The organism is Micromonospora sp. NPDC005173 (genome assembly GCF_040608515.1).
GTDB lineage: Bacteria > Actinomycetota > Actinomycetes > Mycobacteriales > Micromonosporaceae > Micromonospora.
The window spans coordinates 1-55,179 of the sequence record NZ_JBEXIK010000016.1 but is presented as its reverse complement, the minus strand read 5'-3'; the positions used below and the strand labels follow the sequence as shown (position 1 = coordinate 55,179).

Annotated in this window: 56 protein-coding genes and 1 pseudogene (1 of these 57 only partly in view); 29 read left to right on the top strand and 28 right to left on the bottom strand. The window is 71.8% G+C overall.

From position 1 onward, the window contains the following. From ABZV00_RS19415 to ABZV00_RS19385, 7 genes are all read right to left on the bottom strand, one after another. Nucleotides 1-946: the 5' portion of an ABC transporter ATP-binding protein gene (locus ABZV00_RS19415; RefSeq protein ID WP_355608023.1), read on the bottom strand. The gene continues 935 nt to the left of window position 1, outside the view; the window shows 946 of its 1,881 coding nt (coding positions 1-946); the start codon lies at nt 944-946; its stop codon lies off the left edge, out of view. Beyond that, nucleotides 943-2,799 carry an ABC transporter ATP-binding protein gene (locus ABZV00_RS19410; RefSeq protein ID WP_355608020.1) on the bottom strand — a complete coding sequence of 619 codons (1,857 nt, stop codon included), beginning with the start codon at nt 2,797-2,799 and terminating at the stop codon, nt 943-945. The genes ABZV00_RS19415 and ABZV00_RS19410 overlap by 4 nt, the downstream gene beginning before the upstream one ends. A 37-nt stretch (nt 2,800-2,836) precedes the next feature. Then, nucleotides 2,837-3,346: a methylated-DNA--[protein]-cysteine S-methyltransferase gene (locus tag ABZV00_RS19405; protein ID WP_355608017.1), complete on the bottom strand. Its 510-nt coding sequence runs from the start codon at nt 3,344-3,346 to the stop codon at nt 2,837-2,839. Then, a complete protein-coding gene (locus ABZV00_RS19400) occupies nt 3,343-4,854 on the bottom strand; it encodes an AlkA N-terminal domain-containing protein (RefSeq protein ID WP_355608014.1) in 1,512 nt (503 codons plus the stop codon). The genes ABZV00_RS19405 and ABZV00_RS19400 overlap by 4 nt, the downstream gene beginning before the upstream one ends. A gap of 115 nt (nt 4,855-4,969) precedes the next feature. Beyond that, nucleotides 4,970-6,376, bottom strand: coding sequence for an FAD-binding oxidoreductase (locus ABZV00_RS19395; RefSeq protein ID WP_355608012.1), 1,407 nt, complete (start codon nt 6,374-6,376; stop codon nt 4,970-4,972). A gap of 263 nt (nt 6,377-6,639) precedes the next feature. Next, on the bottom strand, nt 6,640-7,137 hold the full coding sequence (locus ABZV00_RS19390) for a hypothetical protein (RefSeq protein WP_355608009.1): 498 nt from the start codon (nt 7,135-7,137) through the stop codon (nt 6,640-6,642). Next, nucleotides 7,134-7,643: a SigE family RNA polymerase sigma factor gene (locus ABZV00_RS19385; RefSeq protein ID WP_328420211.1), complete on the bottom strand. Its 510-nt coding sequence runs from the start codon at nt 7,641-7,643 to the stop codon at nt 7,134-7,136. The genes ABZV00_RS19390 and ABZV00_RS19385 overlap by 4 nt, the downstream gene beginning before the upstream one ends. Before the next feature lie 138 nt (nt 7,644-7,781). Here ABZV00_RS19385 and ABZV00_RS19380 point away from each other — a divergent pair. The 3 genes and pseudogenes from ABZV00_RS19380 to ychF all read left to right on the top strand — a co-directional run. After that, nucleotides 7,782-8,213: pseudogene (locus ABZV00_RS19380) on the top strand (hypothetical protein); the annotation flags it as partial. Nucleotides 8,214-8,510: 297 nt separating this feature from the next. Further along, nucleotides 8,511-9,245, top strand: coding sequence for a peptidase E (locus ABZV00_RS19375; protein WP_355608006.1), 735 nt, complete (start codon nt 8,511-8,513; stop codon nt 9,243-9,245). A gap of 93 nt (nt 9,246-9,338) precedes the next feature. Then, a complete protein-coding gene (ychF, locus tag ABZV00_RS19370; RefSeq protein WP_328420207.1) occupies nt 9,339-10,424 on the top strand; it encodes a redox-regulated ATPase YchF in 1,086 nt (361 codons plus the stop codon). A gap of 20 nt (nt 10,425-10,444) precedes the next feature. Here the strand turns inward: ychF and ABZV00_RS19365 are convergent, their stop codons facing one another. Further along, nucleotides 10,445-10,732, bottom strand: a complete 288-nt coding sequence (locus tag ABZV00_RS19365) for a hypothetical protein (RefSeq protein WP_355608003.1) — start codon at nt 10,730-10,732, stop codon at nt 10,445-10,447. Between ABZV00_RS19365 and ABZV00_RS19360 the strand changes: the two genes are divergently transcribed. After that, complete coding sequence (locus ABZV00_RS19360) at nt 10,719-11,186, top strand: hypothetical protein (RefSeq protein ID WP_355608000.1); 468 nt, start codon at nt 10,719-10,721, stop codon at nt 11,184-11,186. The genes ABZV00_RS19365 and ABZV00_RS19360 overlap by 14 nt on opposite strands. 261 nt (nt 11,187-11,447) lie before the next feature. Here the strand turns inward: ABZV00_RS19360 and ABZV00_RS19355 are convergent, their stop codons facing one another. After that, a complete protein-coding gene (locus ABZV00_RS19355) occupies nt 11,448-12,380 on the bottom strand; it encodes an MBL fold metallo-hydrolase (protein WP_355607997.1) in 933 nt (310 codons plus the stop codon). Between the two features lie 189 nt (nt 12,381-12,569). On the opposite strand from ABZV00_RS19355, the gene ABZV00_RS19350 reads away from it, so the two are divergent. Beyond that, entirely contained in the window at nt 12,570-14,219 is a 1,650-nt protein-coding gene (locus ABZV00_RS19350; RefSeq protein WP_355607994.1) for an FAD-binding dehydrogenase, read from the top strand. Between the two features lie 85 nt (nt 14,220-14,304). On the opposite strand, the gene ABZV00_RS19345 is transcribed toward ABZV00_RS19350, so the two are convergent. Beyond that, entirely contained in the window at nt 14,305-14,640 is a 336-nt protein-coding gene (locus ABZV00_RS19345; RefSeq protein ID WP_355607993.1) for a YnfA family protein, read from the bottom strand. Nucleotides 14,641-14,712: 72 nt separating this feature from the next. Between ABZV00_RS19345 and ABZV00_RS19340 the strand changes: the two genes are divergently transcribed. After that, a complete protein-coding gene (locus ABZV00_RS19340) occupies nt 14,713-15,720 on the top strand; it encodes a hypothetical protein (RefSeq protein ID WP_355607990.1) in 1,008 nt (335 codons plus the stop codon). Between the two features lie 152 nt (nt 15,721-15,872). On the opposite strand, the gene ABZV00_RS19335 is transcribed toward ABZV00_RS19340, so the two are convergent. From ABZV00_RS19335 to ABZV00_RS19325, 3 genes are all read right to left on the bottom strand, one after another. Then, nucleotides 15,873-16,124 carry a hypothetical protein gene (locus ABZV00_RS19335; RefSeq protein WP_355607987.1) on the bottom strand — a complete coding sequence of 84 codons (252 nt, stop codon included), beginning with the start codon at nt 16,122-16,124 and terminating at the stop codon, nt 15,873-15,875. Nucleotides 16,125-16,248: 124 nt separating this feature from the next. Beyond that, the gene (locus ABZV00_RS19330) at nt 16,249-16,716 is read right to left on the bottom strand and encodes a hypothetical protein (RefSeq protein WP_355607984.1); all 468 of its coding nucleotides are present in this window, start codon (nt 16,714-16,716) and stop codon (nt 16,249-16,251) included. Nucleotides 16,717-17,018: 302 nt separating this feature from the next. Then, a complete protein-coding gene (locus ABZV00_RS19325) occupies nt 17,019-17,339 on the bottom strand; it encodes a VOC family protein (protein WP_355607982.1) in 321 nt (106 codons plus the stop codon). Between the two features lie 105 nt (nt 17,340-17,444). Between ABZV00_RS19325 and ABZV00_RS19320 the strand changes: the two genes are divergently transcribed. Genes ABZV00_RS19320 through ABZV00_RS19310 form a run of 3 tightly spaced genes read left to right on the top strand, consistent with a single transcriptional unit; the run spans nt 17,445 to nt 18,695 of the window. Further along, nucleotides 17,445-17,903, top strand: a complete 459-nt coding sequence (locus tag ABZV00_RS19320) for an SRPBCC domain-containing protein (RefSeq protein WP_355608208.1) — start codon at nt 17,445-17,447, stop codon at nt 17,901-17,903. Continuing rightward, nucleotides 17,900-18,250, top strand: a complete 351-nt coding sequence (locus ABZV00_RS19315; RefSeq protein ID WP_355607979.1) for a metalloregulator ArsR/SmtB family transcription factor — start codon at nt 17,900-17,902, stop codon at nt 18,248-18,250. The genes ABZV00_RS19320 and ABZV00_RS19315 overlap by 4 nt, the downstream gene beginning before the upstream one ends. A 1-nt stretch (nt 18,251) precedes the next feature. Continuing rightward, nucleotides 18,252-18,695, top strand: coding sequence for an SRPBCC domain-containing protein (locus ABZV00_RS19310; protein ID WP_355607976.1), 444 nt, complete (start codon nt 18,252-18,254; stop codon nt 18,693-18,695). Here the strand turns inward: ABZV00_RS19310 and ABZV00_RS19305 are convergent. From ABZV00_RS19305 to ABZV00_RS19290, 4 genes are all read right to left on the bottom strand, one after another. After that, entirely contained in the window at nt 18,679-19,959 is a 1,281-nt protein-coding gene (locus ABZV00_RS19305; RefSeq protein WP_355607973.1) for an MFS transporter, read from the bottom strand. The genes ABZV00_RS19310 and ABZV00_RS19305 overlap by 17 nt on opposite strands. Before the next feature lie 148 nt (nt 19,960-20,107). Further along, entirely contained in the window at nt 20,108-20,839 is a 732-nt protein-coding gene (locus ABZV00_RS19300) for a methyltransferase domain-containing protein (protein ID WP_355607970.1), read from the bottom strand. Nucleotides 20,840-21,070: 231 nt separating this feature from the next. Continuing rightward, entirely contained in the window at nt 21,071-21,433 is a 363-nt protein-coding gene (locus ABZV00_RS19295) for a PH domain-containing protein (RefSeq protein ID WP_007464929.1), read from the bottom strand. A 66-nt stretch (nt 21,434-21,499) separates the two neighbouring features. After that, nucleotides 21,500-22,384, bottom strand: a complete 885-nt coding sequence (locus ABZV00_RS19290; RefSeq protein ID WP_355607967.1) for a LysR family transcriptional regulator — start codon at nt 22,382-22,384, stop codon at nt 21,500-21,502. Nucleotides 22,385-22,501: 117 nt separating this feature from the next. On the opposite strand from ABZV00_RS19290, the gene ABZV00_RS19285 reads away from it, so the two are divergent. Next, entirely contained in the window at nt 22,502-22,855 is a 354-nt protein-coding gene (locus tag ABZV00_RS19285) for a DUF1801 domain-containing protein (protein ID WP_355607964.1), read from the top strand. Then, nucleotides 22,852-23,238, top strand: coding sequence for a VOC family protein (locus ABZV00_RS19280; RefSeq protein ID WP_355607961.1), 387 nt, complete (start codon nt 22,852-22,854; stop codon nt 23,236-23,238). Before ABZV00_RS19285 ends, ABZV00_RS19280 begins: the two co-directional genes overlap by 4 nt. A gap of 7 nt (nt 23,239-23,245) precedes the next feature. Here the strand turns inward: ABZV00_RS19280 and ABZV00_RS19275 are convergent, their stop codons facing one another. Then, complete coding sequence (locus ABZV00_RS19275) at nt 23,246-23,554, bottom strand: 4a-hydroxytetrahydrobiopterin dehydratase (RefSeq protein WP_328420175.1); 309 nt, start codon at nt 23,552-23,554, stop codon at nt 23,246-23,248. 183 nt (nt 23,555-23,737) lie between these two features. Between ABZV00_RS19275 and ABZV00_RS19270 the strand changes: the two genes are divergently transcribed. Continuing rightward, a complete protein-coding gene (locus tag ABZV00_RS19270; RefSeq protein ID WP_355607958.1) occupies nt 23,738-24,193 on the top strand; it encodes a (deoxy)nucleoside triphosphate pyrophosphohydrolase in 456 nt (151 codons plus the stop codon). A 112-nt stretch (nt 24,194-24,305) separates the two neighbouring features. On the opposite strand, the gene ABZV00_RS19265 is transcribed toward ABZV00_RS19270, so the two are convergent. From ABZV00_RS19265 to ABZV00_RS19245, 5 genes are all read right to left on the bottom strand, one after another. Further along, a complete protein-coding gene (locus tag ABZV00_RS19265) occupies nt 24,306-25,370 on the bottom strand; it encodes a succinate dehydrogenase/fumarate reductase iron-sulfur subunit (protein ID WP_328420171.1) in 1,065 nt (354 codons plus the stop codon). Then, entirely contained in the window at nt 25,367-27,295 is a 1,929-nt protein-coding gene (locus ABZV00_RS19260; protein ID WP_355607955.1) for a fumarate reductase/succinate dehydrogenase flavoprotein subunit, read from the bottom strand. Before ABZV00_RS19260 ends, ABZV00_RS19265 begins: the two co-directional genes overlap by 4 nt. 11 nt (nt 27,296-27,306) lie before the next feature. Further along, a complete protein-coding gene (locus tag ABZV00_RS19255; protein ID WP_355607953.1) occupies nt 27,307-28,113 on the bottom strand; it encodes a hypothetical protein in 807 nt (268 codons plus the stop codon). Nucleotides 28,114-28,379: 266 nt separating this feature from the next. Further along, nucleotides 28,380-29,792: a metallopeptidase TldD-related protein gene (locus ABZV00_RS19250; RefSeq protein WP_355607950.1), complete on the bottom strand. Its 1,413-nt coding sequence runs from the start codon at nt 29,790-29,792 to the stop codon at nt 28,380-28,382. A 58-nt stretch (nt 29,793-29,850) separates the two neighbouring features. Beyond that, on the bottom strand, nt 29,851-31,287 hold the full coding sequence (locus ABZV00_RS19245) for a TldD/PmbA family protein (RefSeq protein ID WP_328420164.1): 1,437 nt from the start codon (nt 31,285-31,287) through the stop codon (nt 29,851-29,853). Nucleotides 31,288-31,628: 341 nt separating this feature from the next. Here ABZV00_RS19245 and ABZV00_RS19240 point away from each other — a divergent pair, with 341 nt between their 5' ends. The 5 genes from ABZV00_RS19240 (at nt 31,629) to ABZV00_RS19220 (ending at nt 37,688) form a co-directional block, all read left to right on the top strand. After that, nucleotides 31,629-32,684, top strand: a complete 1,056-nt coding sequence (locus tag ABZV00_RS19240) for an ABC transporter ATP-binding protein (protein WP_355608205.1) — start codon at nt 31,629-31,631, stop codon at nt 32,682-32,684. Further along, complete coding sequence (locus ABZV00_RS19235) at nt 32,681-33,790, top strand: dipeptide ABC transporter ATP-binding protein (protein WP_355607947.1); 1,110 nt, start codon at nt 32,681-32,683, stop codon at nt 33,788-33,790. Before ABZV00_RS19240 ends, ABZV00_RS19235 begins: the two co-directional genes overlap by 4 nt. Further along, nucleotides 33,787-34,794, top strand: coding sequence for an ABC transporter permease (locus ABZV00_RS19230; protein WP_355607944.1), 1,008 nt, complete (start codon nt 33,787-33,789; stop codon nt 34,792-34,794). Before ABZV00_RS19235 ends, ABZV00_RS19230 begins: the two co-directional genes overlap by 4 nt. Nucleotides 34,795-34,803: 9 nt before the next feature. Continuing rightward, on the top strand, nt 34,804-35,790 hold the full coding sequence (locus tag ABZV00_RS19225) for an ABC transporter permease (RefSeq protein ID WP_355607942.1): 987 nt from the start codon (nt 34,804-34,806) through the stop codon (nt 35,788-35,790). A gap of 155 nt (nt 35,791-35,945) precedes the next feature. Further along, nucleotides 35,946-37,688 carry an ABC transporter substrate-binding protein gene (locus tag ABZV00_RS19220; protein WP_328420156.1) on the top strand — a complete coding sequence of 581 codons (1,743 nt, stop codon included), beginning with the start codon at nt 35,946-35,948 and terminating at the stop codon, nt 37,686-37,688. Between the two features lie 62 nt (nt 37,689-37,750). Here ABZV00_RS19220 and ABZV00_RS19215 read toward each other — a convergent pair whose 3' ends face one another. Next, nucleotides 37,751-39,895 carry a prolyl oligopeptidase family serine peptidase gene (locus ABZV00_RS19215; protein WP_355607939.1) on the bottom strand — a complete coding sequence of 715 codons (2,145 nt, stop codon included), beginning with the start codon at nt 39,893-39,895 and terminating at the stop codon, nt 37,751-37,753. A gap of 86 nt (nt 39,896-39,981) precedes the next feature. On the opposite strand from ABZV00_RS19215, the gene mshB reads away from it, so the two are divergent. The 3 genes from mshB (at nt 39,982) to ABZV00_RS19200 (ending at nt 41,906) form a co-directional block, all read left to right on the top strand. Beyond that, complete coding sequence (gene mshB / locus ABZV00_RS19210; RefSeq protein WP_355607936.1) at nt 39,982-40,908, top strand: N-acetyl-1-D-myo-inositol-2-amino-2-deoxy-alpha-D-glucopyranoside deacetylase; 927 nt, start codon at nt 39,982-39,984, stop codon at nt 40,906-40,908. A 17-nt stretch (nt 40,909-40,925) separates the two neighbouring features. Next, entirely contained in the window at nt 40,926-41,360 is a 435-nt protein-coding gene (locus tag ABZV00_RS19205; protein WP_355607933.1) for a hypothetical protein, read from the top strand. Between the two features lie 81 nt (nt 41,361-41,441). Next, a complete protein-coding gene (locus tag ABZV00_RS19200) occupies nt 41,442-41,906 on the top strand; it encodes a hypothetical protein (protein WP_328420148.1) in 465 nt (154 codons plus the stop codon). A 136-nt stretch (nt 41,907-42,042) separates the two neighbouring features. On the opposite strand, the gene ABZV00_RS19195 is transcribed toward ABZV00_RS19200, so the two are convergent. Further along, entirely contained in the window at nt 42,043-43,080 is a 1,038-nt protein-coding gene (locus ABZV00_RS19195) for a GNAT family N-acetyltransferase (protein ID WP_355607930.1), read from the bottom strand. Nucleotides 43,081-43,159: 79 nt separating this feature from the next. On the opposite strand from ABZV00_RS19195, the gene fdxA reads away from it, so the two are divergent. Genes fdxA through ABZV00_RS19170 form a run of 5 tightly spaced genes read left to right on the top strand, consistent with a single transcriptional unit; the run spans nt 43,160 to nt 46,937 of the window. Further along, nucleotides 43,160-43,486, top strand: a complete 327-nt coding sequence (gene fdxA / locus ABZV00_RS19190) for a ferredoxin (protein ID WP_007464872.1) — start codon at nt 43,160-43,162, stop codon at nt 43,484-43,486. Then, entirely contained in the window at nt 43,483-44,589 is a 1,107-nt protein-coding gene (gene dapC / locus ABZV00_RS19185; protein ID WP_355608202.1) for a succinyldiaminopimelate transaminase, read from the top strand. The genes fdxA and dapC overlap by 4 nt, the downstream gene beginning before the upstream one ends. A 17-nt stretch (nt 44,590-44,606) precedes the next feature. Then, the gene (locus ABZV00_RS19180) at nt 44,607-45,635 is read left to right on the top strand and encodes a prephenate dehydrogenase/arogenate dehydrogenase family protein (protein ID WP_355607927.1); all 1,029 of its coding nucleotides are present in this window, start codon (nt 44,607-44,609) and stop codon (nt 45,633-45,635) included. 10 nt (nt 45,636-45,645) lie between these two features. Further along, nucleotides 45,646-46,290, top strand: a complete 645-nt coding sequence (locus ABZV00_RS19175; protein ID WP_355607924.1) for an SIMPL domain-containing protein — start codon at nt 45,646-45,648, stop codon at nt 46,288-46,290. After that, nucleotides 46,290-46,937 (top strand): nucleoside/nucleotide kinase family protein, encoded by a 648-nt coding sequence (locus tag ABZV00_RS19170; protein WP_355607921.1) that lies wholly within the window; start codon nt 46,290-46,292, stop codon nt 46,935-46,937. The genes ABZV00_RS19175 and ABZV00_RS19170 overlap by 1 nt, the downstream gene beginning before the upstream one ends. A 62-nt stretch (nt 46,938-46,999) precedes the next feature. Here the strand turns inward: ABZV00_RS19170 and ABZV00_RS19165 are convergent, their stop codons facing one another. Continuing rightward, nucleotides 47,000-47,557 (bottom strand): sugar O-acetyltransferase, encoded by a 558-nt coding sequence (locus tag ABZV00_RS19165; RefSeq protein WP_328420139.1) that lies wholly within the window; start codon nt 47,555-47,557, stop codon nt 47,000-47,002. A gap of 159 nt (nt 47,558-47,716) precedes the next feature. Between ABZV00_RS19165 and ABZV00_RS19160 the strand changes: the two genes are divergently transcribed. Further along, nucleotides 47,717-51,013, top strand: a complete 3,297-nt coding sequence (locus ABZV00_RS19160) for a S8 family serine peptidase (RefSeq protein ID WP_355608199.1) — start codon at nt 47,717-47,719, stop codon at nt 51,011-51,013. 51 nt (nt 51,014-51,064) lie between these two features. Here ABZV00_RS19160 and dapD read toward each other — a convergent pair whose 3' ends face one another. Continuing rightward, a complete protein-coding gene (dapD, locus tag ABZV00_RS19155; RefSeq protein ID WP_355607919.1) occupies nt 51,065-52,024 on the bottom strand; it encodes a 2,3,4,5-tetrahydropyridine-2,6-dicarboxylate N-succinyltransferase in 960 nt (319 codons plus the stop codon). Between the two features lie 123 nt (nt 52,025-52,147). Between dapD and dapE the strand changes: the two genes are divergently transcribed. After that, nucleotides 52,148-53,221 carry a succinyl-diaminopimelate desuccinylase gene (gene dapE, locus ABZV00_RS19150; protein ID WP_355607917.1) on the top strand — a complete coding sequence of 358 codons (1,074 nt, stop codon included), beginning with the start codon at nt 52,148-52,150 and terminating at the stop codon, nt 53,219-53,221. 46 nt (nt 53,222-53,267) lie between these two features. Here dapE and ABZV00_RS19145 read toward each other — a convergent pair whose 3' ends face one another. After that, nucleotides 53,268-53,441 (bottom strand): hypothetical protein, encoded by a 174-nt coding sequence (locus ABZV00_RS19145; RefSeq protein ID WP_328420133.1) that lies wholly within the window; start codon nt 53,439-53,441, stop codon nt 53,268-53,270. A gap of 165 nt (nt 53,442-53,606) precedes the next feature. On the opposite strand from ABZV00_RS19145, the gene ABZV00_RS19140 reads away from it, so the two are divergent. Continuing rightward, nucleotides 53,607-54,470 carry a TIGR00730 family Rossman fold protein gene (locus tag ABZV00_RS19140; protein ID WP_328420131.1) on the top strand — a complete coding sequence of 288 codons (864 nt, stop codon included), beginning with the start codon at nt 53,607-53,609 and terminating at the stop codon, nt 54,468-54,470. Next, complete coding sequence (locus ABZV00_RS19135; RefSeq protein WP_328420130.1) at nt 54,470-55,015, top strand: TIGR00730 family Rossman fold protein; 546 nt, start codon at nt 54,470-54,472, stop codon at nt 55,013-55,015. The genes ABZV00_RS19140 and ABZV00_RS19135 overlap by 1 nt, the downstream gene beginning before the upstream one ends. Nucleotides 55,016-55,179: the final 164 nt, after the last annotated feature.

The window sequence follows — 55,179 nt, the reverse complement described above, 5'->3', positions numbered from 1 at the left end:
CGAGCACCCGCCAGCCGCCGTAGCAGAGCACCACCGCCACCGTGACGTTGCCGATCAGCTTGATCGCCGGGGAGTACGTGGCGATCAGGCGGAACGCGTGCAGGCTGGCCTGCCGGTAGTCGTCGCCGAGCGCCACGAAGATCCGCTGGTTGCGTGGCTCCCGACGGAACGCCTGTACCGCCCGGATGCCCCGCATGGACTCCACGAAGTGCACGATGACCAGCGCGACCGCTTCCCGGGTCCGTCGGTACGCGCTGGCCGACGCCCGGGCGAACCAGCGGGAGAGCCAGAACAGGAACGGGAACGCGAACAGCGTCACGGAGGCCAGCGGCAGGTCCAGCCAGAGCAGGATGGCGGCCACCGACAGGATCGACAGCGCGGCCAGCACCAGGCTGTCGATCCCGCCGTCGACCAGCTCGGCGATCGAGTCCAGGTCACTGGTGAGCCGGGAGACCATCCGGCCGGAGGTGTACCGCTCGTGGAAGCCCACCGACAGTCGCAGGAAGTGCCCGAACACCCGCTGCCGCAGGTCCAGCAGGACGGCCTGGCCGATCCGGGCGGAAAGCGCGAGGAAACCTCGGCGGGCCGCGTACTCGGTCGCCGTGGCGACGGCGAACGCCCCGGCGACGGCGGCCACCGGGCCGGCGTCACCGGCCCGCAACGGCGCGATGGTCCGGTCGATGCCGATCATGACCAGGTACGGGCCGGCCATCGCCGCGGCGTTCTGGGCCAGCAGCAGGCCGACCGCGCCGGCGAGCCGACTCCGGTGCGGCCGGAGCAGGTCGGCCAGCAGCGCCCGGCTGAGCCGGCGCAGCCGGGCCACCGCCTCGGGGCTGGTCTCCTCGGCCCGGCTCCGGTCGGCCTCCGGGTCGGTGGCCGTCCCGCGCCAGCGGGCGAACTCCGGTTCTTCCCCGGGCGGTGGGTCGGCCGCCTCCCGCACGGTCATGAGCGCACCAGCCCCCATCCGTCCGAGGTGGACGACGCGGACGTGTCCGGCCCGGCAGGTGGTGGCCGCCCGGCTGGCGGCTCGGCAGCGAGCAGCGCCCGGTAGGCCGGCACGGTGGCCAACAGCTCGGAGTGCCGGCCGATCGCGGCGATCCGCCCGCCGTCGAGCAGGGCGACACGGTCGGCCAGCGCGATGGTCGACGGTCGGTGCACCACCAGCAGCGCGGTGCTGTCCCGGAGCACCCGCCGCAGCGCTGCCTCGATCAGCGCCTCGGTGTGTACGTCGAGGGCGGACAGCGGGTCGTCCAGCACCAGCAACGCCGGCCGGCCGAGCACCGCCCGCGCCAGCGCCAGCCGCTGCCGCTGCCCGCCGGAGAGCGACAACCCCTGCTCACCAACCCGGGTGGCCAGGCCCCACGGCAGGTCGAACGCGAAATCGGCCTGGGCGAGCGCGAGGGCCGCGCGGACCTCGTCGTCACCGGCGTCCGGGTGCCCCAGGGTCAGGTTCTCCCGGACCGACATGGAGAAGAGCGTGGGTTCCTCGAACGCCACCCCGACCAGTCGGCGCAGCGAGTCCAGCCGCAGCTCCCGCAGGTCGTGCCCGTCCAGGGTGATCCGACCGTCAGTCACCTCGTGCAGTCGGGGCACCAGGGAGAGCAGTGTGCTCTTGCCACAGCCGGTGGCCCCGACCAGCGCCACGGTCTCGCCCGGCTCGATGGTCAGGTCTATCTCGCGTAGCACCCGCTCGCTGGTGCCCGGGTACTGGAACGCGACCCGCTCGAAGCGGAGCCGGCCGTGGACCGCGTCGCGGGGCAGCGCCACTGCGCCCGGCGCGTCGACGATCTGCGGTGGGGTGTCCAGCACCTCCAGGATCCGGTCGGCGGCGGTGGCCGCCTCCTGAGCGTTGGCGATGATCCAGCCGAGGGTCTGCACCGGCCAGATGAGCATCAACTGGAGGCTGACGAACGCGACCACCTCGCCGATGGTGAGCACACCCCTCGCGGCGGCGGCCGCCCCGGCGACCAGCACCACGCCCAGGGTCAGGTTGGGCACCAGGTCGAGCAGCGCCGCGGTGTTGGCCAGCAACCGGCCCTTGCGTACGCCGGTGTCGTGCAGCCTCCGGGCCCCACCGGCGAAGCGGGCGACCAGCTCGGGCCCCCGGCCGTACGCCTTCATGGTGCGCAGGCCCTGCGCGGTCTCCTCGACCAGGGTGGCCACGTCGCCCTGCTGGTCCTGCATCCGTCGGGACGCGCTGTGGTAGTGCCGCGCGAAGCGCCGGGTGATCAGCAGTAGCGGCACGGTGCTGGCCGCCACCAGCAGCCCGAGCGCCACGTGCAGGCGGATCAGCAGCAGCACCACCACGAGGTAGGTGGTCAGGTTGAGCACCAGGAAGAACACGCCGAAGGAGAGGAACCGGCGGATCACCGAAAGGTCGCTGGTGATCCGGGAGAGCAGCTGACCGGACTGCCAGCGGTCGTGGAAGCTGGTCGGCAGCCGCTGGAGGTGGGCGTAGACGTCGGCGCGCAGCGCCGCCTCCATGCCGACCGCCGAGGAGGACTGCACCCACCGGCGGATGAAGATCAGCACCGCCTCGACCACGCCGAGCAGCAGCGCGAGGCCACCGAGCTGGAGCAGGCCGGCGGGCTCGCGCTGGGCTACCGGCCCATCCACCACCCGCTGCACCACCAGCGGTACGGTGATCCCGGCCGCCGTGCCGGCGAGCCCCGCGATCATCAGCCAGGCGAACTCGGTGGCGTACGGGCGCAGGTAGCGGCGCAACCGCCAGAGGTTGTGCACGGGGTGAGGGCCCGCGGCGACCCGGGCGGCCGGGCTGCCGACGCTGTCCGCAGGCACTACCCGACGGTAGCGTCAATAGGCGTCGATGCTTGTGTCAGCTTGTTGTCAACCGCCGCTCATGACCGAGAAGCCACTTCTTCACGTCCAGCCCCCAGCGGTAGCCGCCGAGTGTGCCGTCGGTACGCAGCACCCGGTGGCAGGGCACGAACAGCGCCGCCGCGTTACGGGCGCAGGCGGCCGCGGCGGCCCGCACCGCCGGCGGTCGGCCAGCCAGCGCCGCGTACGCGGTGTAGGTGACCGGGGTCCCCGGTGGGACCTCGCGCAGCACCTCCCAGGCGTGCGCCATGAACTCGCCGCCGGTGCGCTGCCGCACCAGCACCGTGTCGATGGCGGTGAGGTCACCGTCCAGGTAGGACCGGACGGCCGCGCTGACGGGGCCGAGGTCGGTCCGCTGCCGAAGCGGCGCCCGTAGGGTCGGGTGGACCAGGGGCAGCAGCGCCGCCGGGTCCGGGGTGAAGCCGGCCGCCAGGACCTCGCCGTCGGTGCCGGCGAGGATGCTCAGCGGGCCGGTCGGGGTGCTCAGGACGGTGCTGTCGATGCTCATGCCGCTCTCCAGAGTCTGATCGTGGCGTAGGACCGCCAGGGGCGCCAGCGGTCGGCGTACGTGCTGAGGGTCTTCGGGTCGTCGGGCAGGCCGAGCGCGGCCGCGCCGCGTCGGACCGCCAGGTCGGTGGGGAGCAGGACGTCCGGGTCGCCGAAGGCTCGCATGGCCAGGTAGCCAGCGGTCCACGGGCCGATGCCGGGCAGCGCCAACAGCTGCCGGACCGTCTCCTCCCGGTCGCCGCCCGGTGCCAGGTCCAGGTGCCCGTCGATGACCGCCCGCGCCAGCCCGCGGATCGTCTCCCGCCGTCCGACCGGCATCCCGAACGCGGTGTCCGGCTTCCCGAGCACGTCCTCCGCGCTGGGAAACCCCCGGAGCAGCCCAGGCTGGTTCCCGGCGTGTTGATCATGAGGTTGGCCGGCGATTGGATCTCCGTTCGGCCCGTCAACCTCATGATCGACGTGGTCCTCGGTGGAGCCGGGTGCGGCCAGTAGGCGGATGAGAGTGGTGCGGGCTGAGGTGACTGAGACCTGCTGGCCGATGATGGCGCGGACCGCCAGCTCGAAGCCGTCCACCGCCCGGGGAACCCGGATGCCCGGTTCGGCGGCGACCGCCGGGGCGAGCGCCGGGTCGGCGGCGAGCGTGGCGTCGATGGCGGCCGGGTCCGCGTCCAGGTCGAGCAGCCGGCGGCAGCGGGCCACCGCCGGCGCCAGGTCGCGCAGGTCGGCCAGCCGCAGCGTCGCCGCGACGTGCCCGGCCGCCGGGGTCAGCGCCACCTGGCCGGTGCCGTGCGGCAACCGCAACCCCCGGTGGTACGTCCCGTCGCGGACCTCGTCCACGCCGGGCAGCGCCCGCACCGCCAGGAAGTCCAGCAGCGCCTGGGCGTGCAGCGGGGGGCGGTACGCCAGCCGGAGCGTGATGGTCCCCGCCCCGGGAGGTGCCTGGTGCCGGCCACGAGCCGTGCGCAGCTCGGACGGGGCGATCCCGTACACCTCGCGGACCGTGTCGTTGAACTGCCGCACGCTGCCGAAGCCGGCGGCGAACGCGATCTCGGCCATCCCCAGGCCGGTCGTCTCGATCAGGATCCGGGCGGTCTGCGCCCGCTGGGCCCGGGCCAGCGCGAGCGGCCCGGCACCCATCTCGGCGCGCAGCATCCGGTGCAGGTGCCGCTCGGTGTAGCCGAGTCGGGCGGCCAGCCCGGGGACGCCGTCGCGGTCGACCACCCCGTCGGAGATCAGCCGCATCGCCCGCCCGACCACGTCGGCGCGGACGTCCCACTGCGGCGAGCCGGGTGCGGCGTCCGGCCGGCAGCGGCGGCAGGCGCGCAGCCCGGCGCCCTGTGCCGCGGCTGCGGACGGGAAGAACCGGACGTTCTGTCGCTTGGGCGTGGTCGCCGGGCAGGACGGCCGGCAGTAGATCCCGGTGGACGTCACGCCCGTGTAGAACCAGCCGTCGAACCGCTGGTCACGGCTGTCCACAGCTCGGTAGCACCGCTCGAAATCCATCTCCACGCCACCGATGATGCCCCGCTCGCCGGGCTCGCGGCTGGCGGGAATCGGACCTGGGCGTGCGGCCCGGCAGCCGGCGGCTTGACGGCCGTCCGCGGCAACCGCCGCCGGGTGGCCGTCAGCGGCGGCGCCGGTGGGGTTGGCCGGAGCGTGTGGGCTGACCGGACCGTGCCGGCTGGCTGGACCGCGCGGGCTGGCCGAAACGGGCGGGTCGGGCGGTCAGCAGGGCCGACCGGAACACGCCGTCCGGGTCGTACCGTCGCCAGAGCCGCCGCACCCGGGCGCCGGTCTCACCCGGGTAGATCCGGGCGAACGCGGCCGGGTCCGGCCGGCTCTCGAAGTTGACGTACGCGCCGTCGGCCCGGCCGGCGACGCCCCGCCAGGCGGCATCCAAGGCCGCGCCGCCCTGCGGCGGGAAGACCGAGGCGATGACCAGGGTGTTCTGGTGCCGGTGCGGGTAGGCGGTCGCGTCGGGGGCGACGTCGTTGACCGCCCCGCCCACCGAGCGGAGCTGGATGACCGCCCGGCCGGGACCGGTCACTGCCCGCATCAGGGCCCGAGAGCCGGCGTCGTCCAGCTCGGTGAACAGGCCGTTGGTGGTCGTGCCCCGCTGCTGCCCGACGTTCGGGTTCAGGTGTGCGGTCGGCACCAGGGACGGATAGGGCAGCAGGTCGGTCCGGTGTTCGAGCAGCTTCCCGATGGCCAGCAGCGGCTCCATCACGGGTCGGGCCCGGCGCAGGCTCTCGGCGGCGACCACGGCGGTGATCGACATGAGGGCCGACCGTCCCTCCACGAACAGCACGGCGGCTGCCGACAACTCCCGTGGGGCCTGCGCCAGGTAGCCCGCCCACTCCCGAACGGTGCGGCCGTCGGGGTGCGCCTCGACGACCAGTTGCGCCACCCCGACGTTGCGCTGCTCGGTGGCCTCGATCTCGAACGCCACCACGATCCCCGCTCCCGCGCCGGCACCCCGAACCAGCCAGAACAGCTCCGGCTCGTGCTCCGCGTCCGCGCGCAACAGCGTCCCGTCCGCGAGCACCACCTCCACCGCGCGGACGCGATCGATGGTGAGGCCGTACGAGCGGACCAGCCAGCCGACGCCACCCCCGGTGGCCAGGCCGCCCACGCCGACGTTGCCGTGGTCACCTGAACTGATCACCAGGCCGTACCGGGCCAGCGCCGTCGCGACATTCGCCCAGCGGGCGCCGGCCTCGACCCGGACCAGCCCGGCCCGCTCGTCGAGCACCTGCACCCGGTTGAGCATGGACAGGTCGATGACCAGGCCACCGTTGTTGGAGGAGGTGCCGGCGAGACCGTGCCCGCCGCTGCGGACGGCGATCGGCAGCCGCTGCTCCCGCGCGTAGCGGATCGCGGCGACCACCTGCGCGACGTTCTTCGGCAGCAGGACACCGGCCGGCGAGGCCGGCGTGGTGTACGTCGAGCGCAGCTGCGCGTACCGGCGATCGCCGGGGGTGACGAGCTGCCCGGTGAGCGGACCGGGCACCCGGGCCAGGGCGGGACTCATCGCTGCCTTCGCAGCTCAGGCGCCGTCGGGTGTCCGTGATCGGTCATCGCTCAAGAGTGGGCGGCCGTACCGACCTTGGCAAACCGCGCCCTGTCCGACGGGATGCGCAGCGCATACCGGTGCGGGGAGTACCGGGCCGTGGTGACCGAGATCTCCGACCGGCTTCTCGCGCGGCAGCTCAAGGAGCTGGAGTGACGGGCTTACCAAGGACGGGCCGGCCGGTCGGACCGGGCGGGAAAAGCGCCCGGCCCGACCGGATCTGATCAGCTCACCGGGCTGGGCACCCCGGGCGGGCCGAGCGGGGTCGGCGTGGCCGACGGCCGTGCCGGGCTTGGCTTAACCGGCACGCCGGGCGGGCCGAGCGGGGTCGGCGTGGCCGACGGTCGTGCCGGGCTCGGCTTACCCGGCACGCCGGGCGGGCCGGACGGGCTGGGTACGACGATCGGCCCGGTCGGGCTGGGTGCGCCGGGCGGCGCGGACGGGCTGGGTACGACGATCGGCCCGGTCGGGCTGGGTACGCCGGGCGGCCCGGACGGGCTGGGCGCGGCCGGACGGGGTTGGTCGGAGCCGGTCGCCGCGAGGGCGATCGGGGTGGCGATCAGGATGGCCGCGAGCGTGCCCACCGCGCCCATCGTCACCGTGGCCCGGCGCCGGTTGCGCACCCGCCGTTCCGCTCGGCTCAACTGGTCATGCACGATCGGTGCCTCCTCGGCCAGGTCGGTGAGGGTGGAGCGGATGAGGATTTCGAAGCGGTCGGTCATCGCCGTACCTCCAGCAATTCGACCTCCGGCAGGAGTTCGCGCAGTCGGCTGACCGCCCGGTGGGTACGGCTGCGGACCGTGCCCACCGAGCAGCCCAGCAGCTCGGCCACCCGGGCCTCGGGCAGGTCCTCGTAGTAGCGAAGGACCACCACCGCGCGCTGCGCCGGTGGCAGGTGGCGCAGCGCGGCGCGCATCGCCAACCGCACGTCCGACCCGCCGCTCGGGTCGGCGCCGACCGGTTCGTCCGCCGGGTTGAGCGGCGTCTCCCGCCACCGGCGCAGTCGCCGCCACCAACTGACCTGCTCGCGGTACATCACCACGCGCAGATACCCCTCCGGGTCGGCGTGCCGGATGCTTCCCCACTTGGGGATGGTCCGCGCCAACGCCGACTGGAACAGGTCCTCGGCGGCGCTGCGGTTCCCGGTCAGCAGGTACGCGACCCGCATCAGCGCCGGAGTCCGGCTGGCGACGAACTCGGCCAACCGGGCTCGCTCGTCCTCGTCCACCCACCACCCCTTTTTGTTGTCACCGATACAGACGCCCCAGGTCATCATCGCTATCCACGTTCGAGGGCGAATTTTCCGCCCGAAAGTGTCGGTCGCGGCGGGTAACGTCCGGCCACCAACTCAAGAAGGGGTGCGGCGATGGCGAGCGTGGCGGGTCGGGCGGCGGCATCGACACGGGACATGTTCCCGCCGCTGCCCCGTGCGGTGGTGCAGTCCTTCTACCGCCGGATGCGGGCCGTGGCGCCGGCCGCGGTCGGCGCGATCGAGCGGGACCGGGCGGCCGACGCAGAGCCGGCCTTCGCCGACACCGCCTGCGGCCGGCTGGCCCTCTCCCTGGACGATGCGGGCCTGCGGGCGCTCGGCATGTGGACGCACCACTGGTGCATGCGCTTCTACGACGACGACACCCGGGCCGGGCGGCGGCTGGTCCGGGAGATCGCCGCCCGGCCAGCGCTGGGCTGGACGGCCGACGAGGTGCGCTGGATGCTGCGCGAGTCGGTCGCGGCCGGCCCGGCCGCCGCCGAGCGGTTCACCCTGCCCCGCGCCGCCGCCGCGCAACTGCCCCCGGGGCAGCGGCCGTTCGGCGAGCTGCCCCCGGGTCACTGGCCCGAGGGTGAGGTGGTGATCCAGGACCGGCCGACCGGGGCGGCGCCAGCCGGTGAGCCGGCCGAGGGCCAGCCCACCGCCGAGCCCGACGAGGGCCAGTCCGCCGGGCCGCTTTCCCTGGTGCCCCGCCAGCGGCGCGCTGGCTGAGTCGGTCATCGTCGCGCTGGCCTGGCCCCGAGCCGGGTCTCGCGCGGGTGGGTGATCGGCCGGCGGTCGGCTGCGGCAGGATGAACGCGGCCCTGCACCGACGGAAGGACCCACATGCCCGCCAGCGAACCGACCATCCTCGCCACCAGCATGGGTTTCTTCCGGGGCGACCGGGGTCCCTTGGATCTGCGTCCCGGCCCGGTCTTCGAGCTGGCGGCCGAGCTGGCCGAGGCTGGCCCGCAGCCGCGCATCTGCTACCTCGGTCAGGCCGTCGGGGACCAGCCCACCTCGCTGGCCTCGATCTACGGCGCGTTCGCCGACACCCGGTTCCGGCTGTCGCACCTCGCCCTGTTCCCGATGCCGAACGTCGAGGACATCCGCGCCCACCTGCTCGCCCAGGACGTGATCTGGGTCGGCGGCGGCAGCGTGGCCAACCTGGTCGCGGTCTGGCGGGTGCACGGGCTCGGCGAGATCCTGCACGAGTGCTGGCAGGCCGGCGTGGTGCTGGGCGGCGTCTCCGCCGGTTCGATCTGCTGGCATGTGGGCGGCGCCACGGACAGCTACGGCCCCCGACTGCGCGGCTTCACCGAGGGTCTGGGCTGGCTGCCGTACGGCAACGGCGTGCACTACGACAGCGAAGGCCAGCGGCGACCGTTGATGCACGAGCTGGTCGGCGACGGGACGCTGCCCACCAGCCACTGCACCGACGACGGGGTCGGCCTGGTCTACCGGGGGACCCGGCTGGTCGAGGCGGTCGCCGACCGCGAGGGCGTTTCGGCGTACGAGGTCAGCCGCGGCGCGGACGGCAGCGTCCGCGAGGCGATCATCGCCCCGCGCATGCTCGGCTGACGGCCGGTCGGCGCCGCCTCCGACGGGGGCGGCGCGGCCGGAAACCGAGCCGCGTGGACCGGTCTGGATGCCACCGGCGTAAGCTGGCCCGTCGTGAGTCTCTCCATCGGCATCGTCGGCCTGCCCAACGTCGGCAAGAGCACGCTTTTCAACGCGTTGACCAAGAACGACGTGCTGGCGGCGAACTACCCGTTCGCCACCATCGAGCCCAACGTCGGCGTGGTCGGGCTGCCTGACGAGCGGCTGGGCAAGCTGGCCGAGATCTTCTCCTCGCAGAAGGTGCTGCCGGCCCCGGTGTCGTTCGTCGACATCGCCGGCCTGGTACGTGGCGCGTCGAAGGGGCAGGGCCGGGGCAACGCCTTCCTGGCCAACATCCGGGACGCCTCGGCGATCTGCCAGGTGGTGCGGGCCTTCTCCGACCCGAACGTGGTGCACGTCGACGGCAAGATTTCCCCGGCCGACGACATCGAGACGATCAACACCGAGCTGATCCTCGCCGACCTGCAGACCCTGGACAAGGCGCTGCCCCGGTTGGAGAAGGAGGCCAAGCTCCGCAAGGACCGGGCCGCCGCCGTCGCCGCCGCGAAGCAGGCCATCGAGGTGCTCGACGGCGGCACCACCCTGTACTCCGGGGCCGCCGCCGCCAAGATCGAGCTGGAGCACCTGCGCGAGCTGCACCTGCTCACCACCAAGCCCTTCCTGTACGTCTTCAACGTCGACGAGGCCGAGCTGGCCAACGAGGCGTTCCTCGACGAGCTGCGCGCCCTGGTCGCCCCCGCCGAGGCCGTCTTCATGGACGCCAAGATCGAATCCGAGCTGGTGGACCTGCCCGAGGAGGAGGCCCGCGAGCTGCTGGAGTCGATCGGGCAGAACGAGCCCGGCCTCAACCAGCTCGTCCGGGTCGGCTTCCGCACCCTTGGGCTCCAGACGTACCTGACCGCCGGGCCGAAGGAGGCGCGCGCCTGGACCGTCCCGGTCGGCGCCACCGCGCCGGAGGCCGCGGGCGTCATCCACTCCGACTTCCAGCGCGGCTTCATCAAGGCCGAGGTGGTCTCGTACCACGACCTGGTCGAGTTTGGTTCGATGGCGGCGGCCAAGGCGGCGGGCAAGGTCCGCATCGAGGGCAAGGAGTACGTCATGCAGGACGGCGACGTGGTGGAGTTCCGCTTCAACGTCTGAATCTGTCCTGTTTACGCAGGTCATGCGGTTGATTCGTTGCTCGACTCGTGGTGCCCTTCGGTAGCCCGGCCCGCTCGACAGCCGCCGAGAAGATCAGCGAGCCGTAGTAGTCGTGCCGGTACGGGCCGGCGAAGTGAGCGGCGTGTCTTCGGCTCGGTGCGGACCTTGGACTGTGGCGCGAACTGCCATTCGATCCGAACTGTCCGGGCGAGGTGGTCGACATCCTGGACGCGCAGTGCGAGCAGCTCGCCGAGGCGAAGCCCGAGGCCGGCTTGCACGATCACCATGGCGTAATTGCGGGCGGGCATCGCGGCGGTGCTGCCTGTGTTCCTGCTCGACATGGTGGTCCAGGGTGCCGGATTCGCGGTTACTGTCGCTGTCATGCGTACACGGCACCCAGGATGGCTTTCGTTGCAGCTCGACGCGATCTACTGCGCGGTGGCGGCGGTGTCGCTGGCCCTGTTCGTGGATTCGGTGTCGGAGCGGTTGGCCGTGCCGCCCGCGTTGACCATCGCGGTCGCGGTCGGTATCGGCGGTTGGGCGTTCGCGCTGCACCGCGTCGCCGGGCGTCCCCGGCTCCGACCGTGGCTGGTGGGGGTACTCATCGCCAATGTCGTCGCGGCCATGCTGATCGCGGTGTTCGCGGCGGTCCGGCCGTGGGATGGCGCGTTTACGGTGCTGCTCGCCGCCGTGGCCGTCGAGGTCGCAGCGTTTGCGGTCAGCCAGGCCGTGGCCCTGCGTCAAGCGGCCCCGGGCATTTGAGGAACGAAGAGGCCTCGACGTTGACGATCAACACAACGATCAACCGGCGCGATAGCAGGACCGACGGCGAACTCCTCTTCTCTGTCCTGGCCGACGCAACAGCCGCTGAGCAGGCTGACGTGCGGGTGCTCGGACGAGCGCCGGCTGACCCTGAGCGGGTGATCGTTCTCGTGGCACGAATCCCAGAACGGCGTCAGGCCGCGTTCCCGCTGGTGGCGGGACAGCCGATCTAAGTTCCGCTTCAACGTCTTGCAGGACGGGTCACCGCAGCCCCGCCCAGGGATCCTCCCGACGCCACAGGGTCGGCAGGTGCAGAGCGACCCGCTCGTCGTGAGCCAGTCGGGTGAGGACCCCCATGGTGACGTCGAGGTCGTCGCCCGCGTACGGCAGGGCGCGCAGCGGCCGGTCGAGCGGGCGGAAGAAGTCGTCCCAGTGGACGAGGACCACGCGACGGGCTCCGACGGCCCGTACGGTCTGCGCCCAGTACGCGCGAATGTAGTCCTCGTCCTGCACGCCGAGCTGGCCGATGCCCAGGTAGACGACGTCGGCGCGACGCCCGTCGAGCGCTCCCGGCCGGTGGCCGGCGCTGCCCTGGACCAGGGCGGTCCGGCCGCTCTCGTGCGCGACGAGCACCGACCAGGCTTCACCACACCGGTAGGCGGACGCCCTGGCCGGGGGCACCACGGGTTCGGTGATGGTGCCGGGGAAGCGGTCCGGTGGGCAGTGTTCGGACTCGACGAACGTGAGGGTGAAGGCTCCCAGGGACATCGGCTCGTGGGGCGTGACGACGTGGATGCGGTCGTCGGTGAGGCCGGCCCCTCGGCCGACGTTGGCCGCGGAGTGGCCGCCGGCGAGCGCCGCGCCGGTACGCAGGGCGACGGTCGCGGAGTCCATGACGTGATCGAAGTGGGTGTGTACGGGGATCACGGCGGCCAGCCGGCGGCCCCCGTGGCCCAGTCCCAGCCGGGCGAGCGTCGAGCTGATGCGCGCGTCGTCGGGTGTGAGCCTGCCGAGGGCGACCCTGAGCAGGGACGGCCGGGAAAAGAACCCGTCGGTCAGCACCGCCGTGTCGCCGTCGTCGAAGAGCAGGCTGGAGACGCCGAGAAAGGTGACGCTGAAGCCCTCCGCAGCGGGTGGGACGTCGAACCGGTCGGCGTACGCGGCCAGGTCGGGCCGGCCGAGCTTCATGCGCATGGGGTGGCTACCTTCTGACGGGTGGTCGGCCGGTCGGCGTACGGTCGCGGTCGCCGACCTGGTCCAGGCTCCGGGCGATGTCGAGCAAGGAGTGCCGGACGCCGCTGTTTTATCACGCAGTGACAAGGTGGACCCTCAACCGCTGCGGTTTGATCGTCAGCGGATACGCCGGTGGGGAGAGTGCCTGTCATGGACGCAGACGTCATCGTTGTCGGCGCCGGGTTGGCCGGTCTGGTCGCCGCCGCCGAACTCGCGGAGGCGGGCCGCCGGGTGATCCTGCTCGACCAGGAGCCCGAGACGAATCTGGGTGGGCAGGCGTTCTGGTCCTTCGGCGGCCTGTTCCTGGTCGACTCGCCGGAGCAGCGCCGGATGGGGATCCGGGACTCGCACGAGCTCGCCCTGCAGGACTGGCTCGGCACGGCCGGGTTCGACCGGCCCGAGGACGAGTGGCCGCGCAGGTGGGCCGAGGCGTACGTGGACTTCGCGGCCGGGGAGAAACGGTCCTGGCTGCACGCCCGGGGCGTACGGTTCTTCCCGGTGGTCGGCTGGGCCGAGCGCGGCGGGTACGGGGCCATCGGGCACGGCAACTCGGTCCCGCGTTTCCACGTCACCTGGGGCACCGGACCCGCGGTCGTCGCGCCGTTCGCCCGCCGGGTCCGTGACGCCGCCGCGAAGGGACTGGTCACCCTCGCGTTCCGGCACCGGGTCGACGAGCTTGTCGTGACCGACGGTGTCGTGACCGGCGTACGGGGTGCTGTCCTGGAGCCGAGCGACTCCGCCCGCGGGGTGGCCAGCAGCCGCACGGTGGTCGGTGACTTCGAGTTGACCGCCCAGGCCGTCCTGGTGGCCTCCGGCGGTATCGGTGCCGACCATGACCTGGTCCGGAGGAACTGGCCGGCCCGGCTCGGTACCGCACCCGAGCGCATGATCACCGGTGTCCCCGCCCACGTGGACGGGCGGATGCTGCGGATCACCCAGGACGCCGGCGGCACCGTCATCAACCCCGACCGGATGTGGCACTACGTCGAGGGCGTGCAGAACTGGAACCCCATTTGGGCCGGCCACGGCATCCGAATCCTGCCCGGGCCCTCCTCGATGTGGTTCGACGCCACCGGCAACCGGCTGCCCGGACCGCTCTACCCCGGCTTCGACACCCTCGGCACGCTGGCGCACCTGCGGACCACCGGGCACGACCACAGTTGGTTCGTACTCACCCAGAAGATCATCGAGAAGGAGTTCGCGCTCTCCGGCTCCGAACAGAACCCTGACCTCACCAACAAGTCGGTCCGGCAGACCCTCGGCCGCATTCGCCCCGGCGCACCCGCACCCGTTGAGGCGTTCAAGCAGCACGGCGAGGACTTCGTCGTCGCTCACACCCTCGACGAACTCGTCGCCGGTATGAACGCGCTGACCGGCACGCCCCTGCTCGACGTCGAGGACATCCGACGCGAGGTCGTCGCCCGCGACCGGGAACTGGACAACGCGTTCACCAAGGACGGCCAGATCTCCGCCATCCACAACGCCCGCCGGTACCGCGGCGACAAGCTGGTCCGTACGGCAACCCCGCACAAGATCCTCGACCCGAAGGCCGGCCCACTCATCGCGGTCCGGCTGCACGTGATCACCCGCAAGACCCTCGGCGGCCTGCAGACCGACCTGTCGGGACGGGTGCTCAACTCCGACGCGACCCCGATCCCCGGCCTGTACGCCGCAGGTGAGGCGAGCGGATTCGGCGGGGGCGGCGTGCACGGCTACCGCTCCCTGGAGGGCACCTTCCTCGGCGGCTGCATCTTCTCCGGCCGCCAGGCCGGCCGCGCGATCGCGCAGGCAACCGCGTGACGGTGGCGCGGCGGGTCGGGCGGGCGCGGGCTGGTCGGCGTCCCGGCGCGGTTCCGACCAGGCCGGGATCGGCCAAGGGGCGGGTTCAGCCGTTGCGCGGGGCGTACATGATGATGGCGACCCCGACCAGGCAGATGGCCGCGCCGACGACGTCGTAGCGGTCGGGGCGGAACTTGTCGACGATCATGGCCCAGGCCAGGGAACCGGCAACGAAGACACCGCCGTACGCGGCCAGGATGCGGCCGAAGTTCGGGTCGGGTTGGAAGGTGGCGACGAAACCGTAGAACCCGAGGGCGATGACCCCGGCCGCCACCCACAGCAGGCCCCGGTTCTCGCGCCAGCCCTGCCACACGAGCCAGGCCCCGCCGACCTCGAACAGCGCGGCGAGCAGGAACAACAGGATCGAGCGGGCGACGGTCATGGTTCGGACGGTAGCGGGACCACCACGTGGTCCTGCGGGTTGGGCCGCCCGCCGGCCGCCTACGATCTCGCCATGATCACGCCGCCCCTGCCGCCCGAGGCGCTCGCCCGCTATCCCGGCCTGGAGAAGCTCGGCCGCACGACGACCCGGCTGCACCCGCGTCCTGGGGCGGTCACGGCCACCGACAGCCACGTCGGCGGGCCGCTGCGCTGGCCGGCCGACGAGCCCTGGCCCACCTGCGACGTGCCGCACATGGTCCACGAGGAGGTGCCGATCCCGGCGGAGCTGGCGACCCGGATGCGGACGGCGGAGCGCGGGCGCAGGCAGTCACACGTCCTTGCCGAGGGCGAGCTCGATCTGCACCAGGAGTTGGCCGCCCTGGTCGGCCCGGGTTTCGTCGGCTGGGGCTCGCGCGACGGCGGCCCGGTCGTCGGCTACCGGTACGTGCCGCGAGAACACCCCGCGCCCAACCCGATGGTTGCGCTGGCGCAACTGCGCGCCGAGGACGTACCCGACCTGCCCCGCCCCGGTGGGGCAGACCTGTTGCAGGTGTTGTGGTGCCCGTTCGAACACTCCGAGGGCCCGTGGGGGCCGACGGTGAAGCTGCGCTGGCGGCGGGAGGCGGAGCTGACCGACCTCCTCGCGGAGCCGCCGCGCGGCGAGGTCGGCACCGACGGGTACGTGCCCCGGCCGTGCCGGCTGCACCCGGAGCAGGTCGTCGAGTACCCGTACCCGGAGGAACTGCCGGAGAACCTGCAGCGGCTGGTCGACGAGGACGAGGACGAGGAGTACGTCGACACCTTCATGGCGCCCGGGTGGAAGGTCGGCGGGTACGCCAACTGGAGCCTCACGGATCTGGGCCCCACGCCGTGCCCCCGCTGTGCCGGTCCCACGACGTTGACCCTGGTCATCGACTCCTCCGAGCGGGGCACCGAGCGGTGGCAGCCGACGCGGGCGGACGGCGAGCCGGACGACGATTCGTACGAGCCGACCGGGGTGGTCGTCGGCCGGCACGGCGCGCTGCGCGTCTTCGCCTGCCTGACCTGCCCGGACGTGCCGTTCCTGCTCGACCAGCAGTGAGGTGAGGTGACCGTGCCGTCGACGAACCCGTGGCTGTCCGGACCCACTCCCAACGGCCGCCTGCCGCGCGAACGGCTGGAGGAGCGCATCCTCAACCCAGGACACCGGCTGCAGGCGAGTTGGACGCTCCTATTTCCGTCAAGTGGGTGGGTTCAGGTTGGAAGTAGGTGTCTGGTGGGGGCGTAGTCGATCTTCCAGTCGGTGTAGACGCCGAGGGTGCCGTCGGCTACGCAGCGCAGCCCGAGGCTGATCCAGCGAACCTCGTTGGCGGTGTTCATGGCGTAGCCGACGCCGACCGTGAAGGTCTCTCCTCCACAGGGACAGGCGCACTCCTCCAGCTCAGCATCTTCGAGGTGGTCGGCGATGGGCGTCCCGGTCTGGCAGTCATGGCAGATGATCGTCACCGCGCCACAGGCCAGCGGTCTTCCTGATGGGCACGGTCAGCTCCTAGCACGCTGAGCAGAGCGAAGGTTTCGCGAGCAATGTATGCGCGCAGCCATCAGCCAACGGCGGCGAGTCGCAACGACATCAAATGCTGCTCTGCATGTTGAGCCGCAGCGCGTGCAGTGCCACCTCCTCGAACGACTGGTCGAACAACTCGACCATCACATCGTCGGAGAGGACCTCGACAAGGTCCTCATGGCACACCAGGAGAAAGTGGCGCTTCCGCCATGAGGATGTGTGGTCGGGAAACTTCACACGGTTCTGTGCCTCCAGCCGGCCGGGCCACGGCGATCCCTGCACCTCGTAGAACCCGTAGTCCCAAGTGTCAGTCGGGTCATAGAGGGGGTGACCGGGCAACGCTTCATCATTCGGGTAGCCGAAGATCACCTGCGAAAAACCGGTGAAGGTCGCCATTGCTACTCGGCGCTGCCCTGCTTCCACCATGGCGACGAAGACCAGGCGACAGCTACGTTCGTCCACGAGCAGCAGTTCGCCCGATCCGGACGGCGACGGAATCGCTCCGAGGTCCAGCATGACCACCTGCGGCTTCACCCGCAGGATCTTATTCACCCCCGCAAAAGGGGGGTACGCGGCGCATGGGAGACCACGGCTTGGGTGACTAGCTGGGTGACGACGGGGATGACCTCGGCCGGAGGCCAGCGGACCACGATGGACACGGCTGCGCCGACCCGATCCTTCCGCTCCCGCACACCTGCGGCGGCGACCGGATCGCGTCCGACGAACTGGGCTGGTACTGCGACTGCCCACGTGCCGAGTGCCGCCGACGGCAGCAGGGGATCTGGCCGACCGGCCGTCGGTACTGACCAGGTGCTCCGGAGTATCGGCTCTCGCGGCTACAGCTCGGCCCAGGCACCCAGTTCGTTGCCGCTGGGGTCGGTGAAGTGGAATCGGCGGCCACCGGGGAACTCGTACGGCCCGTTCACCACCTGGCCGCCGGCGTCCTTCACCGCCTGCACGGACCGGTCGAGGTCGGCCGAGTAGAGCAGCACGAGCGGGCCACCTGCCCGGACTTCCTGGTCGACGCGCAGGCCACCCACCTCGGGTGCGGGGTCGCCGAGCGGGCTGCGGATGCCGGCGTACTCCGGTCCGTAGTCGTTGAACTGCCAGCCGAAGGCGTGGTGCCGGTGCGGAGAGTTTTCAGACATGCGCCGCATTGTGCGCCCCGGGTACGACGGGAACGCGACATGCAACTAAGGGTTGCGCAACGCGAGTCGGCTGTCGTACGTTGATGCAACCAAAGGTTGCGGAAGGTTGTGAGCATGGAACAGGGATCCATCGAGCGCGACATCCATGTCGACGCTTCACCTGAGGTGGTCTTCGAGGTCGTCAGTCAGCCCGAGCACATGCGGGAATGGTGGCCTGACGACGCACGGTTCGAGCCGGTCGCGGGCGCACCCGGTGAGCTCGTGTGGCGTAACGGCGAGACGGGCGAGACGACGACCGTCGCACTCGCCGTCGTCGAGGTCGACCCTCCGAAGCGATTTTCCTTCCGGTGGTGCTTCACGGACGCGGATCGGAGCGGGCAGTCGCTGCTCGTCACCTTCGACCTGTTGCCGAGCGGTGCCGGGACCCTGGTCCGGATGACCGAGACCGGGTTCCGGGAGATGGGCTGGGAGATCGCTGTCCTGGAGGAGCAGTACCGCGACCACGAGACCGGGTGGGACCACTACATCCGGAGGCTGGGCACGTATGTTGCGCGGCTGGTTGCCACCTCATGAGCACGGCCGTCGACGATGACCTGTGGTCGGCGATCGGCGACCCCATCCGGCGTACGATGATCGACCTTCTTCTTTCCGCCGGACCAGGCACAGCCACATCGCTCAGCAAGCGGCTACCCGTCACCCGCCAAGCCGTCTCGAAGCACCTGGCCGTCCTGGACCGGGTCGGGCTGATTCACGCGGCGCCGGCCGGCCGCGAGCGCCTCTACCAGGTGGACGAGGCGCAACTTGCCCGAGCCGTCGCCCAGTTGTCAGCGGTCGGCGCGACCTGGGACGCCCGACTCCGTCGGATCAAGCGGATCGCCGAGGCGATCGAACGCAACCGCACCAACAACGAAGGAGAATGACATGGTCGACATCCTGCACCGGGTCGGCGTCGTGGCTCCGCTTGACGACGTCTACCGAGCGGTGGCAACTCCAGAGGGCCTCGCCGGCTGGTGGACGACCGACACGGTGGGCAAGAGCGAGGTCGGCGGGCAGTTGGCCTTCCGGTTCGGCGACGCCGGTGGGTTCGACATGGAGGTCCTTGAGTTGGACCCCACCGGACGGGTGCGGTGGCGGGTCGTCAACGGTCCCGAGGAATGGGTCGGCACCGAGGTCGGCTGGCGTCTCGACCAGCGCGGCGAGTACACGATCATCCAGTTCACGCACGAGGGCTGGCGCGAGCCGGTCGAGTTCATGCACCACTGCAGCACCAAGTGGGCGACGTTCCTGATGAGTCTCAAGGAACTGGTGGAGACGGGGCGCGGCAGGCCGGCGCCGGACGACGTCAGGATCAGCGACTGGCACTGATCTCGGTGACGGCTGAATCGCCGGGGGATCGCGCGCTCCGTCGCGAGATCGCGAAACCCCCGGCGATCAGGCCGAGAGCCACGATTGCCGTGGCGCAGAGCAGCAGCGTCGGGCGGGCGCCGATGACGCCCACCAGCGGGCCGCCGAGCATGGTGCCCAGTGGCACCGCCAGCACGAGGACGGCGCCGTTCGCCGCCAGCACCGCCGGTAGTTGTGCGGTGGACGTGCTGCGCTGGAACAGCGCCATCGACATGGACATGTACGGCGCCCAGATCAGGCCCGCCAGGGCGAAGGCGGGCAGCGACAGACCCACGGGTGCGCCCAGGCCGAGGGGCAGCATGGCGACGCCGAACCCGACGACGATGCCGATGGTGGTGGTCCGCAAGGGCCAGCCGCGCAGATGGCCGGCGACCACACCGCCGACGAGGCCGCCGATGCCGAACGCGGTGTAGTAGATGCCGAGCAGCGTCGCGGAGGCGTGCAGGTCATCGGTGACGTGGATCGGCATGGCCACGTACACCGGTCCGAAGAGGAAGAAGAACCCGAAGCTCAGGACCAGAAGGCCGAGCAGGGCGGGGTTGTGGCGGATGACGGCGAAGCCCGCGGTCCGTGAGGCACCGCGCTCGTACCGGTGGGCGCTGTCGGCGGCGGGAAGGGCGAGGCGGTACGTGAGGGCCAGTACGGCGAAGGTGGCGGCGTCGATGGCGATGACCCAGACCGCGCCGGCCCAGCCGATCAGGATGCCCGCCAGTGGTGGGCCGACGATGGTGGCGAACCCGGAGATGGTGGTGAGCACCGCGTTGGCCGGTAAATGGTGTCGCTGCGGCAGGAGTTCGGCGATCAGGGTGAAGCGCCCGGCGGAACCCCACGAGTGCAGCAACGCCGATGCGGCCAGCAGGACCACGTACAGCCCGATGGTGAGCACGCCGGAGAGGTAGGCGAGGGGGATCGCCGCGAGTGCCGTGGCCCGCAGGATCGCGTCCCAGCCGGCGAGCTGGGCGCCGCTACGCCCGCGCAACAGCCGGCCGAAGATGACCGTCCCGGCCGCGCTGGGCAGGGCGTACGCCGCCACCGCGATGGCGATCCACGTGCCGCGCTGGTCCTGCGGTGCGAGCTGGATGGCGAGCCAGGTCACGGCGACCACCGCCATGCCATCGCCCAGGGCGGACACCGCCAGCCCGGGCAGGACCCGCCGGAGCAGTGGGTGACTGACCACTGGCCAGTAGGGCGAGGAGCGCGGGAAACGGGCGTTGTCCGATGCCATGCTGCCAGCTGACCTGGCACGGACCCTACGGATCAACAAAGGTCGCTACCAGCAGAATCAGCTATGGGCGGAAGCCCACGTCAGTTTCCCCGGACGGAGGTCGACTCCGGTTCCGTGTGGACCCGGAACCGGAGTCGACCAACTGCAGCTACTCCGCGCGGTAGACGGAGATGTGGGCCGTGCTGTCAGCGTCGAACGGTCGCCGATGCCAGTCGGCGTACCGCTCGGTGAGCCGGAGCCCGGCCTGCTGCGCCATCGCGTCGATCTGGTGCGGCCAGGCGTACCGCATGGCGAAGGGCTTCAGGTGCACACCGTCGCCGTCGAACGTGATGGTCTGCCGGATGAAGCGCTGCGCCGGTCGGTCGTACCGGTGTAGCCGGATCGTCGCGGAGTCCTCGGTCACGGCGCGGACCTGCACCTGCTCGTCGGAGTCGAAGCTGCGCGGGTCGGGCACGAATGCCTCGACGACGAACGCGCCGCCGGGCGACAGCACCCGGGCGACGTTGCGGAAGCAGTCCGCCTGCCGCTCAGCGTCGACCAGGTTGAACAGCGTGTTGTAGACCAGGTACGCCAGGCGGAACGGGCCCGGTACGCCCACGTCCGCCATGTCGCCGACCACCACCGGGATGTGCTCGCCGCCGGGCTTGGCCCGCAGCTTCGCCAGCATCTCCTCGGACGCCTCGACGCCGTGCACGGTGAGGCCGCGCTCGGCCAGCGGCAGGGCGATCCGGCCGGTGCCGATCGCCAGTTCGAGAACCGGCCCGTCGTCGGCCAGGTCGGCCAGGAAGTCGACGGCCGGCGTCGGGTCGGGGTTGGGTCCGTCGTCGTAGCCGACGGCCCACAGTCGGCCGAAGAGGCCGGGATCGTCGAAGACCGACATCAGCGGCCTCCGGGGTTGGTGTCAGTGGCGCGCAGCCGCGCCGTGGCCAGGGAAGCAGGTCTGCTCACGAAGTCTCGATTCCTCAGGTCGGATGACGTTCGGTCGGGGGGACTCCGTTGAGTGGGGCATGGCGGCTGCTCCTTTCGCGCGGCTGTCGGCTGAGGACACCAGAGGTCGCCGGGGCCCGGCAAGGCATTTACCTCCGCCGGGCCCGCAGCAGGCCGGACCGGGTCAGGAGATGTGGTGCAGGATCACGTTGTGCACGTGGTGGCTCTTCTGCGCGCCACGGAACTCCACCTCGTACGTGTGCGTACCGACGTGGATGGCGATCGCCCCGGTGGAGAAGAACGTGCCGCCCCAGGACTTGTTGCTGACCACGCTCACGCTGGTGATCTTCGAGTACGGAATGCTGGTGATCGCATGCCGCTTCCCGACGAAGGAACGGTCCTGGATGATCACGCGCCGATCGGTCAGCCCGATGAACCCGGTGCCGGTGCCGACAGCGTCGTAGACGGCAATGATCTGCTCACCGTCGAGGAGTCCACTCTCGATCTGCTGGACCTGCTCCTTGCGGTCGTACGCGATGTTCGCCATGTGAACCAGGCTAGGCAACCGGTGCCAGCCGGCTGGCCTGGGCGATGACCAGGAACTCGCCGTGCCTCATCGGGGGTTCGCCTCGGTCGCGGCGCGGACGAACTCCAGCACCCGGGCGGTGCTGTTGCTGGCCAGCCAGATCGGCCCCCGCTCGATCGGCGGCGCGTCGTGGATCGGCACGTACGCCACGTCGGGGCGCGGGTAGTAGCGCCGGGTGTGCTCGCCCACCGGCAGCACGCCACGGCCCAGCGCCACCAGGGACAGCATCTCGGAGAACGTGTTCCCGGTGGGGCCCTTCGGCACCGGCCGGCCGGACGGGGTGCGCTCCGGGGTCCGGTCCCGCTTGAACTCCGTCGAGGTCACCGTCGGGTACTGCACCACCGGATGGTCGGCGAGCACCTCCAGCGACACGGACCGCTCCCGGGTGAGCGGGTGGCCCGCGGCCACCGCCAGCACCCGGTCCTCGGAGAGCAGCGCCGGGCCGTTGGCCATCCCGTCGAAGGGGTACGAGGCGATGAGCACGTCGGTGGAGCCGTCGAGCAGGCCGGAGCGGGTGGTGGCCAGCTGCGCCTCGTGCACCTCCACCCGGCAGTCGGGGTGTCGCTCGGTGAACAGGGCGACCGCCCGGAGCAGCACCGGCGCGGTCCACTCGCCCAGGAACGCCACCCGCAGTGTCCCGGTGACGCCCCGCCCGGCGTCGACCGCGCGACGGACCGCCTCGTCCATCCCGGCCACCAGCGGGGCCAGCTCGTCGGCGAGCTGCCGCCCGATCGGGGTGAGCTGGACGACCCGACTGGTCCGGGCGAACAGCGGCGCCCCGATCCGGCGTTCCAGCTTCTTGACCACGTGGCTGACCCGGCCGGTGCTGACCCGCAGCCGCTCGGCGGTCCGACCGAAGTGCAGCTCCTCGGCGAGGGTCAGAAAGGTCTCGACCTCGTACCGCTCCAGCACGCCGCTCCCACCGTTGACCTGTGCGCAACGATCGTAGCGGCAACGGCTCTTGGTCGGCGGCGCCCGTCAGCGGATCGTGAACGCGGCAAGGAAACCACTCGACCGAAGGGCTTCGCGATGAGCATCGACGACTACCTGGCCGGCCTGCCCGGCCCGCTGCGCGAGATCGGGGAGAAGCTGACGCCCGTCATCGCCGCCGCGCTGCCCGGGGCGACCGGCGCGATGTGGCACGGTCACCCGGTCTGGAGCCTGGGCGACCGGCCGGGCCTGCGCCCGGTCTGCCTGCTCAAGGCGTACCGGTCGGATGTCACCTTCGGGCTGTGGCGGGGGCAGGAGATCAGCGACCCGTCCGGGCGACTGGTGCCCGGCGCACGGGCGATGGCGGCGGTGAAGTTGCGTGGCGTCGCCGACATCGACCCGGCGCTGTTCACCGACTGGCTCCGCGCGGCGGCCGCGCTGGAGGAGGCGTGAGCACGGTACGCGTGACCGGTTTCGACCATCTGGTGCTGACCGTCGCCGATGTGGAGCGGGCCCTGGACTTCTACTGCGGCCGGCTCGGGCTGGAGCCGGTACGGGTCGACGAGTGGCGAGCCGGTGCCGTGCCGTTCCCGTCGGTGCGGATCAGCCCGGAAAGCATCATCGACCTCGTCCACGGCGACCGGCAGGGCGCGAATGTCGACCACTTCTGCCTGGTGGTGGCACCGCTGGACTGGGCGCAGGTGATCGAGTCGGGCACCTTCACGGTGCTGACCGGCCCGGTCAGCCGGTTCGGCGCCCGCGGCACGGCGACCTCGATCTACGTGCGGGACCCGGACGGCAACTCGGTGGAGCTGCGCTGGTACCCACCGATGTAGCGGGACCTCAGGACTCGGTGACCGTCCGGTAGACGTCCTCGATCCGGGCAGCCAGCAGGACCTCGCCCTCGGTCAGCGGCTCCCCGTTGCCATGCCCGACCCGGATCTGGGTACTGTCAGCGTGGCGGCTGATCTCGGGGCGCAGGTGCAGCGCGTCGGCGACGACCTTCACCCGTTCGGTCAGCGCCGCGTGTTGGGTATCGTCGATCACGAGAGTCCGCCTGATCTGCTCGCCTTCCCGCGTCCAACCAGATAGCAAGGTCAACGCGTCGGAAAGGTAATCGTGCTTGGCCCGGCTGTTGAACAGCACGCGCATAACCGCACCCCCCAAGCGCCGTTGCCGGCTTGTGGCCAAATCGTCGCCATCCCGTGTCTTGTCGGTGCCCTCTAGTCTGTCGTCGCACGGAAGGGGTGTCCACGCCCACACTTCCGGGTTCTATTGACCTAGCGGCCGGTTACGGTACCCAAACCGCCGATTGATCTGGCACCCTGGACGCCCGTGCGGACCGAACGGGCTAATGGTGGCGGGCAGGCCGAACGACGGGACCTGAAGGTGATCGTGGGTGCGGCGATCATCCGGGGCGGGCGGGTGCTCGCCTGTGCGCGTTCCGCCCCGCCTGAGGTGGCGGGGATGTGGGAGTTCCCCGGCGGGAAGGTCGAGCCGGGGGAGGCCGAGATCGACGCGCTGATCCGGGAGTGTTCCGAGGAGTTGGCCGTACGCGTGGAGATCGGCGACCGGGTCGGCCGCGACGTGCGGATGGCCCACGGCCGCTCGGTGCTCAAGGTGTACGCCGCCCGCCTGCTGGACGGCGACGAGCCGCAGGCGCTGGAGCACTCGGCCATGCGCTGGCTCTCCGCCGCCGAGCTGGACTCGGTCACCTGGCTCCCGGCCGATGCCCCCATCGTTGCCGCGCTGCGTCCCGTCCTCGCCGAGGGCAGACCACCGAAGCGCTGATCGGGTTGGCGGGCTCGTCGAGCCAGGCACGTCCGCCAACGTCATGATCAACGCCGGAAATGGGGACGGGGCCCCCGGCAGTGCCGGTGGGCCCCCGTCCTGGTGGTCGTGCTCAGTGCTTGTCCTGCTCCGGGTGGGCGAAGTTGAGGTGCTCCGGAGGCAGCGGGAAGGTCACGTCGTCGCCGAACGGCGACGGCGCGGCGGCCCGGTCGAAGGTGAGCTCGGTCAGCGGCAGCTTGCCCCGGTCGTCGACCGCTGGCGCGGTCGGGTGGGGCACCTCCCGTTGCCAGTTGACGCCGCTCTGCGCCTGCGCCTCGGCCTGCGGGTCGTGCGAACGGCCCGCGTGCGAGTGCACCCCGCCCCCGGCCGCGCCCGGCGACGTCGCCGAGCCCTGACGGGCGGTGGTCACGCTGGTCTGGGGCGTCTCGCCCCGACGGAAGATCTTGCTACCAAGCCACACAAGGGGATCGTACCTGCGGTCGACGACCCGCTCCTTCATGGGGATGATCCCGTTGTCAGTGATCTTGATGTGCTCGGGGCAGACCTCGGTGCAGCACTTGGTGATGTTGCAGAAGCCGAGGCCCTGTTCGGCCTGTGCGTACTCCTTGCGGTCGGTCCGGGCGTCCAGCGGGTGCATGTCCAGCTCGGCCGCCCTGATGAAGTACCGCGGCCCGGAGAACGCCTGCTTGTTCTCGTCGTGGTCGCGGATCACGTGGCAGACAGTCTGGCACAGGAAGCACTCGATGCACTTGCGGAACTCCTGCGAGCGCTCGACGTCGACCTGCTGCATCCGGTAGTCGCCGGGGGCCACGTCCGCCGGAGGGGCGAACGCGGGCGTCTCCCGGGCCTTCTCGTAGTTGAACGAGACGTCGGTGACCAGGTCCCGGATCACCGGGAAGGTGCGCAGCGGGGTGACCGTGACGGTCTCCTCGTCACCGAAGGTCGACATCCGGGTCATGCAGCCCAGCCGCGGCTTGCCGTTGATCTCCATGGAACAGGAGCCACACTTGCCGGCCTTGCAGTTCCACCGGCAGGCCAGGTCGGGCGCGTCGGTGGCCTGCAACCGGTGGATGACGTCGAGGACCACCTCGCCCTCGTTCACCTCGACCATGTAGTCCTGCAGGTCCCCGCCGGTCTCGTCGCCCCGCCAGATCCGGAACTGACGCTTCGCGCTCATCGGTTGTCCGCCTCTCCAGCGTCGACGACGAGGGCGTCGAAGTCGGCGAGCTCCTCGTCGGTGAGGTACTTGGCCAGCTCCGCCCGGTCGAAGAGGCCGATCAGCTCCGGCCGCATCTTCGGCAGCGGCTTACGGGTCAGCCGCACGGCGTCGCCGTCCAGCGCGCAGACCAGGTTCACCTGCCGCCACTTCGGCTCCATCGCCGGGTAGTCCTCCCGGGTGTGCCCGCCGCGCGACTCCTGCCGCTCCAGCGCCGCCTTCGCGGTGCACTCCGAGACCACCAGCATGTTGCGCAGGTCCAGTGCCAGGTGCCAGCCCGGGTTGTAGCGCCGGCCGCCGGCCGCGCTCACCTTGGCGACCCGCTCCCGCAGCTCGGCCAGCCGGCCCAGCGCGTCGGCCAGCTCGCCCTCTCTGCGGATGATGCCGACCAGATCCCCCATGACCGCCTGCAGGTCCTGCTGCAGGGTGTACGGGCTCTCGCCGGTGTCGCGCTGCAGCGGCGCCAACGCGGTCTCCACCGCCGCCTCGACCGCGTCCACGGCCACCTTCGGCCGGGCGGCCAGCCCGTCGGCGTAGCTGGCCGCGTGCCCGCCCGCCCGCTTGCCGAAGACCAGCAGGTCGGACAGGGAGTTGCCGCCCAGCCGGTTGGAGCCGTGCATGCCGCCGGAGACCTCACCGGCGGCGAACAGCCCGCGCACGTGGCCGAAGGCGGCACCGGAGTCCGGGTCCACCTCGACGCCGCCCATCACGTAGTGACAGGTCGGTCCGACCTCCATCGGCTCGGCCGTGATGTCGACGTCGGCCAGCTCTTTGAACTGGTGGTACATCGACGGCAGCCGCCGGCGGATCTCGTCGGACGAGCGCCGGCTGGCGATGTCCAGGAAGACGCCGCCGGCGGGGGATCCCCGGCCGGCCTTGACCTCGCTGTTGATCGCGCGGGCGACCTCGTCGCGGGGGAGCAGCTCCGGCGGGCGGCGGTTGTTGTCCGGGTCGGTGTACCAGCGGTCCGCCTCCTCCTCGGTCTCCGCGTACTGCTTGCGGAAGACGTCGGGGACGTAGTCGAACATGAACCGCTTGCCGTCGGAGTTCTTCAGCACGCCGCCGTCGCCGCGTACCGATTCGGTGACCAGGATGCCCTTCACCGAAGGCGGCCAGACCATGCCGGTCGGGTGGAACTGGAGGAACTCCATGTTGATCAGAGTCGCCCCGGCGCGCAGCGCCAGCGCGTGACCGTCCCCGGTGTACTCCCAGGAGTTCGAGGTGACCTTGTAGGAGCGTCCGACGCCTCCGGTGGCCAGCACCACGGCCGGCGCCTCGAAGAGGATGAACTCCCCGGACTCCCGGTAGTAGCCGAACGCGCCGGCAACCCGGTCGCCGTCGAGCAGCAGCTCGGTGATGGTGGTCTCGGAGAACACCTTGATCCGGGCGTCGTACGAGCCGAACTCGCGCTTGTCCTCCTGCTGAAGCGAGACGATCTTCTGCTGGAGGGTGCGGATCAGCTCCAGACCGGTCCGGTCGCCCACGTGCGCCAGCCGGGGATACTCGTGGCCGCCGAAGTTGCGCTGGGAGATCTTGCCGTCCTTGGTGCGGTCGAAGAGCGCGCCGTACGTCTCCAGCTCCCAGATCCGCTGCGGCGACTCCTTCGCGTGCAGCTCGGCCATCCGGAAGTTGTTGAGGAACTTTCCGCCGCGCATGGTGTCCCGGAAGTGCACCTGCCAGTTGTCCCGGCTGTTCACGTTCCCCATCGCGGCGGCGGCGCCGCCCTCGGCCATCACCGTGTGCGCCTTGCCGAAGAGCGACTTGGAGATGATCGCGGTCTTCTTGCCGGCGAGCCGGGCCTCGATCGCCGCCCGCAGGCCGGCGCCGCCGGCCCCGATCACGACGACGTCGTAGTGGTGTCGTTCGATTCGCGTGGTAGTGGTCATGTCGGGGCCCTTTAGTTGATGAACCGCAGGTCGGAGAACCACTCGGCCGCGAGCGCCATGATGTAGAAGTCGGCCAGCGCCAGGGTGCCGAGGGTGATCCAGGCGAGCTGCATGTGCCGGACGTTCAACGCCGAGACGAAGGTCCAGGCCTTGTAGCGCACCGGGTGCTTGGAGAAGTGCTTGAGCCGGCCGCCGATGATGTGCCGGCAGGAGTGGCAGGAGATGGTGTACGCCCAGAGCATCACCACGTTGACCAGCAGGACGATGTTGCCCAGCCCGAAGCCGAAGCCCTTGGGGGAGTGGAAGGCGAGGATCGCGTCCCAGGTGTTGATCAGCGAGATGATCGCGGCGGCGTAGAAGAAGTAGCGGTGCAGGTTCTGCCCGAGCAGCGGGAAGCGGGTCTCACCGCCGTACTCCTTGTGCCCGTCCGGGACCGCGCAGGCCGGCGGCGACAGCCAGAACGACCGGTAGTACGCCTTGCGGTAGTAGTAGCAGGTGAGCCGGAACAGCAGCAGGAACGGCAGGGTCAGTGCGGCATCCGGGATGACCCACCAGCCGGGCAGGAACCGGCCGAAGTGCGAGGCTGCCTCGACACACCGGTCGGTCACGCACGGGGAGTAGAACGGGGTCAGGTAGTGGTACGCGTCCACCCAGTAGTTGTCATGCTGGAAGACCCGGACCGTCGCGTACGCGACCCAGGCGCTGAGCCCGATCACGGTGATCAGTGGGGCCAACCACCAGCGGTCGGTACGCAACGTTTTCGCCGCGATGGCGGCGCGCGCCCGCGCTCCCCGCGGCCTCGTTGCCGTTGAAGTCATTCGAGTCGTCTCCTCGACGGGCCCGTACGGGCGGGCTGATCTTTCTCCGGTCGGCACGCGGACCGGCGAACCCGCACCCGCTGCCACGTCATGCGCACACCAACGACCACGCCGGATCGACCGACGCAGCTAAGTGACACACGTTACGCCGATCTTTGCGGGCCGTCCGCGCAAGGGAGTGTCCCGTGTGTCTGGCCTGCGGGAAAGCCCCGTCACGCTGATCGATGACGCGTTGTTAGAAACTTCACTGCCGGCGCCGGCCCCGATCACCCGGAGGCACCCCCGGTGAAGTGCCAGGACGCCAGCCGCACCGGCGGCGCCGCCCACCATGCACCGTCCACCCGGTCGGGTTGGCGCACCGGCCGGCCGCCCAGCCCGAGCACCGCCCCCGGCCCGAGCGCCCGTGGGTACGACTCGGTGAACCGCAGGTCGCGGACCGCCCGCACGACCGTGCCGTCCTCGACCAGCCAGACGCCGTTGCGGGTCAGCCCGGTGACGACCAGGCTCTTCGGGTCGAGCACCCGGGTGTACCAGAGGTCGGTGACCAGCAGCCCTCGGCGTACCCCGGCGACCAGCGCCGCGGTGTCCGCGTCGACCACGGCACCGGCCGCCGTGCCGGTGGTGCTCCGGCCCACCGCGCTGGCCGGCCCGGCCGCCGCCCCGGACAGGCGCAGGTTGCGGGCCATCGGGCCCCAGGTGGCGCCACCCGCGACCGCGTGCCCGGTGGACTCCGCGCCCGCGTCGGCGGCGGTCCGCCGGTCGTGCGCCACCGTCCGGGTCGTGCCCGCCTCGACCAGGGTCAGCGCCCGCCGGCCGGTGCCCTCGGCGTCGAACGGCAGCCCCGACGCGCCCAGCGGATCGTCCACCAGGGTCACCGTCGGGTCGAACTGGGCCGCCCCCGGCTCGGCGAACGACTGCCGCTCGGCGTACCGCTTGCCGTTGAAGCCGTACCAGGAGAGGTTCTGCAACAGGTCCGCCACGGCGGCCGGCTCGAACACCACCTCGTACCGCCCCGGGGGCAGCTCGACCGGGTCGGCCGCCGCCTGCGCCTTCGCCGCGGCGTGCGCGCCCAACTCGGCGCCGTCGAGGTCGGACAGCCGGTCGGCGCAGCGCCGGGCCACCCCGTCCGCGCCGTCGCGGCGGGCGATGCCGTCCATCGCCGCCTCGACCGAGCGGCCGTGCGCGGTGTGTCCGGCCGAGTTGGCGAACGCCGACGAGCGGTGCGCGGTGCGGCAGTAGCCGGCCGTGCTGAGGCCACCGGCGGCGGCCACGAACGCGCGGACCAGATCGGCCCGCTGATCCGGCTCGGCGTGCGCGGTGGCCTCGTCGACGGGTGGAGCGGCCGGCGCGGGCGTGGGCGGGGCCAGCCCCGGCCAGCCCGGGTCGGGCGGGCAGAGCCGCGCCGCCGCCAGGGTGCGCTCGACCAGCGCGCGCAGACCGTCGGCGGTGACCACGCTGCCGCTGCCGGCGGCGGTCCGCCCGTCCACGTGCAACCGCAGCCGGACCCCGACGGTCGACTCGGCGACGTTCTGGTGGATGGCCGAGTTGGCGAACCGGGTCAGCGCCAGGTCGGCCCGGGTCACCACCGCCTCGGCCTGCGCGGCCGGGCCACCGAGCCGCCGGACCAGCTCCATGACCTGCCCGGCCAGCTCCACCTCCGTCGACCCACCGCCACTCATGCCGACACCTCTTTCGTTCGCGACTGCGGGGCTCGCAAACCCGGCTCACTCCTCGCGCTCACGCCGAGACCCCCACCCGGACGTTGCGGAAGCGGGCCGGCGCGGACGGATGGCCGGTGTGCCCGGTCTGGCCCGGCTGGCCCTTGCCGCAGTTGGGCGTCCCCCAGGGCACCGTCTCGCCGGAGAGCATGTCCATCGAGCGCCAGAAGAGCGGGCCGATCCCGGTGTAGGTGGGGTTGCGCAGCATCCGCCCCCGCCGCCCCTTCTTGATCTCCCAGCCGACCTCGCAGCCGAACTGGAAGTTGAGGCGCTTGTCGTCGATCGACCAGGAACGGTTGAGGTCCATCAGCACCCCGTCGTCGGTGGCCGCGATGATCTCCTCCAGGGTGTGCGGGCCGGGTTCCAGGCCGACGTTGGTCATCCGCACCATCGGCAGCCGGGCCCACCCGTCGGCCCGTACGCTGCCGCCGTAGTCGAGGCTGGCCATGGCGGCCGAGTCCCGGCCGGCGAGCACACCCACCCACCGCCCGTCACGGACCGCGTCCCGCTTGACCGCGGGCGAGCCCTCGTCGTCGAAGCCGAAGCTGCCCAGCGCGCCCGGGATGGTCGGGTCGATGGTGATGTTCATCAGCTCGGAGCCGTAGCGCAGCGAGCCGAGCTGAGCCAGGTCCAGCCAGGACGTGCCGGCGAACGCGGCCTCCCAGCCGAGGATCCGGTCCAGCTCGATGGCGTGCCCGACCGACTCGTGGATCTGCAGGGCCAACTGCTCGCCGCCGAGGATCAGATCCGTCTCGCCGGCCGGGCAGGGCGGTGCGGTGAGCAGCGCCCGGGACTCCTCGGCGATCTGCGCGGCGTGCGCGGCCAGGTCGAGCGACTCGACCAGTTCCCAGCCGGTGGTGCCGTACTGCCCCCGGTAGCTGGGCCAGGAGCGGCGCTGCGTCTCGCCGTCACCGATCGAGGTGGCCGAGATGCCACCGCCGCACTCGCGGATCCGCTGGTCGATCCGGTGGCCCTCGCTGGAGACGAACCACTTGGCGGTGTCCCAGATCTGGTACAGCCCCTCGGCCAGGTCGGCGCCGTGCTCGGCCATCGTGCGGGTCGCGCCGACCAACAGGTCGCCCTTGTCCGACAGCGGCACTCCGAGCGGGTCGATCTGGCAGCCGGAGGCCCAGCTCGCGGTGACGGCCTCGACCGGCACCAGGTCGACCGGTGGGCCGGGCACCCGCGCGCTCGCCATGGCGGTCCGCGCCGCGCGCCGGCCGGCGTCGCGGGCGGCGGCGTCAGAGAGATCGGGTACGGCGTGGAAGCCCCAACTCGACCCGACCAGCGCCCGGACGCCGAGCCCGATGCTCTCGTCCTGGGTCAGCTCCTCCACGTCGCCGTTGCGCGCGGTCATCGACTCGTAGCGACGGTGCATCACCCGGGCGTCGGCGTACCGGGCGCCCGCGTCGAGGGCGGCCTGGACGGCGGCGGTGGCCGCGTCGAACTCGGTCATGCGACCGACCCTAGCGAGCCGACCGGCGCCCGTCAGGCGAGCAGATCCTCCGGCCGGATGACCGCCTTCACTCCACACTCATGCCGGCGGGAATCCTCCCGGTGCTGCCGCCAAGGTGGTCGCACCCGACGTGCGATCAGGGCATGAATGGGCGTGGATGGCGAGGTGAGGGGTGTTCAGGCCGATGCCGACTCGTTACGCTCGGGCCCGCTGACAGGTGCCGACTTTGTAGCTTATTTTCACCCTCGGGACTTTCCTGTAAGTTCTCTTCGTCACTGAGGGAGGCAGCCGTGGACAGCTCGGATCCGGCGCCGTCCGGGGAACCGGACGACCATCCCACCGTGCCGGAGCAGCGCAGCACCTCGGACGCCTACCTACGGGTGACCGACCTGCGAGTCCGGTTCGACACCGAGGACGGCGTGGTCCGCGCGGTCGACGGGGTGTCGTTCGCCGTCGAGCGGGGCCGCACCCTCGGCATCGTCGGCGAGTCCGGCTCCGGCAAGAGCGTCACCTCGCTGGCCATCCTCGGCCTGCACGACGCCAAGCGGACCACCATCACCGGGGAGATCTCCGTCGGCGGCCGGCAGGTGGTGGGCCTCCCCGACGAGGAGATACGCCGGCTGCGCGGTCGCGACATGGCGATGATCTTCCAGGACCCGCTCTCGGCCCTGCACCCCTACTACACCGTGGGGCGGCAGATCGCCGAGGCGTACCGGGTGCACCACCCGAACGCCCGCCGGCGGGAGGCCCGCCAGAGGGCGGTGGACATGCTGGACCGGGTGGGTATCCCGCAGCCTTCGCGCCGCTTCGACCAGTACCCGCACGAGTTCTCCGGCGGCATGCGCCAGCGGGCGATGATCGCCATGTCGCTGGTCAACGATCCGGCCCTGCTGATCGCCGACGAGCCGACCACCGCGCTGGACGTCACCGTGCAGGCGCAGATCCTGGACCTGCTCGCCGACCTCCAGGCCGAGTACCACTCCGCCATCATCCTGATCACCCACGACCTCGGCGTGGTCGGTCAGGTCGCCGACGAGGTGCTGGTGATGTACGGCGGGCGAGCCGTCGAGCAGGGCAGCGTCGAGCAGGTGCTCCGCACGCCGCAGCATCCGTACACCTGGGGGTTGCTCTCCAGCGTGCCGTCGCTGCACGGCGACGCGGACGCGGACCTGCTGCCGATCCGGGGCAATCCGCCCAGCCTGATCAACCTGCCGTCCGGCTGCGCCTTCCACCCGCGCTGCCGGTACGCGGACCGCAACGGCGACCGGTCCCGCACCGAGGTGCCCGAGCTGCGTCCGGCGGGTGCGGACGGCCATCTGGTCGCCTGTCACCTGACCGCCGAGGAGCGCGCCGAGCGCTACGCCGAGGACATCGCATCCGTGGGGGTGGCCCGATGACCGACGAGCCGTTGCTGCGGGTCCGCGGCCTGACCAAGCACTTCCCGGTACGCCAGGGGCTGCGCTCCACCGGCCTGGTGCGGGCGGTGGACGGGCTGGACTTCGACGTGCGACCGGGCGAGACACTCGGCCTGGTGGGGGAGTCGGGCTGCGGCAAGACCACCACCGGCCGGATGCTGGTGCGGCTGCTGGAGCCGACCGCCGGCACCATCGAGTTCGCCGGGCGGGACATCACCCACGCCGGCCGGCGGGAGTTACGCCCGCTGCGCCAGGACCTCCAGATCATCTTCCAGGACCCGTACGCCTCCCTGAACCCCCGGCACACCGTCGGCCGGATCGTGGCGATGCCGTTGCAGGTCAACGGCATCAAACCGCCGGGCGGGATCAAGGCCCGCGTGCAGGAGCTGCTGGAGCTGGTCGGGTTGAACCCGGAGCACTACAACCGGTACCCGCACGAGTTCTCCGGTGGCCAGCGCCAGCGCATCGGCATCGCCCGCGCGCTGGCCCTGCGGCCCAAGCTGATCGTCGCCGACGAGCCGGTCTCCGCGCTGGACGTCTCGATCCAGGCGCAGGTGGTCAACCTGCTGCGGGACCTGCAACGGGACCTCGGTCTGGCGTTCGTGTTCATCGCCCACGACCTGGCCGTGGTGCGGCACTTCTGCCAGCGGGTCGCTGTGATGTACCTGGGCCGGATCGTGGAGATCGGTGACCGGGCGGACATCTACGAGCGCCCGCAGCACCCGTACACCAAGGCGTTGCTCTCGGCGATCCCGGACGTCACCCGGCTCGGCCCGGCGGGCCGGATCCGGCTGACCGGCGACGTGCCCACCCCGCTCGACCCGCCGTCGGGCTGCCGGTTCCGCACCCGGTGCTGGAAGGCGCAGGACATCTGCGCGACCGAGGAGCCGGCGCTGGTCCCGCGCGATGGGGGCCACCAGGCCGCCGCGTGCCACTTCCCCGAAGGGGAATCGGCCAGCACGAGCCCCGAAGGGGAAGCAGCCAGCACCAGCCCTGAAGGGGAAGCAGCCAGCACCAGCCCCGAAGGGGAAGCAGCCAGCACCAGCGCGGGGTCGACCGACGCGGTCGTCGAGGAGGTGTCGTCGTGAGCCTGTCTCCGGTGGAGGGTGTGGCGCTGGCCGAGATCGAGTCCAGCGCGGGCGGGGGCGAGCCCGCGGCGAAGGGCGTCGTCGGCCGCTCACCTGGTCAGCTCGCCTGGCTGCGGCTGCGCCGCGACCGGACGGCCGTGGTCAGTGGCGTGCTGCTCGTCTTCTTCATGCTGCTGGGACTGTCCGCCCCGCTGATCGAGATGGCCTACGGGATCGGCCCGCGTGAGCAGTTCCAGAACCTGCTGGACGGCTTCGGCATGCCGCTGGGCTACGCCGGCGGCGTCACCGGGGAGCACTGGTTCGGCCTGGAGCCGGGACTGGGCCGGGACATCTTCATCCGGCTGATCTACGGGCTGCGGACCTCGCTCTTCATCGCGTTCGCCGCGGCCCTGATCACCGCGACGATCGGCGTCGTGCTCGGCGCTCTCGCCGGTTACCTCGGTGGCTGGCTCGACGCGGTGATCAACTGGATCACCGACCTGACTCTGGCCATGCCGTTCCTGATCATCGCGCTGGCGCTCACCCCCACCCTGACGCTGCGTTTCTACGGCGAGCGCGGGCAGGTGTCGTCGGCCTTCGGGGTGGGCGTGCTGATCGCCGTCTTCGCCGTGTTCGGCTGGACCAGCACGGCCCGGCTGGTGCGCGGGCAGGTGATCGCGCTGCGCGAGCGGGAGTTCGTGGAGGCGGCCAAGGCCAGCGGTGCGGGGCTGGGGCACATGCTCTTCCGGCAGTTGCTGCCGAACATCTGGGCCCCGATCCTGGTCTCGTTCTCCCTGGCGGTGCCGCAGTTCATCACCAGCGAGGCCGCGCTGTCGTTCATCGGCGTCGGCCTCAGCGACGAGACTCCCAGCTTCGGTCGGATGATCTATCGCAGTCTGGACTTCCTCCAGACCGACCCGGCGTACGTGTTCTTCCCGGGCATCATGATCTTCGCGCTGGTGTTCGCCTTCAACCTCTTCGGCGACGCGTTGCGTGACGCGCTCGACCCGAAGTCGTCCCGGTAGGGGTTTTCCATGGCGCGATTTCTGATCAAGCGGCTCTTCTCCGCCACGCTGACCCTGTTCGCGGTGAGCGTGCTGACCTTCCTGATGTTCTTCGCCCTGCCGCGTGACCCGGTCACTGGCATGTGCCCGAAGAACTGCAACCCGGAGCGGTTGGAGCGGGTGCGCACCGAGCTGGGCCTGAACGACCCGCTGATCAGCCAGTACGCCGGCTACATGAAGGGCATCGTCATGGGGCGGGACCTGGGCAGCGCCCAGGGCGGCCGGTGTGACGCGCCCTGCCTGGGCTGGTCGTACGTCACCAACGAGGCGGTCTCGGACACCATCGCCCGGGTGCTGCCGGTGACGCTGAGCATCGTGATCCCGGCGGCCGTTCTCTGGCTGCTGCTGGGGGTGGGGCTGGGCATGGTCTCCGCGCTGCGCCGGGGCACCTGGCTGGACCGGGCCGCCATCGGCTTCTCGCTGACCGGTGCCTCGTTGCAGCTCTATTTCGTGGGCGCGGTGCTGCTGCTGGTGTTCGTCTACAACCTGCGGCTTCTGCCGGTGCCGAGCTACACCTCCATCTTCGACAATCCGGCGAAGTGGGCCAGTGGGCTGGTGCTGGCCTGGGTGGCGTTGGCCTTCCTCTTCTCGGCCATCTACGCCCGGCTGTCGCGGGCGCAGATGCTGGAGACCCTGTCGGAGGACTTCGTCCGCACCGCGCGGGCCAAGGGCCTGGCCAAACCCAAGGTGTACGGGCGGCACGCGCTGCGCGCGGCGATCACCCCGGTGGTGACCATCGCGGGCCTCGACGTCGGCGGTGCGCTCGGCGGCACGGTGATCACTGAGACGACCTTCGGCATCCAGGGTCTGGGTCGCACGGCGGTGGACGCGGTGCGCTCCGGTGACCTACCCACGATCATGGCCACCGTACTGATCGCGGCCGTCTTCGTGGTGCTGGCGAACGTGCTGGTCGACCTGCTCTACGCGGCCATCGACCCCCGGGTCCGGCTGCGCTGAGCCGGGCGGTCGGCCGGCGTGTCCACCACCCGGCTGGCGGCGAAATTTATCGACAACTGTTACACAATCCGTAGGTTTTCTTCTTTACGATCCTCGAGACGTCGGCGGTTCTCGCCCCGGCGAACCGCACGGCACATGGGTGAAGGAGGTACTTCATGCGACTACGCGTGGCGGCCGCCGCAGGCGGCGCAATCGCTCTGGTTGTGGCATTGGGTGCGTGCTCGGAGAACACGGGCGAGGGCACCACGGTGGACACCGAGCGGCAGCAGACCGGGGTCATCGCGACCGACCCCAAGGAGTCCCAGGGCCCGGCTGCCGAGGTGAGCGGGGCCGCGAAGGGCGGCACCTTCACCATCATCCGGGAGACGCCGATCTCCCACCTGGACCCACAGCGGACGTACTCGTTCGCCGGTCTGATGACGAACCCGCTCTTCGCTCGCTATCTGACCACCTGGAAGGACGACGGCAAGGGCGGCCTGGTTCTCGTCGGAGACCTGGCCGAGACGCCGGGCACCAACGTCAACAAGGACTGCAAGGTCTGGGAGTTCAAGGTCAAGGACGGGGTGAAGTTCGAAGACGGCCGCCCGATCACCTCCAAGGAGATCGCGTACGGCATCGCCCGCTCCTTCGACCCGGACCTCTCCGGCGGCCCGACCTACATCCAGGAGTGGCTGGCCGACAGCCCGGAGTTCGACACCAAGTGGGACTTCAAGAAGAACAAGACGTCGCTGCCGCCGGGCCTGACCACGCCGGACGCCAAGACGCTGCGCTTCGAGTTCGCCAAGCCCCGCTGTGACCTCCCGTTCGCGGTCTCGCTGCCGACCACGGCGCCGCTGCCGCCGGACAAGGACACCGGCGTCAACCTGGACAAGCAGCCGTTCTCGTCCGGCCCGTACAAGGTCGCCAAGAACCAGGTCGGCGTGCAGATCACCCTGGACCGCAACCCCAACTGGGACCCGAACACCGACCCGGTCCGGCACCAGTACCCGGACCAGTTCGTGTGGAGCTTCGGCGCGACGGCGGACGCCGCCAACAACCGGGTGATCGCGGACAACGGTGCCGACCAGAGCGCGATCGCCTTCAACGCCGTGCCCGCCTCGCTGGTCGCCAGGGTGGCCGGGGACGCCTCGCTGAAGTCGCGCAGCATCCTCTCGCCGACCCCGAGCGCCAACCAGTTGGTCATCAACAACCAGCGCGTCAAGGACTTGAAGATCCGCCAGGCGCTCAACTACGCCATCGACCGCGAGGGCCTGATCAAGGCGCTCGGCGGGCAGACCGTCGCCGCGCCGCTGACCACGCTGATGCCGCCGGCCACCATCGGCTACAAGGCGTACGAGGCGTACCCGGCGGGTGCCAACGGCAACGTCGACAAGGTCAAGGAGCTGCTCGGCGGCCAGACGCCGGAGCTGGTCCTCGGTGTCGCCGACAACACGACCGAGCAGCAGGAGGGTGCCCAGCTCAAGGCCAACCTGGAGCGGGCCGGCTTCAAGATCACCCTGCGGAACATCCCGGACGACGCCAAGCTCGACGAGGTCAAGAAGAAGGACAACCCCTGGGACCTGTACATCGGTAACTGGGCGGCGGACTGGCCGAGCGGCGCCTCGATCCTGCCGGTGCTCTACGACGGCCGCACCATCAAGGCCGAGGGCAACAGCAACAGCGCGTTCTTCAACGACCCGACGATCAACGCCGAGATGGACCGCATCCTGGCACTGCCCCCGGCCGACCAGGGTCCGGAGTGGGGCAAGCTCGACGAGCGGATCATGAAGGAGCACGCCCCCGTGGTGCCGCTCTTCGTCGACGTGGCCTACAACGTGCACGGGTCCAAGGCGGGTGGGGTCTTCATCTCCAGCGTCTTCGGCTACCCGGCGTTCGTGAACGCCTTCGTCAAGCCGTAACACCGCAAGGACGGGCCCCCGGTCGACAACGTCGTCGACCGGGGGCCGCCCTTTGCGCGGAGTCAGAACAGGTGGGTACGGAGGAAGTCGAGTTCCAGCGGAAGCAGGCGCTCGGCGGTGCCGTTCGCGGCCATGTGGGTGGCACCGGTCAACGGCAGCACGGCGTGCGGACGGCCAGTGGCCAGCAGGGCCGCCGAGAGCCGCAGCGTGTGCGCGGCCACCACGTTGTCGTCGGCCAGACCGTGCACCAGTAGCAACGGCCGGGCCTGGTCCGGCCCGGTGACCGGCTCGGCCGCCATCTCCACCAGCGAGTGGTGCGCGTAGACGTCCATGCCGTCCTCCGGCAGCCCGAGATAACGCTCGGTGTACGCGGTGTCGTACAGCGTCCAGTCGGTCACCGGGGCACCCGCGATCCCGCACCGGAACAGTTCCGGGTGGCGCAGCACCGCCAACCCGGCCAGCCATCCTCCGAACGACCAGCCACGCACCCCCACCCGGCCCAGGTCCAGGTCGGGGTGCTTGCCGGCGAGCGCGGTCAGCGCGTCCACCTGGTCGGTCAGGATCACGTCGGCCATCCGCCGGTGGATCGCCTTCTCGAAAGACGGGGCCACTCCTGGCGTACCCCGGTTGTCGATGGTGACCACCGCGAACCCGGCTTCGGCCCACCACTGCCGCTCCAGCCAGGCCGCCCGGGCGGCCACCACCTCCTGGTGCCCCGGGCCGCCGTAGATGTCCAGCAGCACCGGCAGCCGCCGGCCCGTCACATGGTTGTCCGGGTAGAGCACCGCCGCCGGCAGCCGCCGGTCGGTCACCCGTTCCAGCAGCGGCAGCGGAGAATACGGCGGGGTGGCGGCCAGCGAGCGCAGCTCGGCCACCTCCCGGTCGCCGCGGCGTACCGTCCACCGCACTCCGGCGTGGTCCAGCGACGCGACGCCGACCACCAGCACGTCCCCACCCACGGCGGCGGTGTGCCAGCCAGAGTCGGTGGTGAGCCGGCGGGCGTCCACCCCTCCGCCGATGGTGGTCCGGACCCGGAACAGGTGCCGCTCGCTCGGCTCGCCGTCGCTCGCCTCGACCAGCAGGTCCGCCGGGCCGCTGCCGTTCGGCAGCCGACCCACCACCCGCCGCACGTACAGCGACGGCGGGGTGAGCAGGGTGCCATCGGCGAACAGGCACCGCGCGTCGTACCCGTCGTGGGCCAGCTCGCCGCCGACCAGCACGCGGCCGTCCGGCAGGTGCGCCGGTGTGCCGGCGATCGGCTCGACCCAGCGCGGGTCGGCCAGCTCGGCGTGCACCTGCGTCTCACCGGTCCGCGGGTCGACGGCCAGTACCAGCCCGTGTTGCTGCGAGCGGCGCAGCACGGTGATCAGCGGGCTGCCCTCGGTCCAGCTGACGGCCGTCAGGTACGGGTAGGTCTCCCGGTCCCAGTGCACGTCGACCCAGCCGTCGTCCAGGTCCAGCAGGTGCAGGCTGACCTCCGCGTTCGGCCCGCCCGCGCGGGGGTACGCGACGGCGGTCGGCGGGCTCGCCGGCTCGGCCGGGTCGTGCAGGTGCCAGCGGGGCAGCCGGGTCTCGTCGACCCGCGCGGCGAGCACCGAGCGGCCGTCCGGCGCCCACCAGTAGCCCCGGAACCGGCCGAACTCCTCGGCCGCGATGTGCTCGGCCAAGCCCCAGCTCACCCCGGCGTCCTCGCCCGCCAGGAGGGTGTCGGTGCCGTCGGGGTCGATCACCCGCAGCTCGCCCCGGCGGACACCCTCGGCCGCGTCGGTCACGTACGTCAGCCGCTGCCCGGTCGGGTCCGGCCGTGGGTCCAGCACCGGGCCGTGGGCGGCCACCTCCACCACGTCGCCGTGCACCAGGTCGGCCCGGAACAGCCGGCCGGCCAGCGCGAACACCGCCACCCGGCCGGCGGCGTCCAGCGCGTACGAACCGATGCCGGCGGCGCTGAGCCGCAGCCGCTCGCGCAGCGCACGCTCGCCGGGGGAGAGCACAGCGGCGTCGCCGGTGTCGCTGAGCAGGGTGGCCGGGTCGGCGACCAACCGCTCCTCGGCGGTGGCCACGTCCAGCAGCCAGAGCGCGTCCGCCGAATCCTCCGGGCCGGCGGAGCGCAGGAAGATCACCCGGGAGCCGTCCTCGGCCACGGAGACAGCACGCGGCGCGCCGTGGCTGAACCGGCGTGTGCGGGCGGCCAGCTCCGGAAAGTCCACAGGCCAAATCGTAGAGCCGTGCCGGGCGTGATGTGGCCGACCTGGGTGGACGCGTCGACGACTCCCGGCCGGAACCGCCGGTTAGAGTGACCGTCGTGACGACGCTGCCCGACCGCCGCCTGCTGCTGGTCCACGCGCACCCCGACGACGAGTCGATCGGCACCGGCTCGACGATGGCCCACTACGCCGCCGCCGGCGCGCACGTCACGCTGGTGACCTGCACCCTCGGCGAGGAGGGCGAGATCCACGTCCCGGCGCTGGCGCAGCTCGCCGCAGCCGAGGCCGACCAGCTCGGTGGGTACCGGGTCGCCGAGCTGGCCGCTGCCTGCGCCGCGCTGGGCGTCAGCGACCACCGCTTCCTCGGCGGCGCCGGCCGCTACCGCGACTCGGGGATGATGGGGCTCGCGACCAACGAGCACCCCCGCGCCTTCTGGCAGGCCGACCTCGACGAGGCCGCCGGGCATCTGGTGGAGATCATGCGGGAGGTACGCCCGCAGGTGCTGATCACGTACGACCCGAACGGCTTCTACGGCCACCCCGACCACATCCAGGCGCACCGGGTGGCGATGCGCGCCGTCGAACTGGCCGCCGCCGAGGGCTGCGCCCCGCTCAAGGTCTATTGGACGGCCATGCCGATCAGCGTGATGGAAGCCGGCATGACGCACTTCGCCGAGTCCTCGGACAACCCGTTCGGCGGCATCGAGGACCTCGCCGACCTGCCCTTCGGCACCCCGGACGACCAGATCGCCGCCCGGATCAACGCCACCGACCAGCACGTGGCCAAGGAGGCCGCGATGCGGGCGCACGGCACCCAGATCCCGGCCAACTCCTGGCTCTACTCGATCGCCGGCAACTTCGGTGGCGAGTTCATGGGCGTGGAGTACTTCACCCTCGCGGTCGGCGAGAAGGGCCCGGGCGCCGGCCCGTACGGCTGGGAGGACGACCTCTTCGCCGGGCTGCCCGAGGAGACCGCCCCGGACCGGTCCCCGGCCGCGGCGGCCGGTCTCCGGTGACCCTGCCCGCCGCGCCGATGTCGGTCATGCCGGACCAGGACACCCCGCCCTCGGCGGGGCCGCCGCCGCGACTGCTGGACCTGGGTCTGCGGCTGGCCGGCGCGGTCGTCGTGGTGGTGGCCGGGGTGCTGACCGGGGTGCTGGAGCTGCTGTTCGCCACGGTCCGCGTCGGCGGGCAACTGGTCGGCGTGTCGGTGCTGCTCGCGGTCGGCGCCAACATCGCGCTGGCCTGGTTCGCGCACGAGGTGGTCGGCCGTCGGTGGGCGGTGGCGCTGCCCGCAGTGCCATGGTTCGCGCTGATGGCGGTGGCCGCCATCCGGACCACCGAGGGCGATCTGCTGCTGGCCGGCGACAACTGGGTCGGCCTTGCCATGATCGTGGCCGGTGCGATGACCTTCGCGGTGATGGGCTTCCGGCAGATCCTCGCCCCGCCGCCCGCACTCGGTGGATGATGACGCCACACAGGTACGAGTGGTAGATATTCCTGCCAGGGATGCCGCCCCGCAACGGGGCGTACGGCAGGAGGTCGTGCGATGGACAGACGGTGGCGTGACGTCGGGGTGCTCGCGGGAGCGCTGTTCGCGGTCAACGTGGTCGCTCGGCTGATCATCCGGCTTGGCTTTGACGGTGACGACACCGTCGCCGACCGGGTGTCGCTGGCGATGTTCGTGGTGATCGGGCTGACCCTGGCCGTGGTCGCCTTCCGCTGGGGTCGCCGCCGGCCGCTTTCCGAGTGGTCGACCGACATGGTCGTCGTGGTGCTGGTGGCGATGGCGCTGACCGTGCTGGTCGGGCCGCTGCTCGTCGGCCACAACCCGTTCGGTGGCGGGGCGGGAACGTTCTTCGCCCAGATCTGGCTCTATCTGCTCGCCAGCGGTGCCGGCACGCTGATCGGGTACCTGGTGCTCACCGCGCTCGGGCGCGACTACCGATCCCAGCAGCTCAAGCGGTACGCCGAGGTCAAGGCCGCCAAGCCGCGCCGGGTCGTCCGCCGCTGACCCGCGGCTGGCCCGACCCGCGTTGGCCCGCGGCGCTTGATCAACTCGCCTTCGCCGATCCGGCGGTATCCCGGCGTCCGGATACCCCGATATCGGGGATGTCGAGTTGATCAAGCGCTGTGCGGGGCGACCCGGGTCAGTGCGGGGCGACCCGGGTCAGGTAGGTGTGGTGGGTGGTGAAGCCGAGCCGCTGGTAAAGCGCGACCGCCGCCGTGTTGCGCTGCTCCACCTGGAGGAAGGCGTGCGTCGCCCCGGCGGACGCACCCCAGGTGGCCAGCATGTCGATCACGCGGCGGGCCAGCCCCTGCCGGCGTGCTGCCGGCAGCACCTCGATCAGGCTCAGCCCGAGCCAGCGGCCCTGCCCCGTCACCGTGCCCCGGCCGATCGCCACCAGCGTGCCGTTGGCGTACGCGTGAGCGAAGCGGACCTGGTCCACGGCGGTGAGCACGTGCCGGGCGGCGTCCGGCAGGCCACCCTTGCGGCCAGCGGCGACGGCCAGCCACTCCTCGCTCGGCGCGCCGGCCAGTTCGATCACCACGCTGGCGTGGTCGAGTGCCACCTCGTCCGCAGCGCCGGGCCGTTCGTCGGGGCTGCCCGCGGCGGTCGGTGATCCGGCCCGGGGCGTCCGGCCGGAGTCCGACGGTGCCGACAGGGGCAGGCGCGCGGTCTGTACCAGCGTCGGCGGGCGGCTGCCCCAGCCCCGGCCGTCCAGTTCGGCGCCGACCGGCGCGGCGAGCGGCAGCGGTGTGTTGATCATCGCAGGTTGGCCCTGCTGGGCGTACCAGCGCTCGACCGCGTCCACTGCCGCCGGCAGCGGCCGGTCCGGGTCGCCGATCGGCAGTGCCGAGTTGGCCCGACCGGTCCAGCCGTCGGCCGCCCGGAGCAGCCAGTCGCCGAGCCGGCCCCGCGTTGGTGCCGGCCAGGCCTCGTCGGCGGCGCGCTCCAGCGCCACCACCGCGGCGGCGGTCGGCCGGCGGGTCGGCGGCACCCGCTTGGCCCGGTGCACCTGCGCCACCGGGACCCGCAGCGGACCCTGCGCCGTCGCCAGCGTGAGATGAGTCTCGCTCAGCTCCACCAGCTCCCCGAGAGCATCGGAGAAGAGCGGGCGGCCTTCGCGAATCCCCACAATCCGGCGGACCACGATCCGGTGTCCCAAGTCCTGCTGTCGGAGCACGATCGACCCCCTCCCCGGCGAGATACTAGGCTCTTACCGTCGCGGGAGATCGCGGCGAGTCTTGCGGAGGAGAAGACCGGTGACCTACATCATCGCCGAGCCGTGCGTGGATGTGCTCGACAAGGCATGTATCGAGGAGTGCCCGGTCGACTGCATTTACGAGGGCAATCGGATGCTCTACATCCACCCCGACGAGTGCGTCGACTGTGGTGCCTGTGAGCCCGTCTGCCCCGTGGAGGCGATCTTCTACGAGGATGACGTGCCGGAGCAGTGGAAGGACTACACCGGCGCCAACTACGAGTTCTTCGAGGACCTGGGCTCGCCCGGGGGCGCCTCGAAGATCGGCAAGGTGGAGAAGGACGCCACCTTCGTCGCCGCGCAGCCGCCGCGCGGCGAGGGCCACTGAACCGGCCCGCGCCGGTCTCGTCACGGCTGCCCGAGTTCACCTGGGACACCCTGGACGCCGCGGCCGTTGTGGCCGCGGCGCATCCGGAGGGCCTGATCAACCTCTCCATGGGCACGCCGGTCGACCCGGTTCCCGAGGTGATCCGGCAGGCGCTCGCTGACGCGTCCGACGCTCCTGGCTACCCGCTGACCGCCGGCACGCCGGCGCTGCGGGACGCGATCACCGCGTGGGTCGCCCGGGCCTGTGGCGCCGGGGTCGACGGTCTCGGCGTGTTGCCGACGATCGGCTCCAAGGAGCTGGTTGCCTGGCTGCCCACCCTGCTCGGCATCGGCCCGGGTGACGTGGTGGTGGTGCCGTCGATCGCGTACCCCACGTACGAGGACGGGGCCCGGCTGGCCGGCGCGACCGTGGTCCGCGCCGACTCGCTCACCGCGGTCGGGCCGACCTCCCGGGTACGGCTGGTCTGGGTCAACTCGCCCGGCAACCCGACCGGTCGGGTGCTGCCCGCGGCGCACCTGCGCAAGGTGGTCGACTGGGCCCGGGAACGAGGCGCGGTGGTCGCCAGCGACGAGTGTTACCTGTCGCTCGGCTGGTCGGCCGAGCCGGTCTCGGTGCTGTCCCCGGAGGTCTGCGGCGGCAGCTACGACGGCGTGCTCGCCGTGCACTCGCTCTCCAAGCGGTCCAACCTCGCCGGCTACCGGGCCGGCTTCGTGGCCGGCGACCCGGCGCTCGTGGCCGAGCTGCTGAAGGTCCGCAAGCACGCCGGCATGATCGTGCCCGCACCGGTGCAGGCGGCCATGGTGGCCGCACTGCAGGACGAGCGGCACGCCGACGAGCAGCGGGAGCGCTACCGCGCTCGGCGTGAGGTGCTGACCGCCGCGTTCACCGGCGCGGGCTTCACGGTCGAGCACTCGGAGGCCGGCCTCTACCTCTGGCTCACCTGCGGTGAGGACTGCTGGCAGACGGTCGACTGGCTGGCCCGACGCGGCATCCTGGTCGCTGCGGGCGTCTTCTACGGCCCCTCCGCCGGGCAGTACGTCCGGGTGGCGCTGACCGAGTCCGACGAGCACGTCGCGGCGGTCGCCGGCCGGCTGCGGGCCTGACCCCGGGCGGCCCGGCGATGACCGACGGTGTGACCGGGCGGTACGCCGGGGTGCGGGCTGCTGTGGTCGGCACCGGCCTGATCGGCGGTTCGGTGCTGCTGCGCCTGGCCGACGCGGGCCTGGACGTGACCGGTTGGGATCCCGACCCGGCGACCCGCGAGCGGGCCCGCGCCCGGGGGGTGGCCGCCCCGGCCACGATCGAGCAGGCGGTGGCCGGCCGGGACATGGTCTTCCTCTGCGGCCCACTGCCCACCCTGCCCGGGACGCTGGCCCAGGTGGCCGCCGCGACCGCGCCGGGCTGTGTACTGACCGACGTCGGCAGCACCAAGATCGAGGTGGCTGAGGCGGCCGCCCGGCTCGGGCTGACCGACCGGTTCGTGCCCGGGCATCCGATGGCTGGCGCGGAGTCCGCCGGCCTGACCGCCGCCACCACGACCCTGCTGGCCGGTGCCGCCTGGGTACTCTGCCCCGCTCCGGGCGCAGCGACCGACGCCTTCCGCTGGCTGGCCGGGCTGCTGGTGGAGCTGTTCGGTGCCCGGGTGGTGCCGATGTCCGCTCCAGCGCACGACTCGGCGGCCGCGCTCGCCTCACACGTGCCGCACCTGCTGGCCGGCGCGCTGGCCGGAGCGACGCAGCGGGCGCGGCTGCGCGACGCGGTGCTCGCGCTGGCCGCGGGCAGCTTCCGGGACGGCACCCGGGTCGCCGGCACCCCGGCGGAGCGGACGGCGAACATGCTGCTCGGCAACCGGGACCGGGTGCTGCACGAGCTGGCCGAGGTCCGCGTGTTCCTGGACGAGCTGGCCACCGCCCTGACCGACGGCGACGCTGCGGTGCTCACCGCCCGGTACGCGGAGGCCCGCGCGGCCCGGTCGGCGCTGCTCGACCGGCGTTTCGCCGAGCGGGACCGGGAGTTCCCCGCCGACGGCGATCATGCCGCCGAGGTGACCTGGCTGCGCGGGCTGGGCGACGACGGCGGGCACCTGACCGGCTGCCGGGTCGGCACGGACGTCGTCTCCTACACGGCATGGCTTCCGGTGACTGACTAGGGTGATGGGCATGGCGGTGGACGGTCCGGTGGTGCAGGTACGCGGCGAGGCGTACCGGGAGGTGCCGCCGGAACTGGCCCGATTCGCGGTCACCGCGACGGCCCGGGACCGCGACCGGGAGGCCACCCTGACCCGGCTGGCCGAGCGCGCCGCCGCGATCCGGGTGCTGTTGGACGGCGCCGGGCCGGTGGTGGCCCGGCGGGAGACCGGCGACCTGCGCGTCCGGCCGGAGACGCGGCGCTCGGGCGAGCGGGTGGTGGCCTGGCACGGCAGCGTCACCACCACGGTCACCGTCACCGACTTCACCGCCCTCGGCGAGCTGATGCTCCGGCTGGCCGACCAGGATCAGGTCGAGGTGGCCGGTCCCTGGTGGGAGCTGCGGCCGGACAGCCCCGCGCACCGCGAGGCGCGGCACGCCGCGATCACCGACGCGCTGCAGCGCGCCCGCGAGTACGCGGAGGCGCTCGGCGCCCAGGTCACCTCGCTGATCGAGCTGGCCGACGCCGGCCCTGCCGACCGGCCGATGTTCGCCCGCGCGGCGTTCGACGTGGGCTCCGCCGGAGGCCCGCCGGAGCTGGAGTTGGACCCGCAGCCGCAGACCGTCCAGGCGGCCGTGCAGGCGAGGTTCACCATCAGCGACCCGGTCCTGGGCTGATGCCGCCGCCCCGGGTGCTGTCGGTCGACGAGCTGGTGGCCCGGGCGCGGGCACTGGCCGAGGCCGGTCCGCGACAACTGCTCGGCATCACCGGCGCACCGGGCGCCGGGAAATCCACGTTGGCCGAGCAGATCGTGGCCGAGATCGGTCCGACCGCCCGGCTGGTGCCGATGGACGGCTTCCACCTGGCGCAGGCGCAGCTGGTCCGGCTGGGCCGCGCCGATCGCAAGGGCGCGGTGGACACCTTCGACGCCAACGGGTACGTCTCGCTGCTGCGCCGGTTGCGCCGGCTGGAGCCGACCTCGGTCTACGCGCCGGAGTTCCGCCGGGAGCTGGAGGAGCCGATCGCCGGGGCGATCGAGGTCCCGCCATCGGTCCGCCTGGTGGTGACCGAGGGCAACTACCTGCTGCTGCCGGACTTCCCGTGGCAGGAGATCCGGTCGCTGCTGCACGAGGCCTGGTTCCTCGACCTAGACGCCGAGGTGCGGCTGCGCCGGCTGACCGCCCGGCACGAGGCGTTCGGGCGGTCGCCCGAGCAGGCGCGAGCGTGGGCGCTGGGCAGCGACGAGGTCAATGCCGCCCTGGTGACCGGCACCGCCGGCGTCGCCGATCTGGTCGTCCGACTGACCGAGCCACCGGCGGCCTGACCGGAGTTCCGGGTAGGAGCCGTGCCGGGCAGGCAGCCGTGACGGCGTCGGTGTCGTGCCGATCAGTCCAGTTGACGGACCGGCCGGGCCGGGTTGCCGACCGCGACCACGTTGGCCGGCAGGTCGCGGGTCACCACCGCGCCGGCACCGACGACGGTGTTCGCGCCGATCGTCACCCCGGCCAGCACGATCGCGCCGCCGCCGAGCCAGACGTTGTCGCCGATGGTGATCGGTTTCGCCGCCTCCCACTTGTCGCGGCGCGGCCCGGGCTCCACCGGGTGGGTCGGGGTGAGCAGCTGCACGTTCGGTCCGACCTGGACGTCCGCGCCGAGGGTGATCGGGGCGACGTCGAGGAAGACCGCATGGTAGTTGACGAAGCTGCGGGGCCCGATCCGGATCTGCCAGCCGTAGTCGCAGTAGAACGGTGGCCGGATCCAGGTGCCCTCGCCCAGCTCGCCGAGCAGGTCGCGCAGGGCGGCGAGACGAGCCGCCTCGTCCGCCGCGGAGCTGGTGTTGAAGCGTTCCATCAGCCGGGCTGCCCGGTCCAGGTCGGCGATGATCTCGGGGTCGTCGGCGAGGTAGGGCTCGCCGGCGAGCATCCGGTCCTTCATGGAGGTCACCCCGTCGATGATGCCGGTTCAGCCCCGGTGCATGTTGGTTGGTCCGTCATTTTTCGGCCCACATTATGCATACCCGGTATGTAACACTGACGGTGGTCAATGCGTCTCCAGTAGTACCGACGCTCCACCGAGGAGGATCCGTTGCATCGACGTAGCAGAATGGCCGCCGTCGCCGTAGTCGCCCTCGTGCTGGGCACTCCGGCGACTGCCGTCGCCAGCCCGCCCACCACCACCACCGCCCCGGACGGCGCCCCGCGCACCGCGATCGGCACCGCATCCCCGACCACCGTCACCCTGCTCACCGGTGACCGCGTCACCGTCACCGCTTCCGGGTCCGCCGCGGTCAGTCCCGGCCCCGGACGTACCCATCTCCGCTTCCTCACCACCCGCGACCGCGGCCACCTCACCGTGCTGCCACAGGACGCCCTGCCGCTGGTCCGGGCCGGTCGGGTCGACCGGCGGCTGTTCGACGTGACCGGGCTGATCGCCGCCGGCTACGACGACAGCCGCCGGGACCGCCTGCCGGTGCTGGTCACCGGCGGCCCGGGCGCCCGGCAGCGCACCGCCGTACCGGCCGGGCTGACGGTCACCGCGCAACTGCCGGCCATCGGCGGGGTCGCCGCGACGGCCGACAAGCAGCGGGCCACAACGGTCTGGGCGGCGCTCACCGGCGCCGGCGCCCGGGTCGGCACGGCGGGGGGTGCCGACCGGATCTGGCTCGACGGCCGCCGGCAGGGCAGCCTGGACCACAGCGTGCCGCAGATCGGCGCGCCGGCCGCGCACCAGGCGGGCTTCACCGGCCAGGGCGTACGCGTCGCGGTGCTGGACACCGGCATCGACGCCAACCACCCCGACCTGACCGGCCGGGTCGCCGAGTCGCACAACTTCACCGAAGCCGCCGAGGCCGGTGACACCGTCGGCCACGGCACCCACGTCGCCTCGATCATCGCCGGCAGCGGTGCCGCCTCCGGCGGTAAATACCGGGGCGTCGCGCCGGACGCAACCCTGCTCAACGGCAAGGTCTGCGAGGACCAGGGCTGCTCGGAGTCGGCGATCCTGGCCGGCATGCAGTGGGCCGCCGTCGACCAGCACGCCGACGTGATCAACATGAGCCTGGGCGGTCCCGACACGCCCGACGTCGACCCGCTGGAGGCGGCGGTCGAGTCGCTGACCGCGCAGACCGGCGCGCTCTTCGTGATCTCCGCGGGCAACGTCGGCAGCGACGGCTCGGTCGGCTCGCCGAGCACGGCGGAGGCCGCCCTCGCGGTGGGCGCGGTGGACCGTGACGACGCGCTGGCCGACTTCTCCAGCCGAGGGCCTCGGGTGGGCGACGGCGGGCTGAAGCCGGACCTCACCGCCCCCGGGGTGGAGATCGTCGCCGCTCGCGGCGACGGCACGCTGCTCGGCGACCCGGTGGGGGAGAAGTACGTCTCGCTCTCCGGTACCTCGATGGCCGCGCCGCACGTCACCGGCGCGGTGGCGCTGCTCGCCCAGCAGCACACCGGCTGGGCGGCGGCCCAGCTCAAGGCCACCCTGATGGCCTCGGCGAAGCCGCACCCGGCGCAGACCGCCTTCCAGCAGGGCGCCGGCCGGGTCGACGTGGCCAGGGCGATCACCCAGCGGGTGGTCAGCGACCCGGTCAGCGTCTCCTTCGGCCAGCCCGCCTGGCCGCACGACGACGACACCCCGGTCACCCGGGAGGTCGACTGGCGCAACGACGGCCCGGACCCGCTCACCCTGGACCTGTCCCTCGAGGTGACCGGCTCGGACGGCCAGCCGGCGCCGGCCGGCATGTTCGCCCTCGGAACGACCCAGGTCACCGTGCCCGCGGGCGGCACCGCCGGCACCACCGTCACGGCGAACACCCGGCTCGGAACGGACGGCTACTGGACCGGGCGGATCGTGGCCCGCTCCGGGACGGCCGTGGCGGTCACCCCGGTCGCGGTCAACCGGGAGGTGGAGAGTTACCAGCTCACCGTGCGGCACCTGGACGCCACCGGCGCGGCCGCCACCGACCACCTCACCGTTCTGGCCAACCTGGACACCTTGGCCACACACGACCTGTACGACCCGGACGGCACCGTCGATACCCGGTTGCCCAAGGGCCGCTACGGACTCGTCAGCTTCCTCTTCGCCGAGGACGGGCTCGCCCAACTGGCCCAGCCGGAGCTGGTCGTCGACGGCGACACCACGGTCACCGTCGACCGCCGGAAGGCCCGGCCGGTGCGTACCGCCGTCCCGGAGCCCTCGGCCGCGTCGGCGCTGGTGGACATCGGGGCCAATTGGGTCACCGACGACGGCGGCACCTATGGGTTGGGCCTGCTCGCGCTCGACTTCACCGGGTTGGCCACCGGGCAGATCGGCCGGGCGGTCTCCGGTGAGCGGTTCTTCGCCACGGTGAACAGCCAGTGGGCGCAGCCGGAGGTCGCCAACAGCCCGTACCTGTACGCGCTCGCCGAGAAGTTCCCCGGCCGGATGCCGACCGGCTTCGACAAGACCTACCGCAGCCGGGAGTTGGCCAGCGTCACGCACCAGTTCCGGGGCGGTTCTCCGGGCCTGGTCGCGGAGCGGGTGGTCTTCCCGCTCCTCGATCCGGACCTGGGCGGCTGGGCGGTCGGCCTGCCCACCGCGGTGCCCGGGCAGCGGGTCGAGCACTACAACACCCGAGCGGTGCGCTGGTCCTCGGAGCTGATGTTCGGGGTGCCCACCGACGACGGTTGGACCGACCTGAAGGCGACGCTGAGCGCCGAACCACGGGCGTACCGGGCCGGCCGGCACACCCGGGAGAGCTGGGGCGGCGCCCCGTACGGGCCGTCCTTCCCGGCGCCGCGCTGGCCCGGGCAGGGCGTCACCCGGCTCGCTGACGCGATCCAGGCCGACCTGCCGCTGCACAGCGACGCCGAGGGGCACGCTGGCGGTTCGGTCGCCGACACCGCCCGGACGGCTCTCTACCGCGACGGCGTGCTGGTCGGCGAGCTGCCGACGCCGGGCTACGGGCGATTCACGGTGCCGCCCGGCGACGCGGGCTACCGGCTGGAGGCGTCGTCCAAGCGGAGCTTCACCGATCTCAGCACCGAGGTCAGCACGGCGTGGACGTTCCGGTCCTGGCACGTCCCCGGCGAGGACTACCGGCCGCTGCCGGTGTCGGCCATCCGGTTCACGCCACCGCTGGACGCGGCCAACGCCGCCCCGGCCGGCCGGAGTCTGGTCATCCCGGTGCAGGTGCAGCGGCAGCCCGGTGCCGCCGGGTCGCGGGTGACCGGGCTGACCGTCGACGTCTCCTACGACGGCGGCCAGAGCTGGCAACCCGCCCGCGTCCGGCATGGCGGGCACGGCTGGACCGCCACTGTGCGGCATCCCGCCGGTGCCGGCTACGCGTCCCTGCGGGCCACCGCTCGGGACGCCGCCGGTAACACGGTGACCCAACGGATCATCCAGGCGTACCGGCTGCGCTGAGGCGTACCCCGTCCGGGTCCGCGGTCGAGCGCCGCGGACCCGGCGGGACCGTCAGTCGTTGGCGTGCAGGGCGGCGTTCAGCTCGATGCCCCGGCCGGTACGCGGCCGGGCCTCCAGCGCGCCGGTAACCGAGTTGCGCCAGAACAGCAGGCCGTCGACGCCGGAGAGCTCGCGGGCCTTGACCACCCGGCCGTCCGGCAGAGTGATCTTGGAGGCGGCGGTGATGTAGCAGCCCGCCTCGACCACGCAGTCGTCGCCGAGTGAGATGCCGACGCCGGCGTTCGCGCCGATCAAACTCCGGTCGCCGATGCTCACCTTCTCGGTGCCGCCACCGGAGAGCGTGCCCATGATCGAGGCGCCGCCACCGACGTCGGAGCCGTCGCCCACCAGCACGCCCTGCACGATCCGGCCCTCCACCATCGAGGTGCCCACGGTGCCGGCGTTGAAGTTGACGAAGCCCTCGTGCATGACGGTGGTGCCGGCGGCCAGGTGGGCGCCGAGCCGGACCCGGTCCGCGTCGGCGATCCGTACACCGGCGGGCACCACGTAGTCGGTCATCCGAGGGAACTTGTCCACTCCGTACACCGACAGGTGACGGCCGGCGGCCCGCTCGATCACCCGCAGCTCGTCCACCCGCTCGGGCGGGCACGGCCCGGCGGAGGTCCAGGCCACGTTGGCCAGCTTGCCGAAGATGCCGTCCAGGTTGAGCTGGTTGGGCCGGACCAGGCGGTGCGAGAGCAGGTGCAACCGGAGGTACGCGTCGGGGGCGTCCTTGATCGGGTCGTCCAGGGAGCCGACCACGGTGACCACCTGCACGGTACGCAGACCGGGCAGCGACCGGTCGCCGAGCGCGGTCGGCGGCAGGTCGAGCACGTCCGCCTTGTCCTCACCGGCGACCAGCGGCAGCTCACCGAGGCCCAGCTTGCCGGTCGGGTACCAGGTGTCGAGCACCTGCTCGTCTGCGGTGACGGTGGCCAGGCCGATGCCCCAGGCGGAATCTGCGGACGTCACTGTTTCACCTTTCGGTCGCGGCCGGGCTGGCCTCTGCTCACGACTGCGGGGCTCCTCATGCTCGCCCCAGGGGCCCGCAAGCTCGCTCCTCGCGCCGACAGACCTGAAGGTACCGTGCGAACCATGGAGAACCCGCTGACCCCCGAGGTCCTCGCCGATCCGGTGGCGTTGACCCGCGCTCTTGTCGACATAGAGTCCGTGTCCCTCAACGAGAAGGCGATCGCCGACTGCGTCGAAGAGGTGCTGCGGGGCGTACCGCACCTGACCACCCACCGGCACGGCAACACGGTGATGGCGCGCACCGATCTGGGTCGGTCGCAGCGCGTCGTGCTGGCCGGGCACCTGGACACGGTGCCGCTGAACAACAACTTCCCGTCGACCATGCGCGGCGACCTCATGTACGGCTGCGGCACCTCCGACATGAAGTCCGGCGTGGCGTACGCGCTGCACCTCGCGGTGAGCCTGCCCGAGCCGCGCTACGACGTGACGTACTTCTTCTACGAGGCCGAGGAGATCGAGTCGCGGTACAACGGGCTGACCCTGGTCGGCCAGGCGTACCCGGAGTGGCTGGAGGCGGACTTCGCGGTGTTGCTGGAGCCCACGTACGGCATCGTCGAGGCGGGCTGCCAGGGCACCATGCGGGCCATCGTGACCACCTCGGGTGAGCGGGCCCACGCGGCACGCTCCTGGCACGGGGTGAACGCCATCCACGCCGCCGGTGAGGTGCTGCGGCGACTCCAGGCGTACGAGGCACGCCGGGTCACCATCGAGGGGTGCGACTTCCGCGAGGGTCTGAACGCGGTCCGGATCACCGGCGGCGTCGCCGGAAACGTGATCCCCGACCACTGCGAGATCGAGGTCAACTACCGGTACGCACCGGACCGCGACCCGGCGGCGGCGGAGGCGCACCTGCGGGAGGTCTTCGCGGGCTTCGAGCTGGCCGTGACCGACGCGGCGGCCGGCGCGACCCCCGGGTTGGAGGCGGCCCCGGCGAAGGAGTTCCTGGCGGCGGTCGGCGCGGCGCCGATCGGCAAGCTGGGCTGGACGGACGTGGCCCGGTTCGCGGCGATGGACATCCCGGCGCTGAACTTCGGCCCGGGGGACCCCAACCTGGCCCACCACAAGGACGAGCACGTCGAGATCAGCAAGATCCGTGACGGCGCGGCAACCCTGCACCGCTGGCTAGCCCCAGCCTGACCCCGCCGACCCCGACCCCTTGACTCCGGTGATCAAGAGGTTTGCGTCAGCCGGGCCCGTTGTCGGCGACGCAAACCTCTTGATCAGCTCCGGAGGGTGCGGCGGCTGTGGGGGCTAGGGGTGGGTCCAGTTGGCGGGTGCGGCGGCGTTCGGCCACCACGTCTCGGATCCGTCGCTGCATCTGGCGACGGATCCGGATCATCTCGCTGTTGCTGATCACGCTGTCTCCTCCCCCGAAGGCGCGCGCCGGGGCATACCCGGTATGTGAATAGTAAGACGTACGGGCGAGCCGAATAGTTGCCCAAGATCTCGAACTATTTCTCGGCGTCTTCTCCGCGTCCGCACCCCGCCCACCCGACAGGTGCCGCTCCACTACGGTTGCTCCATGAGCCAGAGCAACGGGCGGGAGGCCGGCCGCGGTCCGGGACAGGAGCGGCATCGGGGCGCGGTCACGCTGCGCCGGGGGGCGATCCCGAGCAGCACCGCCGATCAGCGGCTGCTGGACTCGCGTGGGCGGGGCGACTGGAAGACCAGGGACGCCTGGCGTGCGCTGCGCATCCTCTCCGAGTTCGTCGAGGGTTTCGACACCCTGGCCGACCTGCCTCCGGCGGTCAGTGTCTTCGGCTCCGCGCGCAGCGGCCCGGACACTCCCGAGTGCCGGTTGGCCGAGCAGTTGGGCGGTGCACTGGCCCGGGCCGGCTACGCGGTGATCACCGGGGGTGGGCCGGGGGTGATGGAGGCCGCCAACCGGGGTGCCAGTGAGGCCGGCGGGCTCTCCGTCGGGCTCGGCATCGAGCTTCCGTTCGAGCAGGGCATCAACGAATGGGTCGACCTGGCCATCGACTTCCGCTACTTCTTCGCCCGCAAGACCATGTTCGTCAAGTACGCGCAGGCGTTCGTCGTACTGCCCGGTGGGTTCGGCACCATGGACGAGCTCTTCGAGGCGCTCACCCTGGTGCAGACCGGCAAGGTCACCCGGTTCCCGGTGGTGCTGATGGGTGTCGCCTACTGGCAGGGCCTGCTCGACTGGTTGCGCGGCACGATGGCAGCCGACGGCAAGATCGGCCCGGTCGACCTGGAGCTGATCTGCCTCACCGACGACGTCAACGCGGCGGTCCGGCACATCGTCGAGGCCGAGGCGGCGCTCTCCGCTGAGCAGGAGGCGGTCCGTGACGAGGCCGTCGCCCGCGCCGCTGCCGACCAGCAGTCCGCCGCCGAGCAGGCGGCCGACCAGCCGCGGGAGGGCTGATGGCGGCGATCTGCGTCTTCTGCGCCTCCTCCCGTACCCTCGACCAGCGCTGGCTGGACCTGGCCACCGAGACCGGCGCGGAGTTGGCCCGGCGCGGGCACACGTTGGTCAGCGGCGGCGGCTGTGTCGGCATGATGGGCGCGCTGGCGGACGGCGCTCGGGCCGCCGGCGGGCGAACCCTGGGCGTGATCCCACAGGCGCTGGTCGACCTGGAGGTCGCCGACGTGCGCTCGGACGAGCTGCTGGTGACCGACTCGATGGCCAGCCGCAAGACCGTGATGATTGACAAGTCGGACGCGTTCCTCGCCCTGCCCGGCGGGCTCGGCACCCTGGACGAGCTGTTCGAGGTCTGGACCACCGCCACTCTCGCCCTGCACACCAAGCCGATGGTGCTGATCGACACCGATGGCTTCTATCGCCCGCTGCTGGACTGGCTCGGCACGCTCGGCGAGCAGCACTTCCTCAAACCCGCCGGCCTCGACCTCCTCACCGTGGCCGACACCATCCCCACCGCCCTGGACGCCCTGGAATCCCACCTAACCTGACCCCGCCCGTCCCCCCTCTCCCCGTCCCCCCTCTCCCCGTCCCCCCGGCCTCCGGCCGGCTCCTCCCGTCGATCATGAAGTTAGCGGCGCCGCTGTCGGCGTGTCGCGCCGAGAACATCAGGGGACAGCCACTTCAGCACCTAGTGAAGGGAACCGCCCGGTGC

What these genes read in the sequence shown, in the direction of transcription:
- ABZV00_RS19405 (WP_355608017.1), bottom strand. Translation starts at nt 3,346, where the DNA reads ATGAGCATCGACAGCACCGTCCTGAGCACCCCGACCGGCCCGCTGAGC.
- ABZV00_RS19395 (WP_355608012.1), bottom strand. Translation starts at nt 6,376, where the DNA reads ATGAGTCCCGCCCTGGCCCGGGTGCCCGGTCCGCTCACCGGGCAGCTC.
- ABZV00_RS19390 (WP_355608009.1), bottom strand. Translation starts at nt 7,137, where the DNA reads ATGACCGACCGCTTCGAAATCCTCATCCGCTCCACCCTCACCGACCTG.
- ABZV00_RS19375 (WP_355608006.1), top strand. Translation starts at nt 8,511, where the DNA reads ATGCCCGCCAGCGAACCGACCATCCTCGCCACCAGCATGGGTTTCTTC.
- ABZV00_RS19365 (WP_355608003.1), bottom strand. Translation starts at nt 10,732, where the DNA reads ATGCCCGCCCGCAATTACGCCATGGTGATCGTGCAAGCCGGCCTCGGG.
- ABZV00_RS19355 (WP_355607997.1), bottom strand. Translation starts at nt 12,380, where the DNA reads ATGCGCATGAAGCTCGGCCGGCCCGACCTGGCCGCGTACGCCGACCGG.
- ABZV00_RS19350 (WP_355607994.1), top strand. Translation starts at nt 12,570, where the DNA reads ATGGACGCAGACGTCATCGTTGTCGGCGCCGGGTTGGCCGGTCTGGTC.
- ABZV00_RS19345 (WP_355607993.1), bottom strand. Translation starts at nt 14,640, where the DNA reads ATGACCGTCGCCCGCTCGATCCTGTTGTTCCTGCTCGCCGCGCTGTTC.
- ABZV00_RS19340 (WP_355607990.1), top strand. Translation starts at nt 14,713, where the DNA reads ATGATCACGCCGCCCCTGCCGCCCGAGGCGCTCGCCCGCTATCCCGGC.
- ABZV00_RS19325 (WP_355607982.1), bottom strand. Translation starts at nt 17,339, where the DNA reads ATGCGGCGCATGTCTGAAAACTCTCCGCACCGGCACCACGCCTTCGGC.
- ABZV00_RS19320 (WP_355608208.1), top strand. Translation starts at nt 17,445, where the DNA reads ATGGAACAGGGATCCATCGAGCGCGACATCCATGTCGACGCTTCACCT.
- ABZV00_RS19315 (WP_355607979.1), top strand. Translation starts at nt 17,900, where the DNA reads ATGAGCACGGCCGTCGACGATGACCTGTGGTCGGCGATCGGCGACCCC.
- ABZV00_RS19310 (WP_355607976.1), top strand. Translation starts at nt 18,252, where the DNA reads ATGGTCGACATCCTGCACCGGGTCGGCGTCGTGGCTCCGCTTGACGAC.
- ABZV00_RS19305 (WP_355607973.1), bottom strand. Translation starts at nt 19,959, where the DNA reads ATGGCATCGGACAACGCCCGTTTCCCGCGCTCCTCGCCCTACTGGCCA.
- ABZV00_RS19300 (WP_355607970.1), bottom strand. Translation starts at nt 20,839, where the DNA reads ATGTCGGTCTTCGACGATCCCGGCCTCTTCGGCCGACTGTGGGCCGTC.
- ABZV00_RS19295 (WP_007464929.1), bottom strand. Translation starts at nt 21,433, where the DNA reads ATGGCGAACATCGCGTACGACCGCAAGGAGCAGGTCCAGCAGATCGAG.
- ABZV00_RS19285 (WP_355607964.1), top strand. Translation starts at nt 22,502, where the DNA reads ATGAGCATCGACGACTACCTGGCCGGCCTGCCCGGCCCGCTGCGCGAG.
- ABZV00_RS19275 (WP_328420175.1), bottom strand. Translation starts at nt 23,554, where the DNA reads ATGCGCGTGCTGTTCAACAGCCGGGCCAAGCACGATTACCTTTCCGAC.
- ABZV00_RS19265 (WP_328420171.1), bottom strand. Translation starts at nt 25,370, where the DNA reads ATGAGCGCGAAGCGTCAGTTCCGGATCTGGCGGGGCGACGAGACCGGC.
- ABZV00_RS19260 (WP_355607955.1), bottom strand. Translation starts at nt 27,295, where the DNA reads ATGACCACTACCACGCGAATCGAACGACACCACTACGACGTCGTCGTG.
- ABZV00_RS19255 (WP_355607953.1), bottom strand. Translation starts at nt 28,113, where the DNA reads ATGACTTCAACGGCAACGAGGCCGCGGGGAGCGCGGGCGCGCGCCGCC.
- ABZV00_RS19250 (WP_355607950.1), bottom strand. Translation starts at nt 29,792, where the DNA reads ATGAGTGGCGGTGGGTCGACGGAGGTGGAGCTGGCCGGGCAGGTCATG.
- ABZV00_RS19245 (WP_328420164.1), bottom strand. Translation starts at nt 31,287, where the DNA reads ATGACCGAGTTCGACGCGGCCACCGCCGCCGTCCAGGCCGCCCTCGAC.
- ABZV00_RS19235 (WP_355607947.1), top strand. Translation starts at nt 32,681, where the DNA reads ATGACCGACGAGCCGTTGCTGCGGGTCCGCGGCCTGACCAAGCACTTC.
- ABZV00_RS19225 (WP_355607942.1), top strand. Translation starts at nt 34,804, where the DNA reads ATGGCGCGATTTCTGATCAAGCGGCTCTTCTCCGCCACGCTGACCCTG.
- ABZV00_RS19220 (WP_328420156.1), top strand. Translation starts at nt 35,946, where the DNA reads ATGCGACTACGCGTGGCGGCCGCCGCAGGCGGCGCAATCGCTCTGGTT.
- ABZV00_RS19205 (WP_355607933.1), top strand. Translation starts at nt 40,926, where the DNA reads ATGTCGGTCATGCCGGACCAGGACACCCCGCCCTCGGCGGGGCCGCCG.
- ABZV00_RS19200 (WP_328420148.1), top strand. Translation starts at nt 41,442, where the DNA reads ATGGACAGACGGTGGCGTGACGTCGGGGTGCTCGCGGGAGCGCTGTTC.
- ABZV00_RS19180 (WP_355607927.1), top strand. Translation starts at nt 44,607, where the DNA reads ATGACCGACGGTGTGACCGGGCGGTACGCCGGGGTGCGGGCTGCTGTG.
- ABZV00_RS19175 (WP_355607924.1), top strand. Translation starts at nt 45,646, where the DNA reads ATGGCGGTGGACGGTCCGGTGGTGCAGGTACGCGGCGAGGCGTACCGG.
- ABZV00_RS19170 (WP_355607921.1), top strand. Translation starts at nt 46,290, where the DNA reads ATGCCGCCGCCCCGGGTGCTGTCGGTCGACGAGCTGGTGGCCCGGGCG.
- ABZV00_RS19160 (WP_355608199.1), top strand. Translation starts at nt 47,717, where the DNA reads ATGGCCGCCGTCGCCGTAGTCGCCCTCGTGCTGGGCACTCCGGCGACT.
- dapE (WP_355607917.1), top strand. Translation starts at nt 52,148, where the DNA reads ATGGAGAACCCGCTGACCCCCGAGGTCCTCGCCGATCCGGTGGCGTTG.
- ABZV00_RS19140 (WP_328420131.1), top strand. Translation starts at nt 53,607, where the DNA reads ATGAGCCAGAGCAACGGGCGGGAGGCCGGCCGCGGTCCGGGACAGGAG.
- ABZV00_RS19135 (WP_328420130.1), top strand. Translation starts at nt 54,470, where the DNA reads ATGGCGGCGATCTGCGTCTTCTGCGCCTCCTCCCGTACCCTCGACCAG.